This is a genomic window from Stutzerimonas sp. CXK-1 (assembly GCF_057738225.1).
The window spans coordinates 2,123,832-2,172,500 of sequence record NZ_CM173217.1; the positions used below are offsets into that span (position 1 = coordinate 2,123,832).

48 protein-coding genes, 1 tRNA gene and 2 rRNA genes (2 of these 51 running past the window's edge) are annotated in these 48,669 nt (G+C 61.8%); 18 read left to right on the top strand and 33 right to left on the bottom strand.

All coding sequences use genetic code 11. The features are described 5' to 3' along the window. The 6 genes from AC0KXH_RS09885 to AC0KXH_RS09910 form a co-directional block, all read right to left on the bottom strand. Positions 1 to 55, bottom strand: partial view of a long-chain fatty acid--CoA ligase gene (locus AC0KXH_RS09885; RefSeq protein ID WP_041105537.1) — the 5' portion only. The gene continues 1,571 nt to the left of window position 1, outside the view; the window shows 55 of its 1,626 coding nt (coding positions 1-55); it begins with the start codon at positions 53 to 55; its stop codon lies off the left edge, out of view. A 140-nt stretch (positions 56 to 195) separates the two neighbouring features. Further along, the gene (locus AC0KXH_RS09890; RefSeq protein WP_061339485.1) at positions 196 to 1,335 is read right to left on the bottom strand and encodes an acyl-CoA dehydrogenase; all 1,140 of its coding nucleotides are present in this window, start codon (positions 1,333 to 1,335) and stop codon (positions 196 to 198) included. An 11-nt stretch (positions 1,336 to 1,346) separates the two neighbouring features. Next, positions 1,347 to 2,531, bottom strand: coding sequence for an acetyl-CoA C-acyltransferase (locus AC0KXH_RS09895; protein WP_041105539.1), 1,185 nt, complete (start codon positions 2,529 to 2,531; stop codon positions 1,347 to 1,349). 11 nt (positions 2,532 to 2,542) lie between these two features. Then, positions 2,543 to 3,310, bottom strand: coding sequence for an SDR family NAD(P)-dependent oxidoreductase (locus AC0KXH_RS09900; RefSeq protein ID WP_041105540.1), 768 nt, complete (start codon positions 3,308 to 3,310; stop codon positions 2,543 to 2,545). A gap of 133 nt (positions 3,311 to 3,443) precedes the next feature. Next, positions 3,444 to 4,508 (bottom strand): AraC family transcriptional regulator, encoded by a 1,065-nt coding sequence (locus AC0KXH_RS09905; RefSeq protein WP_488223328.1) that lies wholly within the window; start codon positions 4,506 to 4,508, stop codon positions 3,444 to 3,446. A gap of 60 nt (positions 4,509 to 4,568) precedes the next feature. Continuing rightward, complete coding sequence (locus AC0KXH_RS09910) at positions 4,569 to 5,003, bottom strand: YqaA family protein (protein WP_041105542.1); 435 nt, start codon at positions 5,001 to 5,003, stop codon at positions 4,569 to 4,571. A 129-nt stretch (positions 5,004 to 5,132) separates the two neighbouring features. On the opposite strand from AC0KXH_RS09910, the gene AC0KXH_RS09915 reads away from it, so the two are divergent. Then, on the top strand, positions 5,133 to 7,157 hold the full coding sequence (locus AC0KXH_RS09915) for a sensor histidine kinase (protein ID WP_488223329.1): 2,025 nt from the start codon (positions 5,133 to 5,135) through the stop codon (positions 7,155 to 7,157). Here the strand turns inward: AC0KXH_RS09915 and AC0KXH_RS09920 are convergent. The 14 genes from AC0KXH_RS09920 to AC0KXH_RS09985 all read right to left on the bottom strand — a co-directional run bounded on the left by AC0KXH_RS09920 (position 7,124) and on the right by AC0KXH_RS09985 (position 16,276). Continuing rightward, the gene (locus tag AC0KXH_RS09920) at positions 7,124 to 7,780 is read right to left on the bottom strand and encodes a response regulator transcription factor (RefSeq protein WP_052813418.1); all 657 of its coding nucleotides are present in this window, start codon (positions 7,778 to 7,780) and stop codon (positions 7,124 to 7,126) included. The genes AC0KXH_RS09915 and AC0KXH_RS09920 overlap by 34 nt on opposite strands. Positions 7,781 to 7,912: 132 nt before the next feature. Further along, positions 7,913 to 8,641 carry a hypothetical protein gene (locus tag AC0KXH_RS09925; protein ID WP_488223330.1) on the bottom strand — a complete coding sequence of 243 codons (729 nt, stop codon included), beginning with the start codon at positions 8,639 to 8,641 and terminating at the stop codon, positions 7,913 to 7,915. 154 nt (positions 8,642 to 8,795) lie between these two features. Further along, positions 8,796 to 9,566: an EAL domain-containing protein gene (locus AC0KXH_RS09930; protein ID WP_488223331.1), complete on the bottom strand. Its 771-nt coding sequence runs from the start codon at positions 9,564 to 9,566 to the stop codon at positions 8,796 to 8,798. A 132-nt stretch (positions 9,567 to 9,698) separates the two neighbouring features. Further along, the gene (locus AC0KXH_RS09935) at positions 9,699 to 10,154 is read right to left on the bottom strand and encodes a hypothetical protein (protein WP_043220284.1); all 456 of its coding nucleotides are present in this window, start codon (positions 10,152 to 10,154) and stop codon (positions 9,699 to 9,701) included. A gap of 120 nt (positions 10,155 to 10,274) precedes the next feature. Beyond that, on the bottom strand, positions 10,275 to 10,496 hold the full coding sequence (locus AC0KXH_RS09940) for a carbon storage regulator (protein ID WP_041105546.1): 222 nt from the start codon (positions 10,494 to 10,496) through the stop codon (positions 10,275 to 10,277). Positions 10,497 to 10,578: 82 nt separating this feature from the next. Beyond that, a complete protein-coding gene (locus AC0KXH_RS09945) occupies positions 10,579 to 11,052 on the bottom strand; it encodes a hypothetical protein (RefSeq protein ID WP_488223332.1) in 474 nt (157 codons plus the stop codon). Continuing rightward, on the bottom strand, positions 11,049 to 11,879 hold the full coding sequence (locus AC0KXH_RS09950) for a winged helix-turn-helix domain-containing protein (RefSeq protein WP_488223333.1): 831 nt from the start codon (positions 11,877 to 11,879) through the stop codon (positions 11,049 to 11,051). Before AC0KXH_RS09950 ends, AC0KXH_RS09945 begins: the two co-directional genes overlap by 4 nt. A gap of 189 nt (positions 11,880 to 12,068) precedes the next feature. Beyond that, positions 12,069 to 13,076, bottom strand: a complete 1,008-nt coding sequence (locus AC0KXH_RS09955; RefSeq protein WP_061339475.1) for a glutathione S-transferase family protein — start codon at positions 13,074 to 13,076, stop codon at positions 12,069 to 12,071. A gap of 85 nt (positions 13,077 to 13,161) precedes the next feature. Next, entirely contained in the window at positions 13,162 to 14,136 is a 975-nt protein-coding gene (locus AC0KXH_RS09960; protein WP_376749993.1) for a glycosyl transferase family protein, read from the bottom strand. Further along, positions 14,133 to 14,468, bottom strand: coding sequence for a TusE/DsrC/DsvC family sulfur relay protein (locus tag AC0KXH_RS09965; protein WP_043220293.1), 336 nt, complete (start codon positions 14,466 to 14,468; stop codon positions 14,133 to 14,135). Before AC0KXH_RS09965 ends, AC0KXH_RS09960 begins: the two co-directional genes overlap by 4 nt. Continuing rightward, the gene (tusB, locus tag AC0KXH_RS09970) at positions 14,465 to 14,767 is read right to left on the bottom strand and encodes a sulfurtransferase complex subunit TusB (protein WP_488223334.1); all 303 of its coding nucleotides are present in this window, start codon (positions 14,765 to 14,767) and stop codon (positions 14,465 to 14,467) included. Before tusB ends, AC0KXH_RS09965 begins: the two co-directional genes overlap by 4 nt. Continuing rightward, complete coding sequence (gene tusC / locus AC0KXH_RS09975) at positions 14,767 to 15,126, bottom strand: sulfurtransferase complex subunit TusC (protein WP_312380135.1); 360 nt, start codon at positions 15,124 to 15,126, stop codon at positions 14,767 to 14,769. Before tusC ends, tusB begins: the two co-directional genes overlap by 1 nt. Beyond that, a complete protein-coding gene (tusD, locus tag AC0KXH_RS09980; RefSeq protein WP_043220298.1) occupies positions 15,126 to 15,518 on the bottom strand; it encodes a sulfurtransferase complex subunit TusD in 393 nt (130 codons plus the stop codon). The genes tusC and tusD overlap by 1 nt, the downstream gene beginning before the upstream one ends. Before the next feature lie 92 nt (positions 15,519 to 15,610). After that, positions 15,611 to 16,276: a Bax inhibitor-1/YccA family protein gene (locus AC0KXH_RS09985; protein WP_041105554.1), complete on the bottom strand. Its 666-nt coding sequence runs from the start codon at positions 16,274 to 16,276 to the stop codon at positions 15,611 to 15,613. Positions 16,277 to 16,397: 121 nt separating this feature from the next. Here AC0KXH_RS09985 and AC0KXH_RS09990 point away from each other — a divergent pair. Beyond that, positions 16,398 to 16,487, top strand: a tRNA-Ser gene (locus tag AC0KXH_RS09990). Positions 16,488 to 16,541: 54 nt separating this feature from the next. Here the strand turns inward: AC0KXH_RS09990 and cysG are convergent. From cysG to ftsK, 6 genes are all read right to left on the bottom strand, one after another. Beyond that, entirely contained in the window at positions 16,542 to 17,936 is a 1,395-nt protein-coding gene (cysG, locus tag AC0KXH_RS09995; protein WP_061339473.1) for a siroheme synthase CysG, read from the bottom strand. A 159-nt stretch (positions 17,937 to 18,095) separates the two neighbouring features. Beyond that, a complete protein-coding gene (gene serS, locus AC0KXH_RS10000; RefSeq protein WP_061339472.1) occupies positions 18,096 to 19,376 on the bottom strand; it encodes a serine--tRNA ligase in 1,281 nt (426 codons plus the stop codon). A 66-nt stretch (positions 19,377 to 19,442) separates the two neighbouring features. After that, a complete protein-coding gene (gene crcB, locus AC0KXH_RS10005) occupies positions 19,443 to 19,817 on the bottom strand; it encodes a fluoride efflux transporter CrcB (RefSeq protein ID WP_041105557.1) in 375 nt (124 codons plus the stop codon). Next, positions 19,814 to 21,139, bottom strand: a complete 1,326-nt coding sequence (locus tag AC0KXH_RS10010) for a replication-associated recombination protein A (RefSeq protein WP_165563367.1) — start codon at positions 21,137 to 21,139, stop codon at positions 19,814 to 19,816. Before AC0KXH_RS10010 ends, crcB begins: the two co-directional genes overlap by 4 nt. A gap of 43 nt (positions 21,140 to 21,182) precedes the next feature. After that, the gene (lolA, locus tag AC0KXH_RS10015; RefSeq protein WP_041105559.1) at positions 21,183 to 21,809 is read right to left on the bottom strand and encodes an outer membrane lipoprotein periplasmic chaperone LolA; all 627 of its coding nucleotides are present in this window, start codon (positions 21,807 to 21,809) and stop codon (positions 21,183 to 21,185) included. Between the two features lie 18 nt (positions 21,810 to 21,827). Then, a complete protein-coding gene (gene ftsK, locus AC0KXH_RS10020; protein ID WP_074519851.1) occupies positions 21,828 to 24,236 on the bottom strand; it encodes a DNA translocase FtsK in 2,409 nt (802 codons plus the stop codon). A gap of 212 nt (positions 24,237 to 24,448) precedes the next feature. On the opposite strand from ftsK, the gene trxB reads away from it, so the two are divergent. The 4 genes from trxB to infA all read left to right on the top strand — a co-directional run bounded on the left by trxB (position 24,449) and on the right by infA (position 27,192). Next, positions 24,449 to 25,396, top strand: a complete 948-nt coding sequence (trxB, locus tag AC0KXH_RS10025) for a thioredoxin-disulfide reductase (RefSeq protein WP_041105561.1) — start codon at positions 24,449 to 24,451, stop codon at positions 25,394 to 25,396. Between the two features lie 45 nt (positions 25,397 to 25,441). Next, a complete protein-coding gene (gene aat, locus AC0KXH_RS10030) occupies positions 25,442 to 26,122 on the top strand; it encodes a leucyl/phenylalanyl-tRNA--protein transferase (protein WP_043220311.1) in 681 nt (226 codons plus the stop codon). 52 nt (positions 26,123 to 26,174) lie between these two features. Further along, complete coding sequence (locus AC0KXH_RS10035; RefSeq protein ID WP_041105563.1) at positions 26,175 to 26,882, top strand: arginyltransferase; 708 nt, start codon at positions 26,175 to 26,177, stop codon at positions 26,880 to 26,882. A 91-nt stretch (positions 26,883 to 26,973) separates the two neighbouring features. Beyond that, positions 26,974 to 27,192: a translation initiation factor IF-1 gene (gene infA / locus AC0KXH_RS10040; protein ID WP_002553999.1), complete on the top strand. Its 219-nt coding sequence runs from the start codon at positions 26,974 to 26,976 to the stop codon at positions 27,190 to 27,192. A gap of 83 nt (positions 27,193 to 27,275) precedes the next feature. Here the strand turns inward: infA and clpA are convergent, their stop codons facing one another. Together clpA and clpS are read right to left on the bottom strand one after the other, a co-directional pair. Then, entirely contained in the window at positions 27,276 to 29,546 is a 2,271-nt protein-coding gene (gene clpA, locus AC0KXH_RS10045) for an ATP-dependent Clp protease ATP-binding subunit ClpA (RefSeq protein ID WP_043220314.1), read from the bottom strand. A 29-nt stretch (positions 29,547 to 29,575) separates the two neighbouring features. Next, positions 29,576 to 29,944: an ATP-dependent Clp protease adapter ClpS gene (gene clpS, locus AC0KXH_RS10050; RefSeq protein ID WP_488223335.1), complete on the bottom strand. Its 369-nt coding sequence runs from the start codon at positions 29,942 to 29,944 to the stop codon at positions 29,576 to 29,578. A 207-nt stretch (positions 29,945 to 30,151) separates the two neighbouring features. Between clpS and cspD the strand changes: the two genes are divergently transcribed. Continuing rightward, a complete protein-coding gene (gene cspD / locus AC0KXH_RS10055) occupies positions 30,152 to 30,424 on the top strand; it encodes a cold shock domain-containing protein CspD (protein WP_041105857.1) in 273 nt (90 codons plus the stop codon). A 107-nt stretch (positions 30,425 to 30,531) separates the two neighbouring features. On the opposite strand, the gene icd is transcribed toward cspD, so the two are convergent. Further along, a complete protein-coding gene (icd, locus tag AC0KXH_RS10060; protein ID WP_043220318.1) occupies positions 30,532 to 31,788 on the bottom strand; it encodes an NADP-dependent isocitrate dehydrogenase in 1,257 nt (418 codons plus the stop codon). 352 nt (positions 31,789 to 32,140) lie between these two features. Between icd and AC0KXH_RS10065 the strand changes: the two genes are divergently transcribed. From AC0KXH_RS10065 to AC0KXH_RS10110, 10 genes are all read left to right on the top strand, one after another. Continuing rightward, the gene (locus AC0KXH_RS10065; RefSeq protein WP_041105567.1) at positions 32,141 to 34,360 is read left to right on the top strand and encodes an NADP-dependent isocitrate dehydrogenase; all 2,220 of its coding nucleotides are present in this window, start codon (positions 32,141 to 32,143) and stop codon (positions 34,358 to 34,360) included. A gap of 113 nt (positions 34,361 to 34,473) precedes the next feature. After that, positions 34,474 to 34,914: an NUDIX hydrolase gene (locus AC0KXH_RS10070; RefSeq protein WP_488223336.1), complete on the top strand. Its 441-nt coding sequence runs from the start codon at positions 34,474 to 34,476 to the stop codon at positions 34,912 to 34,914. A 68-nt stretch (positions 34,915 to 34,982) separates the two neighbouring features. Continuing rightward, positions 34,983 to 36,113 (top strand): tRNA 2-thiouridine(34) synthase MnmA, encoded by a 1,131-nt coding sequence (gene mnmA / locus AC0KXH_RS10075; protein ID WP_052813420.1) that lies wholly within the window; start codon positions 34,983 to 34,985, stop codon positions 36,111 to 36,113. Next, a complete protein-coding gene (hflD, locus tag AC0KXH_RS10080) occupies positions 36,110 to 36,730 on the top strand; it encodes a high frequency lysogenization protein HflD (RefSeq protein WP_061339468.1) in 621 nt (206 codons plus the stop codon). Before mnmA ends, hflD begins: the two co-directional genes overlap by 4 nt. 93 nt (positions 36,731 to 36,823) lie before the next feature. Then, entirely contained in the window at positions 36,824 to 38,194 is a 1,371-nt protein-coding gene (gene purB / locus AC0KXH_RS10085) for an adenylosuccinate lyase (protein WP_041105571.1), read from the top strand. A 76-nt stretch (positions 38,195 to 38,270) separates the two neighbouring features. After that, positions 38,271 to 39,437 (top strand): ribosomal protein uL16 3-hydroxylase, encoded by a 1,167-nt coding sequence (locus AC0KXH_RS10090; protein ID WP_488223337.1) that lies wholly within the window; start codon positions 38,271 to 38,273, stop codon positions 39,435 to 39,437. After that, positions 39,430 to 39,864: a GNAT family N-acetyltransferase gene (locus AC0KXH_RS10095; RefSeq protein ID WP_041105573.1), complete on the top strand. Its 435-nt coding sequence runs from the start codon at positions 39,430 to 39,432 to the stop codon at positions 39,862 to 39,864. The genes AC0KXH_RS10090 and AC0KXH_RS10095 overlap by 8 nt, the downstream gene beginning before the upstream one ends. Positions 39,865 to 39,893: 29 nt before the next feature. Continuing rightward, on the top strand, positions 39,894 to 40,487 hold the full coding sequence (locus AC0KXH_RS10100; protein WP_145996446.1) for a DUF7931 domain-containing protein: 594 nt from the start codon (positions 39,894 to 39,896) through the stop codon (positions 40,485 to 40,487). After that, positions 40,484 to 41,290, top strand: coding sequence for a secretin N-terminal domain-containing protein (locus tag AC0KXH_RS10105; RefSeq protein WP_488223338.1), 807 nt, complete (start codon positions 40,484 to 40,486; stop codon positions 41,288 to 41,290). Before AC0KXH_RS10100 ends, AC0KXH_RS10105 begins: the two co-directional genes overlap by 4 nt. A gap of 475 nt (positions 41,291 to 41,765) precedes the next feature. Beyond that, positions 41,766 to 43,364, top strand: coding sequence for an isocitrate lyase (locus tag AC0KXH_RS10110; RefSeq protein ID WP_043220327.1), 1,599 nt, complete (start codon positions 41,766 to 41,768; stop codon positions 43,362 to 43,364). Positions 43,365 to 43,440: 76 nt separating this feature from the next. Here AC0KXH_RS10110 and AC0KXH_RS10115 read toward each other — a convergent pair whose 3' ends face one another. Together AC0KXH_RS10115 and AC0KXH_RS10120 are read right to left on the bottom strand one after the other, a co-directional pair. After that, the gene (locus tag AC0KXH_RS10115; RefSeq protein WP_488223339.1) at positions 43,441 to 44,493 is read right to left on the bottom strand and encodes an AI-2E family transporter; all 1,053 of its coding nucleotides are present in this window, start codon (positions 44,491 to 44,493) and stop codon (positions 43,441 to 43,443) included. Positions 44,494 to 44,583: 90 nt separating this feature from the next. Further along, on the bottom strand, positions 44,584 to 45,900 hold the full coding sequence (locus tag AC0KXH_RS10120) for a Na+/H+ antiporter family protein (protein WP_200628573.1): 1,317 nt from the start codon (positions 45,898 to 45,900) through the stop codon (positions 44,584 to 44,586). Positions 45,901 to 46,049: 149 nt separating this feature from the next. Between AC0KXH_RS10120 and queD the strand changes: the two genes are divergently transcribed. Further along, positions 46,050 to 46,406: a 6-carboxytetrahydropterin synthase QueD gene (gene queD, locus AC0KXH_RS10125; RefSeq protein WP_074519854.1), complete on the top strand. Its 357-nt coding sequence runs from the start codon at positions 46,050 to 46,052 to the stop codon at positions 46,404 to 46,406. Positions 46,407 to 46,644: 238 nt separating this feature from the next. On the opposite strand, the gene rrf is transcribed toward queD, so the two are convergent. Further along, a 5S ribosomal RNA gene (gene rrf, locus AC0KXH_RS10130) occupies positions 46,645 to 46,760 on the bottom strand. A gap of 135 nt (positions 46,761 to 46,895) precedes the next feature. Further along, positions 46,896 to 48,669 (bottom strand): 23S ribosomal RNA (locus AC0KXH_RS10135) (it continues 1,117 nt past the right edge of the window).

A 48,669-nucleotide genomic window follows, 5' to 3' on the forward strand; every position in this document is an offset into this window, starting at 1 on the left:
GGGCGGCGGCGGCATGGGTGAGGATGGAGGTGATGGACAACGGGGCTTGCTGCATCAGTCCTGTTCGCATGTTTCCGACCTCATCTTGTTTTTGTTTTAGAGTGGCGACCGGAGCACTCCGGCCAACCAATTGGCACGGCAAAAAAGGCTTATCAATCAACGCGCTATGGCTTAAAGCTCAAGCCGCGTGAGGTTTTACTTCAACTCCTGCAGGTTGCGCGCGATCACCAGCCGCTGGATATCGCTGGTGCCCTCGTAGATCTGGCAGACCCGGACGTCGCGGTAGATGCGCTCGACCGGGAAGTCGCGCAGGTAACCATAGCCACCAAGGGTCTGGATCGCGGCCGAGCAGACCTTCTCGGCCATTTCCGAGGCGAACAGCTTGGCCATCGAGGCTTCCACCAGCGCCGGCTTGCCGGCTTCGCGCAGTGCCGCGGCGTGCCGCACCATCTGCCGCGCAACGGCGATCTGCGTGGCCATGTCGGCCAGGCGAAACGCCACCGCCTGGTGCTCGAGGATCGGCTTGCCGAATGCCTCGCGCTCACCGGCATAGTCGCGCGCCGCCTCGAACGCCGCCTGCGCCATGCCTACCGCCTGCGCGGCGATACCGATACGGCCGCCCTCGAGGTTGGCCAGCGCGATGCGGTACCCCTCGCCCTCCTCGCCGAGGCGGTTGGCGATCGGCACACGCAGGTCGTTGAAGGCCAGCTGGCAGGTGTCCGAGGCATGCTGGCCGAGCTTTTCCTCGACGCGCACCACCTCGTAGCCGGGCGTGTCGGTCGGCACGATGAAGGCACTGATACCCCGCTTGCCGGCCTGTGGATCGGTGACCGCAAATACGATCACCGTCCCGGCGTGGCGACCGGAGGTGATGAACTGCTTGGCACCATTGAGCACGTAGCTGTCGCCATCACGCACCGCTCGCGTGCGCAGGCTGCTGGCATCCGAACCGGCCTGCGGCTCGGTCAGGGCGAAGGCACCGATCTGCTCGCCGCGCGCCAGGGGCACGAGGAAGTCACGCTTCTGCTGCTCGTTGCCGAATGCCAGGATCGGCACGCAGCCGACCGAGTTGTGCACGCTCATGATGGTCGAGCAGGCGCCGTCGCCAGCGGCAATCTCCTCCAGGGCCATGGCATAGGCCACGTAGCCGGTATCGCTGCCGCCCCACTGTTCGGGTACCAGCATGCCGAAGAAGCCGAGCCCGGCCATCTCGGCGATCGCCTCGGCCGGGTAGCGGTGCTCGCGGTCCCAGGCCTCGGCGAAGGGCTTGAGCCGCTCGCGGGCGAACTGCCGCGCCATCGCGGCGATGGCTTGTTGATCCTCGTTCGGTAGCATCGGCCGCCTCCTCAGATCAGTTCGATGGCCATCGCCGTCGCTTCGCCGCCACCGATGCAGATGGCTGCCACGCCGCGGCGCAATTGACGTGCGCGTAGCGCATGGATGAGCGTCGCGAGAATGCGCGCGCCGGAAGCGCCAACCGGGTGACCCAGAGCACAGGCGCCGCCATTGACGTTGAGCCGCGCGTGATCGATGTCCAGCTCGCGCATCGCCGCCATCGGCACCACGGCAAAGGCTTCGTTGATCTCGATGAGGTCGACGTCGGCCAAGCGCCAGCCGGTGCGTTCCATGAGCTTGCCGATTGCCCCGATGGGCGCGGTGGTGAAGCGGCTGGGGGCATCGGCATAGGCCGCGTGGCCGTGGATAACCGCCTGCGCCTGCAGGCCCCAGCGTTCGGCTTCGGACCGGCGCATCATCACCAGCGCGGCGGCGCCGTCGGAAATCGAGCTGGAGTTGGCCGCGGTCACCGTGCCGCCTTCACGAAACGCCGGGCGCAGCTGCGGGATCTTGTCCAGCGACGCCTTGGGCGGCTGCTCGTCATCGCGCACCTGGCGCTGCTGTTTGCCATCGGTCACGTCCAGCGCGACGATTTCGTCGGCGAACGCGCCGCTGGCAATGGCGGCCTGCGCCCGGCGTAGCGATTCGATGGCGTAGGCGTCCTGCTGCTCACGGGTGAAGCCAAAGGCATCGGCGCACTCCTCGGCGAAGCTGCCCATCAGCCGGCCCTTGTCGAACGAGTCTTCCAGGCCGTCGAGGAACATGTGGTCGAGCACCCGGCCGTGCCCCATGCGGTAGCCGGCTCGGGCCTTCTCCAGCAGATAGGGGGCGTTGGTCATGCTCTCCATGCCGCCGGCGACAACGATGTCGCTGCTGCCGGCCAGCAGCTGGTCGTGGGCGAGGATGGCGGTCTGCATGCCCGAGCCGCACATCTTGTTGACCGTGGTACAGGTCGTGGCGCGGGTCAGGCCGGCGCCTAGAGCGGCCTGGCGTGCCGGTGCCTGGCCCTGCCCGGCCGGCAGTACGCAACCCATCAGCACGTCCTGGACGTTCTCCGGCGGCAGGCCGGCACGCTCGACGGCGGCGCGGATGGCAGCAGCGCCCAATTGTGGCGCCGTCAGGCTCTTGAGGTCGCCCTGGAAGCCGCCCATGGGCGTGCGGGCGCAACTGACGATGACGATCGGATCCTGTTTCATGCTTGCTTCCTTCACTTGGCGGCCATGCGCAACGCACCGTCGAGGCGGATCACCTCGCCGTTGAGCATGGGGTTCTCGAAGATATGCCGTACCAACGCGGCGTATTCGGCCGGGCGGCCCAGGCGCGGCGGGAACGGTACGCCGGCGGCCAGCGAATCACGGATTTCCTGGCTCATGCCGGCCATCATCGGCGTCTCGAACACGCCGGGCGCCACGGTCATCACGCGGATACCGAAGCGCGCCAGTTCACGCGCCGCCGGTAGCGTCATGCTGGCCACGCCACCCTTGGAGGCGGCATAGGCGGCCTGGCCGATCTGCCCGTCGAAGGCGGCAATGGACGCCGTGTTGACGATCACTCCGCGCTCGCCCTCGGCATTCGGCGGGTTGTCGGCCATCGCTTCGGCGGCCAGACGCAGCATGTTGAATGTACCGATCAGGTTGATGCCGACGATGCGGCCAAAGCTGTCCAGCCCATGCGGCCCCTGACGACCGAGGATTTTCTCGCCGCCGGCGACACCCGCACAGTTGACCAGCCCGTGTAGCGCACCGAAGCGCTCGCGGGCCTGGGCCACGGCGCGGCGGGCAGCCGCTTCGTCACGGATGTCGGCCTGGACGGCAATCGCACCGGCGCCGAGGGGCTCGACGCAGGCACTGCCGGCGGCCTCGTCGAGATCGACCACCACCACCTTCGCCCCGGCTTGTGCCAGCTCGCGTACGGCGGCGGCGCCCAGACCTGAACCACCGCCGGTGATCAGAAAGACGCTGTCTCGAATCTGCATGGCGTTCTCCCGCTGTTGTTGTTCTTCGGATCGAAGCCGGAGCCATGTTCGGTCGCCATGCGCGCCGCCAGCAATGGTCGATGCACTCAAGCGTACTGAGCGTTTTGGCCAATGGCCGCTGGCTATCAGCCGCTCACTCGTCGGCGGTGCCCAGGATCAACGTGCGGTAATGCCCGGGGTTGGTGCCCGACCACTTGCGAAAGGCCTTGTAGAACGAGCTGACGTCGGCGAAGCCGAGGCGCTCGGCGATTTCCGCGTAGCTCAGGGCCGCATCGGCCAGCCAGCGCGTCGCCAGCTCGCGGCGTACGGCATCCTTGATGCCCTGGTACGGCTGTCCGGCCTCGGCCAGCCGGCGACGCAGCGTGGCCGGGGACATGCACAGTTCACCGGCGAGCGTCTGGCTGTCCGGCCAGCGGTCGGCAGGCCGTTCACGCAGCAGTTGCTTGATGCGGCTGGCCAGGCTGCTGCTGTCACGATAGCGAACCAGGATATTGGCCGGTGCGTCCTGAAGAAATGCGCGCAGCTCCTCTTCGCTGCGCCGTATCGGCAGGTCGAGCACCTCGGCGGCGAAGATGATGCGGGTCGAGACCTGCGAGAAACGCAGGTTCTCGGAGAACATCACCCGATAGTCGTCGGTGTAGTCCGGCTCGGCGCAGCGCGACTCCACCGCCAGCAAGGGTATCCGCCGGCCGACGAGCCAGCAGGCCAACCCGTGCACGAGCATCCAGAAGGTGAAGTAGGCAAAGGCGCGACCGGGCGTGCAAGCGCCCTCTTCCAGCACGATTTCCGCCAGGCTGTGGCGGCGCACCAGGCGCCCGCGAAAGCGCTCGAGCGTGAGGCCATAGAAGCGCAGCATCTGGCGCAGCGCCGCTTCCAGCGTCGGCTGGGCGATGCAGCAGCGACTGATAAAGACGAAACTGCCCGAACGCAGGCGCCGTGCGTCCATGCCAAAGAACTCGTCGTCGAAGCGCTCGGCCAGGCCCAGCCACATGCGCCGGTAATAGTCCACGCTCACGCGTCCGTCCGGCTCGGCCAGACACGCCGACGACAGGCCAAGCGACTCGAGCAGTTGCGCAGGCGACCTGTCGACGTCGGTAAAGGCGAGCAGAGCCTGCTGGACCAGGCGCACGGAAATGCTGTCGCGCTCGGTGGTCGAGGCGCTGTCGTGAAGGGCGAGTGATTCAGGCAACGGGTTCATCCTGGGCTGAAGCGACCGTGACAGCGCACCATGATGGTCCACCGTGCCAGGCATCGCCAGTCATAGCCAGCCCAGCGTCAGGCCGGCAACGACCAGGTAACGCAGGGTCTTGGCCAGCCCGACGATCAGCAGAAAGCTCCACCAGGGTTCGCGCATCACCCCGGCCACCAGCGTCAGTGGATCGCCGATCAGCGGCGCCCAGCTGAGCAGCAGCGTCCAACGACCATAGCGATGGTAATGGCGCTGCGCCTGGTCCAGCTGTCGTTCGCTGAACGGAAACCAGCGGCGGTGGCGAAAATGCTCCAGATAGCGGCCCAGCAGCCAGTTCACCAGCGAACCCAGGACATTGCCGAGGCTGGCGAACGCGATCAGTGCCCAGGTCGAGTGGCCGCCCGCGGCGAGCAGCCCCGCAAGCAGCGCTTCCGAGCCCAGTGGCAGCAACGTGGCGGCGCCAAAGGCGGCCAGAAAAAGTCCTGCGTAGCCGGTGAGCTCCACTCGATTGCTTGCCTTCGCACTGTTGCACAGCCCGCCAGTATGCCTGCGCCAAGCGATACGAGACAGGCCGCCAATAGGCAGCCACCCGGGCCGCCGCTATAGTGGCACCTTGACTATCGGAGCTGAGAATTGAAGCGCGTCGTTCCGAGCTGGTGGTTGTGGCTCCTGTTGCTGGCGCATGGGCTGGCGCAGGCCAGCTGGCATGAAACGGGTACCGAGCCGGTTGCGCTGGGTGGCCGCTGGGCGCTGCTCGTCGACCCGGATGAGCGCCTGAGCGTGGAAGATCTGGAACGCCCCGGCATGGCGGCTCGCTTCATGACGCAGCAAGGCAACCCCGGGCTTGGCTATCGTAGCGGCGCCGTCTGGCTGCGCCTGCAGCTCGACAGGCCCGCCGCCGACATCCCGATCTGGTGGCTGGACCTGCAGTCCTCCACGCTGGACGAGGTGGTGCTGTATCAGCGCCGAGCGGATGGCAGCTTTCGCCAGGCCGTCGCCGGCGACCACCGCAACAGCGAGGCGCAGGACATCCACTTTCGCAATCCGCTGTTTCGTCTCGAGCTCCCGGCCGAAGGGAGCACCACCCTCTACCTGCGCATCAAGAGCCACAATCCGATCAGTTTCGCGATGGTGCTCTGGCCGCCCGAGCGCTTCATCAGCTCGATCATCCGCCTGCAACTGCTGCATGGGCTGATCTTCGCAACCTTCGTCCTGCTGATCGTCAGCAACCTCTGGCTGTATTTCGCCAGCCGAGACACGACCTTCGGGCTGTTCAGCCTGTTCACCCTGGCCAACCTGATCACCATGCTCGGGGCAGAAGGCTACCTGCCGTACTACCTGCTCGGTGCGCTGGCTGGGCCAAAGGATCTGCCGAGTACCCTCGCCTGGATCTGGGCGCCGGTGCTCGGTGCGATCTTCCAGGTCCAGTACCTGAGCCTGTTGCGGATGCGGCTGTTGGCCAGCCTGGCACGCTGGGGCCTGGTGGCGATGTTGCTGGCGGCGCTGCTCGCCTCGATGAACCTGCTGATTCCCTGGTCGTTATGGCGACTGATCTATCAGGGCTGGATATTTCTGTGCGCATTCGCGTTGTGCCAGATCGCCTTCTGGCTCGGGCTCAGCGGTCTCAAGCGAGCGCGGGTGTTGGCGGCGGTGCAGGCGCTGTTCCTGCTGACCCTGGCACTGCGGATCGGGCGCAACCTCGGCTGGTTCGAGCCCGGGCTGCTGATCGACAACGCCCTATATTTCGCCATGGCCGCCTACGCGCTGGTGATGAGCTCGGCGGTCAGTCGCAGCCACGAGAACCTGCGTCGGGAAAAGGAGGCCGCCCAGGCCGAGGCACTGGCGCTGGCACAGCGCAACGAGCAACACCTCGAAAGCCAGGTTGCCGAGCGTACCCGCGCGCTGGAAGCCACGGTTGCCCAGGTGCAGGCTGCGCTTTCGCTCGAGCGGCACGCCAAGGAGGAGCAACGGCACTTCCTCGCCACCGTGTCCCACGAACTGCGTACTCCGCTGGCCGTTATCGACGCCACCGCGCAGAACCTCGAGCTCGACCATGAAGGTGATCCCGCCACCCTCGAGCGATACCGCAAGATCCTGCGGGCAACCGAGCGTATGACCCGGCTGCTCAGCAGCTCGCTCGACGAGCGTCATTTCGGCTTTCTGCGCAACGTGGCGCACCTGCGCGAAACGGCTACCGCGCCGTTGCTGCATGATGCCGCCAGCTCCGCACGACTGCTCGGCGAGAAGCACATCATCCGTGTCGATGAATCCCACCTGCCGCCAAGCTTGCGCTGCGACAGCGAACTGATGCTGCTGATACTGCGGACGATCACCGACAATGCCGTCAAGTACACGCCGGCCGGGACCAGGATCACCCTCAGTGGCCGGGTCGGCGATGAGGGCGTCAGCCTGCAGGTCACCGACGACGGCCCGGGCATCGCCGCCGAAGACCTGCCGCATGTGTTCGAGCCCAACTACCGTGGCCGCTCCGCAGGCGACAAGAGCGGTACCGGGCTAGGCCTGTCGCTGGCCAGGCGGATGATGCAGATGCAGAGTGGCAGCGTTGCCATCGCCAGCGCACCGGGCGAAGGCTGCCAGGTCACGCTCACACTGCCGCATGCGCCCTACGCCACAACGATCGGCGCGGTGAAACTGTAGCCCTCGCCGTGTTCGGTCTTCAGCGGCAGGTCGTCATTCAGCGTATCGCGGCAGCGCTTGCGCAGGCGGCTGATCAGCGTATCCATGCGTCGCTGGTCGTAGCTCAGCCACTGCTCGCCATAGGCCTGGACGATGGCGCGGCGAGAAACCGGGACGCCCGGCCGCTCGGCGAGTAGCTGCACGAGGGTGAACTCGTTGCGGCTGAGCTGCAGTGCCAGGCCGCGCGGCGAAATCAGCTGGCGCGCACCGGATTGCAAGGTCCACGAGGTGGGCACCCGGCGGCTGAGCGAGACGATCACCGCTTCGAGTTCGATCAGTTTCACCGGCTTGACCAGATAGTGATCGGCGCCATCGTGCAATCCCTGCACCACGTAGTCAGAACTCCCGCGCGCCGACAACGCAATGATGCCGGCGCCGGGTGACGATTGCCGCAAGCGGGTGATGGCGTCGAAGCCACTGCCGTCGGGCAGCATGATGTCGATGATGGCCAGCCCGGCCTGATCCATGAGCGCCTCGAACTCCTGCAGCGAGCCGGCGCACAGCACCGACCAGCCGCGTCGGCTGAGAAACGCGGAGATTTCTTCGCGCAGTTCAGCGCTGTCTTCGACCAGCAGAATGTTCAAGCATGCCTCGCGGGATTGCCGTCAACGTTCCAGACCCACGCATTATGCCGTGACGACCGGCAGCCAGTCGGCCACCGCCGCGTCGCTTTGGTCGTATGGTTTTTCCAGGGTAGCGGCTTCGCTGTGGGCCGATCAGCCGGCCGCCTGGTACGCCTCGGTGCCTGATCCAGCCCAGTAGGCGCCCTGGCCCAAGGCAAAAGGCAAGCCGCTGACCACTCGTTGCTGCCAGGCGGTGGCGACATTCGAGGCCCAGAGCTCGGCCCGATGGCGCTCGACAATGGCGTACAACAAGGAACGCAAGGTCTCGTAGCGGCTCAGCAGAAATGCCGAGCGAAAGCCTGCCCCGACCTCCAGATGCGCCATGCTCAGCTTTACCGCGCGGCAGAGGCCGAGTTCGAGTTCGGGAGGCACACCGCTCAGATCAGGGTCGGCCAGGACGACGGCGATGTTCGCCTGTTGTAGGCGAATCAGCGCATCGATGTAGCGCTGCGCTCCGCCGTGCGCTGCGTAGGGCGCAGCGGTGGCCACCACGTTGAGTCGGTAACCGCACGCTCGGAGATCCAGGGCTGCCTCGAACAGCAGCCCTACCACTTCGGGTTCGCCAAGCACCGCCTTGCTCAGGTTGAGGTACAGCTGGGGTTGCGGCCCTCCGTCCGCATGAGGACGGGTCAAGGCATGCAGCCGCAGGCGAAATAGAAACTGCGCAGCCAACTCGGCCGGCCTGCCATGCTGGGCGGCGGCGCAAGTGGGGCCGGAATCGGCCTGCATTGATGTTTCGTAGCCTATCGGTCGCAGGCGCCGGTCGAAGACCGGCAGCCAGACCATGTCACGGATCGCACGTTCGTACTGCCTGCGGTTCATCGCCTCTCCTTACCGCCGGTGCGCTTCCGGCAACGCGGCTTGGCCTGACGCCCCGCACGCCAGATTCGTGTCGTGACGCCGGTCACGATATTAAGGCGGTGGCCGCGGCAATTGCTGACAGAACCTTACGGTTGCCCTCTGGGTACCAGACGATTCAGATGGGCTCAGGCGGCGAATAGTAGTCACCGCTGAGCAAGTGGAACGGTAGCCGCAGGGCCAGCTGGTGGTCGGCGTGGCACTCGATCCGGTCGGCCATGAAGCAGACGTCGTAGCGCTCGAGCAGTGCGGTCATGGCCTCGTGCGTCCTGTCCAGCACCTCGCCCTGCCCAGCCGCAGCCTCAACGCAGCATTGGCGCAGATCGACCTTTACATAGCGGCACAGCCCTAGCGCCAATACGTGTGCGCTCAAGCTGCCCTGCTGCGCAGCGAGCCGAGCCATCAGCTCGACGCCGTGATCGAGCAGGCCATACAGCTGCCCGAAGATCACCCGGCTGGCTCGCGGGGCAGCGGCCAATCCGCTTGCCTCGAGCCGTCCACTCAGTTCCAGCACCAGCTGCAGGCCGAATGGCTTGAGCTCGGCCGCAGTCCAGGCCATATCGTCCATCAGCGAATGCTCGAGCAGGAGCGACTCATCAATCGTGACAACGCAGCGCAGCGGCCAGGGTCGCCCGCCGCGCAATGCCAGGCGTCGGGCCGCCGCGGGAATCAGGCGAATGCGCTCGAGCAGTTCGGCGCAGAGAATCGCGCGGCGGTCGTCTGGCGCGAGCGCCTGATCCAACCTGCCGAAGCAACTGAAGTAATGGCTGCCGTGCAGTCGTAAATGCCGGTCGACGATCTGCTGGCGGAAAAACTCGGTTTCGCCGTGGCTCCGCAGCCTGCTGCGATGTAACGCGACGAGCCGATCAAGATTCTGGCTGATCCCCATGCGCCCTCCGAGCCGCCAGACATCGGCGGTGAGTCCGTTTCTTTCAGCAAAGCAGGACGTTCACGGGGCGCGTCGGAGGAACCCGTTGTTTTGACAACAAATGAGCTTGATGGGCGGGGCCGGCAGCCGTCGTTACATCTCGTGGATGCGATTGACCTGCTGCGCCAATCGCATCGTCTCATGCTGCTCCAGTTCGAGCAGCTCGCGGGCCAGCTCACGGGCCGTGTCGATCTCCGCGCGTCTAGCCAGCGAACGGTAGAGGTCGAGAATCCGGTTGTGCATTTCGAACACGTCGGCACAGATCTCTTCGACCGTCATCTGGTGATAGGCCTTGCACTTCTGGCCGAGGTGCATGGGTTCGCGCACGAGGTAGTCGTAAATCCAGGTGTGCAGCGCCTTGCCATCGGCGTGCGCTTCGATCTTGGAGATGGTTTCCGACAGGACCTTTTCGTGATCCGCCAGGTAGAGCAGCAGCCACTTCGCGCGCGTCTCCGCCTGCTTGCTGGCCCCGGCGCTCATGCAGCGGGCCAGTTGCGCATGGGCGTCGCGCGTCCAGTCGATGAGATCCTCGAAGCGTTCGATTTTCATGGCAGCGCTCCTCGCTCGGGCCAGGGGTCTTACTGGCAGGATAGCTGTGGGCCTGCCGCCGTGCCCAAGCCAGGGTGTGGCGTTCAGTCGCGAACGGGCGGAACGTGACCTGCAAGCCCGTCAGACTTCAGTCGATGTGTCTTCCACCAGTTCGGCACGTAGCACCTTGAGCTCTGCTGGCGCGTGAATGGCAAGACGGACCCGGCCACCGCTCACCTCGCCACACATGATAGTCACACCATCGGTGGTCAGATGCCTGACGAGGTCGTCGAGGTTGGCGCCGGGCGCAACCGTCAGGCGCAGTTTTTCGCCCGGACGGCGGGAAAGTGTCAGATAACCCATGTTGTCGCTTCCTTTGTATAGGGCGCTTGGCCCGTTATGGTTCGTATAGTCGGATCGTGGCGTCCGGCAGCCGGCGCTCTGGCTAGCGTCTGCTGTAGCAGCGCACCAGATCGCCCTCGTAGTGGTACAGGCAGAGATGGTTTTCCGGCGCCGCGAGCAGGCGTAGCTGCACGACCTCCCCTTCATACAGGCCGAAGCCCTCGGAGTAGCCGCTGGCCATGTAGGAGCACCGGTTCGCGGCCGCGGTGTGCGTGACCGCGACGACTTCGTAGCTGATGTAGCGCTCGGTGCGCACCTTCAAGGCACCGGAGACGGTATCGATCGGCTGGCCGCTTTCGTCCAGGCAGGCATCGAACAGGCGCGGGCCGGTCTTGCGCCACTCTCGGAACAGCCGTGCGCGCGGCTCGCCACTCTTGGAGAACGCCATGAGCTCGGACAGGTAGCGGCCACTCTCTCCGCCCGGTAGCCGCAACGACAGGGCGAGCGCGACGCTTACCAGCAGCAAAGCCAGCTGCAGCCCCAACAGGCCGACGGCTAGCCGCTTGCCGGCGTTCATGCCGAACACCGCCGGAGAAATGCCGACACGGCCGGAGCGAGGCCACGGCCCTTCGGAATGATCGCGTTGACCGCAGTGCCGCTGGCTGGCACGCAGGACAGGCTGAAGTCGTTGCTGCGCGGCACGACCCAGTAGTCGGCGCTCGCTTCGGCGAACGCCGGCGCCACGATAGCTTCCAGCAATTCATCGACCGGATTGCCGTTGCGCACGATGTTGAACCGATAACCGAGATGCTCCCGGGTATCCAGCGCCACCGGGCCGGCGAGCAGGCTGGGCGTGTAGTTGGCGTAGTCGTATTGCTGCCACAGCCAGAACATGAGCAGCACCAGGCCGAGCGAGGCATTCCAGACCCAGAGCAGCCCCGCCCCCTGTCCCGCGCTCACGGTTGGCCGGACAACGGCATCGGCATCCGCATCGGCTTCGCAGGTTGGCGTCGTGAGCAACGGTGGCTCAGCCGGCAGCGGCGTCGCTGGCGCGCTGGGCTCGGTGAGGGCGAAATCGGGGTTCCAGCGGTATCCGCGGCGGGGGACCGTCTGGATGATCTCGTGCAGCTTCTCGTCGCCAATCAGGTTGCGCAGGTTGAAGATGCACTGGTTCAGGCTGCCGGTACTGACGATCCGGTGTTCCCAGGCGTAGCGCAGTATTTCTTCTCGGCTGCGGATCTGCCCGGGAATCGACAGCAGCAGCTCCAGGGCGCGGCTATCGGTGTAACTGATCGTCAGGCTCTCTTCGTTCCCGCTGGCATCTTGAATGAGCAGCAGGTTCTGCTCCGGGCGGAACTCGGCACGCCCGGCGCCCTTGTGGACTCTCAGATGATGGCTCTTCATAGCGGCTTCCTGCAGACATCCGTGTCCCCTATGAGGAGGGCTGTGCCAGTCCCGTCCGTCCTTCTTGTTGTGATGTAGGCGTCATTCGCGACGCGTGGCCCTTCCCAACCACGCGTCGCCTTGATCTACCTTCATTCTAGAAGGGAGTTGGCAGCGGAAATCTGTCAGTTTCTTACAGCGCGAGCCGCTCTAGCGGCGCTCCTGGCGGAGCCAGAGCCCCTTGCCCGCCAAGGCCTCGCGATCATGCGGGCGATCCAGATCCAGCCATGGCCCCTTCGGCACGAGCCCGTTGCCGTTGATCTGCCGATGGCTACCGTAGTAATGCCCTTTGATGTGCTGGAAATCGACCGTCGCGGCGATCCCGGGCCACTGGTATACCTCGCGCAGCCAGCTGGACAGGGCCGGGTAATCTTCGATGCGTCGCCAGTTGCACTTGAAGTGACCGAAGTAGACGGCATCGAAGCGGATCAGTGAGGTGAACAGGCGAATATCGGCCTCGGTCAGGTATTGGCCCGCCAGGTAACGTTGCCGGGCGAGACGCCGTTCCAGCCAGTCCAACTCTTGGAAAAGTGCGTCGAAGGCCTCTTCGTAGGCATCCTCGGTGGTGGCGAAGCCTGCGCGATAGACGCCGTTGTTCACCGCCGCATAGACGCGCGCGTTGAGCGCGTCGATTTCGCCCCGCAGCGGCTCCGGATAGAGATCGACCTGCGAGCCGGTCAGATGATCGAAGGCGCTGTTGAAGATACGCAGAATCTCGGCCGACTCGTTGTTGACGATGCAGCGGCGCTCGCGATCCCAGAGTACCGGTACCGTGACCCGCCCGCTGTAGCGTGGGTCATCGAGCAGATAGCGCTGATAGAGGTATTCGAGGCCGTCCAGCCGGTCGCCGGTCGAACCGCTGGCAGGCTCGAAGGTCCAGCCGTTTTCCAGCATCAGCCAGCCCACCACCGAGACGTCGATCAGCCCCTGCAGCGATTTCAGTTCACGTGCGATCAGCGTCCGGTGCGCCCAGGGACAGGCCAGCGATACGTAGAGATGGTAGCGCCCGGGCTCGGCCTTGAAACCGCCACGCCCATCGTCGCCCGGCCTGCCCTCGGGCGTCACCCAGCTTCGCCGTTTCGCCTGCTCCCGCTCGAAGCGCCCGTCTCGGCTCTCGTACCAGCGGTCGTGCCAGCGCCCGTCGATCAGTAATCCCATGCTGCCTCCCGTCGTTTGTCTTCGGAAAACAGTCTAGGGGCGATGGTTCAGCCGATCGGCCGGATTCGCGGAAGCCTATGATCGATCAGATCGATCGGTCACGCTGTTGCCAGTACGCTCGCGCCTGTTCGAAGGCCTCGTCGCGGCTGGCACCGAGCCCGCGAAGCGCCAGTGCCATGGTGGCCGTCGTGGCGAGCTCGCCATAGGCATCAGGCTCGCCGCGCCACACCGCCAGCAGGTGCGCCGGATCGAGTTCGGCCGGCTTGACGTGACGCTGCGCGGAAAGCGCCGGCCATGGTTCGTCCCAGGCTTCGCCATTGGCCGTTCCGTAGAGCACCGCAGCGCTGTCCGGGTTGATCTCCACCTCGCCGCCCTCGCCCTTGACCACGATGGCGGTGTCGCCGAGCAGTCGACTGGCTTGGCGATGGATCTCCTGATAGCCAGGGTGAAAGATGCTCTGCAGCCCGCATCGCGCCTCGAGCGGGTTGAGGATGCGCGCCAGCGAATGGATCGGCGAACGCAAGCCGAGCACGTTGCGCAGATCGATCATGCGCTGCAGGACGGGCATCCAGGCCCCAAGCGGGATGAAAGCGAGGCTGTCCCGATCGAGCGTCTCCTGTACCTGCGTCCAGTTCTCGCAGCGACCGATTCCCAGCAGATCGAGCAGCTGCTCGGTGTACAGTCGCCCGGCGGTATGCGTGCCACCGCCATGCAACAGGATGCGCACGCCATTGCCTGCCAGACAGCGCGCCGCCAACAGATACCACGGCAGATGGCGCTTCTTGCCGGCATAGCTTGGCCAATCCAGATCGACGCGGACGGCCGGGCTCGGCAGGCGTGCCCTTACCGCCTCGGTGAAACCCGCAAGCTCTTCGGCGCTTTCTTCCTTGTGCCTGAGCAACATCAGAAAGGCGCCGAGCTGGACATCTTCCACCTCGCCGTCGAGCAACATGCCCATGGCCACACGGGCTTCGTCGCGCGTCAAGCCACGCGCACCGCGTTTGCCCTTGCCCAGGATGCGTACGAATTCGGCGAAGGGATGTTCTACAGGAGAGGTCATAGGCAATTGGTCGGCTTCGGCAGGCCCGCGAGCTTCGCGGCCAGTTTGGCGGGAGTGCCCTTGAACAGGCGGTTCAGATGCAGGCTGTTGCCCTTCTGCGGCCCGAGTTCGGTGGCCACGTACTTGACCAGCGGGCGGTTCGCGGGTGAAAGCTGATAGCGGTCGTAGAAGCGCCGCAACAAATGCAGGATTTCCCAGTGGGCCTCCTCCAGCGCGAGGCCTTCACGCTCGGCGAGCGCCTCTGCGACGGCCTCGTTCCAGTCGCTCAAGTCGACCAGGTAGCCATCGGCGTCCAGCGCAATGGCGCGGCCCTGTACGCTCAAGTCACTCATAACCAGCTATTGACCCGGTCATAGCGACCGCAGAGTTCAACGAACTCAGGGTAGTCGACCAACTGAACACGCATGGCGAGCGGTATCGCGCCGCGCGCCGCATGGTCTTCGGCCAGGGCGAAGACATGAATGCTCGGGTCGAGGCCGACCAGCGCCTCTTGGGGCGCACTGCCCGGCTGCAGGGCATAAACCGCGTCGCCACTGAGCAGCACGGCATCGGAGCGCTCCAGCAGGCGAAGGCAGCTGGCGAAGCGGCCATCATCGAAGGGTGAGTGGGACAGCAGGTGCAGATTGGCCATCAGAGCGTAATCACATGGTCGAAACGGTTGAGAAGCGCGCGCAGCTCGTCTTCGCCGAGCACGTCCACGGGCAGCGCCAGCGACCCGGCGTCGAGGCCACGTTCGTCAAGGCTGCGGGCGCAGGCATAGAGGGTATCGACGCCGAACATCGGCAGGGCCTGAAGGTTGGCCGAGAGGTTCTTCTGCTCGATGGCGGCCGGTTGCTGTGCCGCGGCGAGTTGGAACACGCCGTCGTCGAGAAACAGCAAGCCCAGCGGCAGCTCGAAGGCGCCGCCTGCGAGCGCGATGTCCAGCGCCTCGCGCGCCGATGGGCCGTTCCAGGGGCCCTGCCGGCTGATGATCAACATCGAACGCGTCATCAATTGCCTCCAAAGCAGACCAGACGGTCGGCCTCTTGCGCGGCCTCATGGAGCTGGCCGAGGCCGGACAGCGTCCATCCCGCGCTCAGGTTCGCAGCCGGACGCCGGTAGCGTGCGGCCTCCTGCTCATCCAGCACACCGCGGCGCAAGCCGGCCGCAATGCAGACCACCCCGTCGAGCTGATTGTCCGTGACGAAACGGCTCCAGGCCGCCGCCACGTCGAGCTCGTCCTGGGCGAACACGACGTTGGCCGATGCGCTATGCACGCCGTCCTGGTAGAAGAACAGCCGCACGATTTCATGCCCGCCTGCCAGCGTCGCCTCGGCAAACCGCAGGGCACGGCGCGCGGCCGGCGAATGAGGCGGGGAAAACAGTGCGATTGCGAATTTCATGACGCATCCATCGTTATGCAGGGCTGCAATGATACGCCAGGCACACAAATGAAAAAGCCCGCCGAAGCGGGCTGATTCGATAGCACGAACCGTCAGTCGTCGCCCGCAATGCCCAGCAGCTGCAGCAGGCTGATGAACAGGTTGTAGAGCGAAACGAACAGGCCAATCGTGGCCATGATGTAGTTGCGCTCGCCACCGTGGATGATGGCGCTGGTCTGGAACAGGATGCAGGCCGAGGAAAACAGCACGAAGCCGGCGCTGATGGCAAGTTGCAGACCGCTGATCTGGAAGAAGAAGCCAACCAGCATCGCTCCCAGCAGCACGAAGAAGCCTGCGGTGATGAAGCCGCTCAGGAAGCTCATGTCCTTGCGCGTTATCAGCACGTAGGCCGACAGCCCGAAGAACACCAAGGCAGTCATGGATAGCGCGGACGTCACCAGCTCGCCACCGTTGGCCAGTCCGAGATACAGGTTGAGGACCGGGCCCAGCGTATAGCCCATAAAACCGGTCAAGGCGAAGGTACTGACCAGCCCCCAGGCCGAGTTGCGTAGCTTCACGGTGAGAAAGAACAAGCCATAGAAGCCGATCAGCACCACGAAGATGTTGGGATACGCGGCATTGGCCTGCATGGCCAGATAGGCAACCAGGCCGCTGAAAGCCAGGGTCATGGCCAGCAGGCCGTAGGTGTTACGCAGCACTTTGCTGACTTCGCGCTGCTCCACTTCTGCGTGGCTAAGCGCGTATTCGTGTTCTCGCATGGCGACGCTCCTGACGATGATCGAAGAGAATTTGCCCGGACTATAACAGAGGCGAGGCAGAACTCTGCGCTCAGAGTTTGACAGTCTGTTTCGATCCGGTACTATGGCGCCCGCTTCATGCGGAGGTGTGGCCGAGTGGTTGAAGGCAGCGGTCTTGAAAACCGCCGAAGGGGAAACTCTTCCGTGAGTTCGAATCTCACCGCCTCCGCCATCTGCATAGCAAAAGCCCCGGTTCTACCGGGGCTTTTGTATTTCCGAGCTACCGCTATTCAGTCTGCGCAGCGCCCTCGAACCAGGCGAGCTTTTCGCGCAACTGGACGACTTCCCCCACGATCAGCAGCGTCGGAGCCTGCACCTGTTCGGTGGCCACCCGTCCGGGCAAATCGGCCAGCGTTGCGGCGAAAACGCGTTGATTGCGCGTGGTGCCCTGCTGCACCAGTGCCGCCGGTGTCGAGGCGGCGCGGCCGTGTGCGATGAGCTGCTCGCAAATCACCGGCAGTCCGACCAGCCCCATATAGAAAACCAGCGTCTGCGCCGGCGCGGCCAGCTCCGCCCAGGGCAGGTCGCAGCTACCGTCCTTCAGGTGACCGGTGACGAAGCGTACCGATTGCGCATGATCCCGATGGGTCAATGGAATGCCGGCGTATGCGGCGCAACCACTGGCTGCGGTGATTCCCGGCACCACTTGGAATGGCACCCCATTGGCTGCGAGTTCTTCGATTTCTTCACCGCCACGCCCGAAGATGAACGGATCCCCCCCTTTGAGCCGCAACACGCGCTTGCCCTGTTTCGCCAGAGCGACCAGTTGCTGGTTGATCTGCTCCTGAGGCAGCGCGTGATTGGCCCGCTGCTTGCCCACGTAGATCCGGTCGGCATCGCGCCGGCACAGTTCGAGGATGGCCGGGGCAACCAGGCGGTCATACAACACGACATCGGCCTGCTGCATCAGGCGCAAGGCACGGAACGTCAACAGATCCGGATCACCGGGCCCAGCACCGACGAGATAAACCTCACCCAGCAGCTGTTCCCTGGCGCCCGCGAGCTTTTCCTCCAGCAACTGCTCGGCTTGCGCCTGTCGCCCGCTCAGCGCCTGTTCAGCGATCGGCCCCTGAAACACTTCTTCCCAGAAGATGCGGCGCTGCTGGACGTTGGCGAAGCGCGCCTTGACCCTCGCCCGATAGCGCCGCGCCAGGCCCGCGAGCTGGCCGTAGGCAGCAGGTATCCACGTCTCGATGCGGGCACGCATCAACCGCGCCAGTACGGGCGCGTCGCCGCCGCTGGATACCGCGATCATCAGCGGCGAGCGGTCGACGATGGCCGGAAAGATCACACTGCACAGTTCCGGCGCATCCACCACGTTCACGGGGATCCCGATCGTACGGGCATCGGCGGATACCTGTGCATTGGTAGGCTCGCTATCGGTAGCGGCAATCGCTAGCACGCAGCCGTGCAGATCATCGACCGTGTAGTTACGCGCCCGGCTTTCACCGCCGCTGTCTGCGACAAGCGCAACCAGCGATTGATCGATGCTCGGCGCTACCACGCGCAGGCAGGCGCCTGCATCGGCCAGCAGTCGCGCCTTGCGCAAGGCGACCTCGCCGCCGCCGACGACGAGCACCAGCCGGCCCTTTAGATCGTGAAACAGCGGAAGGTAATCCATGAGCGAATCCTGGCAGTTGGGGTATCCATCACAGCGGCTGCCGCTGCGCGTGCCCTTGTCGAGCATCAAGTAAGCGCGCGGCGGCTGCCGTGCGATGAGGCCTGGCCCTCCGGACTACCACATTCAGTGGCCGGCCTCGGCACGCTCGCCCGGGCCCGGTCAACCGATCGTCTCGAGACCGCCCATATAGGGCTTGAGCACGTCCGGCACGCGGATCGCGCCGTCGGCCTGCTGGTAGTTCTCCAGCACCGCGACCAGTGTACGGCCCACCGCCAGGCCCGAACCGTTGAGCGTATGGACGAGCTCGGGCTTGCCGCTCTCCGGGTTGCGATAGCGCGCCTGCATGCGACGCGCCTGGAAGTCACCACAGTTCGAACACGAGGAAATCTCGCGGTACTTGTCCTGGCTCGGCACCCAGACTTCCAGGTCGTAGGTCTTGGTCGCACCAAAGCCCATGTCGCCGGTGCACAGCGCGAGCACGCGATAAGGCAACTCCAGCAACTGCAGTACACGCTCGGCGTGGCCGGTCAGTTCTTCCAACGCCTCGAAGGACTTCGCCGGCTCGACGATCTGAACCATCTCGACCTTGTCGAACTGGTGCTGACGAATCATGCCCCGGGTGTCGCGACCGGATGCACCGGCCTCGCTGCGGAAGCATGGCGTATGCGCCGTGAGCTTGAGCGGCAGCTGCTTGGCATCGAGGATCTCGCCCGCGACGATGTTGGTCAGCGACACCTCGGCTGTGGGGATGAGGTAGAAATCCGCTTCGCCCTCGCGGCTGATCTTGAACAGGTCTTCCTCGAACTTCGGCAGCTGGCCGGTGCCCTGCAACGCCGGAGCCTGAACGAGGTAAGGCGTGTAGGTTTCCTCATAGCCGTGCTCACGGGTATGCAGATCGAGCATGAACTGCGCCAGCGCACGGTGCAGCCGGGCGATAGGCCCGCGCATCAGCGCAAAACGTGCACCGGACAGTTTGGCGGCCGTTTCGAAATCGAGCCAGCCGTGCTGTTCGCCGAGCGCGACATGGTCGCGTACCTGGAAATCGAACGTCGGCGGCGTACCCCAGCGACGCACCTCGACATTGCCCTCCTCGTCGTCTCCGACCGGCACGGATTCATGCGGCAGGTTCGGAATGCTCAGCATCAGCTGGTCCAGCTCGCTCTGGATACGGTCAAGCTCCTGCTTGCCGGAATCAAGCTCGGTACCCATGCGATCCACGTCGGCGAGCAAGGGGGCGATGTCCTCGCCGCGCTGCTTGGCCTGCCCGATGGACTTGGAGCGCGCATTGCGCTCGGCCTGCAACTGTTCGGTACGGGTTTGCACCACCTTGCGCTGGGCTTCGAGCGCCTCGATGCGCTCGACGTCCAACTTGTAGCCTCGGGTCGCCAAGCGCTGCGCGACTTCGCGCAGCTGGGTGCGTACCAGTTTGGAATCAAGCATGGTTGGTCTCGTCTGACTGAAAGGGTTGCAAAGGGGTTGCGCAGTTTACTGGCGATCGCACGTCATTCATAACCTGGCGAGCGCCAGGCCGGCCCATGCCGCCAGCAATCCGCCGACGACGCTGCCACTCGTATACAACAGCGCGGTCAGCACCTGGCCGCTTTCCAGGAGCCGCAAACTATCCAGCGAAAAACTGGAAAAGGTCGTCAGCGAACCGAGAAAGCCGATGATCAGCGCCCCGCGCAGCTCCGGCGATACCTCTGGGCGCGTCAGAAAATGCGCGTAGAGGAAGCCGATGATCAGGCAGCCAGCCAGATTGACGGTCAGGGTGGCAAAGTAGAAATGCCGCGGCCATTGGTTGGACACCCATAGCGATATGCCGAAACGCATCAGCGTGCCGACGATTCCACCCAGCGCGACGGCCAGCAGCATGCGCATCAACGCTTCCTCCGCTGGATCGGGCTGGCACTGTCCAGCTGTGCCAGGTGCTCGAGCTTGTCGCGAATCTTGCTCTCCAGGCCGCGCGGCACTGGGTGGTAATAGCGGCGCGGCTCCAGCGCTTCCGGAAAATAGTCTTCGCCAGCGGCGTAGGCATCAGGCTCATCGTGGGCATAGCGGTACTCCATGCCATAGCCGAGCTCTTTCATCAGTCGAGTCGGGGCGTTGCGCAGGTGCAGCGGCACTTCCTGCGAACCGTGCTCTGCCGCATCGCGCATCGCTGCCTTGAAGGCCGTGTAGACGGCATTGCTCTTCGGCGCACAGGCCAGGTAGACGATCGCTTGCGCGACCGCCAACTCACCCTCGGGGCTGCCAAGGCGCTCCTGCACATCCCAGGCATCGAGGCACAGCGCCAGCGCTCTGGGGTCGGCATTGCCGATTTCCTCGCTGGCCATTCGCACCACGCGGCGGGCTATGTAAAGCGGGTCGCACCCGCCATCGAGCATTCGCGCGAACCAGTACAGGGCTGCGTCCGGGTTGGAACCGCGCACGGACTTGTGCAATGCCGAAATCTGGTCGTAGAAGGCTTCGCCACCCTTATCGAAACGACGTCGACTATCACCCAGCAAGTTCTGCAGCAGCTCCGGTTCGATGCTGCCACCAGGCTCGGCGAGGTCCGAAGCGTTTTCCAACAGGTTTAGCAGACGCCGACCATCGCCATCGGCCGCCGCGAGCAGGATCTGGAAGCTGGCTTCCGGCAGTTGCAAACGCAGCTCCCCAAGCCCCTTGGATTCGCTCAGCGCGCGTGCGACCAGATTGCGCAATGCGCTTTCATCAAGACTCTTGAGGACATACACGCGCGCTCGGGACAGCAGTGCATTGTTCAACTCGAACGACGGGTTTTCCGTAGTCGCGCCGATGAAGATCAGCGTGCCGTCCTCGACGTAGGGCAGGAAAGCATCCTGCTGGGACTTGTTGAAGCGATGGACTTCATCGACGAACAGGATGGTCCGCCGTCCATACTGGGCCGCCTGCTGCTTGGCGATCTCGACCGCCTGGCGAATCTCCTTTACGCCGGCAAGCACCGCCGAGACCGTCTCGAAGTGCGCATCCGACACCTTGGCCAGGAGCCGTGCCAGGGTGGTCTTACCGACCCCGGGAGGCCCCCAGAAGATCATCGAATGCAACGCGCCCTGTTCCAGCGCTTCGCGCAGTGGTCGGCCGCGGGCAAGCAGATGCGCCTGCCCGACGTACTCGTCCAGGCTTGCCGGACGCAGGCGAGCCGCCAGCGGTTGGGCAACGGGCTCCCGACTGAACAGGTCCATTCAGTGCTTTACCTTGATCGCCTGGCCGTCGCGTGGCCGACCATTACTCGGAGATGACATCTGCCCCCTCAGGGATCTCGAACTGGAACAGCCCCGACTTCAACGGCTCGTTCATCTTCACGCCCATGAACAGGATGTTGGTCCGCTGACCGACGCTGTCGATCAGTTGCATGTCGTTGATGACGCCGCCGCGAAAGGACAGCCGCAGGCTGTCGAACAGGGTGTCGCGCGCCTTGGGCCGAAGCGTGAAATCGATGACGTCGCCCACTTCCTTGTGTGAGACCTCGAAGTTTTCGCTGATCGTCGAAACGTCACCCGACAGCAACAACGCCGGGGTATGCGTCAGCCGCTGGTCCAGCTGCTGGATGGTGACCTGCTGCAGATCAGGATCGTAGAGCCAGACCTTTTCGCCATTGGAAACCAGCAGCTGCTCCATCGGCTCATCGGTATGCCAGCGGAACTGCCCCGGGCGCTTTAGCGCAAGCTCCCCCGAGGTTTCCTGCAGCTGGGTGCCGCTGGCATCGAGCGACAGCTGAGAGAATCGTCCGGTCAGCGTGTCGGCCTGGCTGAGCAGGCTTGTCAGGCGCTTGGTAGAGGCGTTCTCGTCGGCCTGCACGGGGGCCAGCACGAGCAACAGGGCGAACAGGGAAAACAGGCGAATCAGCTGCATGAAAAGCCTCGCTACGACTCAGTCGCGAATGGGCGGTGGCGCGATGACTTCGCGCGAACCATTGGTGTTCATCGAGGTGACGACGCCGGCTATTTCCATGGCTTCGATCATACGCGCGGCACGGTTGTAGCCGATCTTCAGCTTGCGCTGCACCGCGGAAATGGAAGCTCGTCGGCTCTCGGTAACGAAGCGTACCGCTTCGTCGTACAGCGGATCCTCTTCGCTGCCCTCGCCGCCTTCGCCACCGCTGCCACCGGCGTCGAAGCCGCTGCCGGAATCCTCGACACCCGCAAGGATGTCTTCGATGTAGTCCGGGGCGCCACGCGCCTTCCAGGCCTCGACCACGCGATGGACTTCATCATCGGAGACGAAAGCGCCGTGTACGCGGATCGGCAGGCCGGTTCCCGGCGGGAGATAGAGCATGTCCCCATGGCCGAGCAATTGTTCGGCGCCACCTTGATCGAGGATCGTGCGCGAATCGATCTTGCTGGACACCTGGAACGCCATGCGGGTTGGAATGTTTGCCTTGATCAGGCCGGTAATCACATCCACCGACGGCCGCTGCGTCGCGAGAATCAAGTGAATGCCGGCGGCCCTGGCCTTCTGCGCGATCCGCGCGATGAGCTCTTCGACCTTTTTGCCGACGATCATCATCATGTCGGCGAACTCGTCGACGACCACCACGATGGTAGGCAACGCTTTCAGGTACGGCGGTTCGTCATCCATCGACTCGCGCTTGTAGAGCGGGTCGTGCAGCGGGGCACCCGCCTCCTCGGCCTCCTTGACCTTGCGGTTGAAGCCCGCAAGGTTGCGCACCCCCATCGCAGCCATCAGCTTGTAGCGCCGCTCCATCTCCGCGACGCTCCAGCGCAAGGCATTGGCAGCCTCTTTCATGTCGGTGACAACAGGGCACAGCAGGTGTGGAATGCCTTCGTAGATGGAGAGCTCGAGCATCTTGGGATCGATCATGATCATCCGCGCCTCTTCTGGCGTGGATTTGAACAGGATCGACAGGATCATCGCGTTGACACCGACCGACTTACCCGAACCCGTGGTGCCGGCGACCAGCAGGTGCGGCATCTTGGCCAGATCGGCAATCACCGGCTTGCCACCGATATCGTGCCCGAGGGCGAGCGTCACCGGCGATTTCGCATCGTCGTACTGAGTCGACGACAGCACCTCGGAGAAGCGCACGATCTGGCGATCCTCGTTGGGGATCTCGATACCGACGGTGGTCTTGCCCGGTATCACTTCGACCACTCGCACGCTGATCACCGCCAGCGAGCGAGCCAGGTCCTTGGCCAGATTGGAGATGCGACTGACCTTTACCCCCGGAGCAGGCTGGATCTCGAAACGCGTGATCACCGGGCCGGGATGGACCGACTCGACGGTCACCTCGACGCCAAATTCCTTGAGCTTGATTTCGAGCAGGCGCGACATCGCTTCGAGCGACTCGGGCGAGTACTGCTTCTGCTGCTTTTCGGCGACGTCGAGCAGTGAAATGGGGGGCAGACTCCCCTCGATCAGCGGGTCGACAAACAGCGTCGCCTGCTTTTCCTTCATGACCCGCTTGCTCGGCTCGGGTGCCTTCGGCGCAACCGGTGCCTCGATGACCGGCGCCGGGCGCTTCTCACGCTCGCTCATGTGACGAACAAGCGATTCTTCGCGCTCCAGCAGACGTTCCTTGACCTTCGCCTGCTCCTTCCGGTCGCGCACCACAGGCGCCGCGACCTCATTGACCAGCTCGTCGACCTGGCGCAGTTGAGCCACCAGCTGCTTGCGCTCGCTGCGTGCCGACCACCACCGGCTGAAGCCGCTCTGGATCAACTCCAGCAGATCGAGCGTGATCTTGCCGGTCAGGTCCATCACCTTGAACCAGGACAGATCGGTGAACACTGTCAGCCCGAAGAGAAACAGCGCAAGCAGCCCCAGCGTGCTGCCTTGCACATTGAGCGAGTTGACCGCGAGCTGGCCCAGGCTCTCGCCAAGTGCGCCGCCCGCCGAAGCCGGCAGGACCTCGGCGGCATTGAAATGGATGTAGGCCAAGGCCGAACCCGACAAGACCAGGAACACCAGGCCGATCAGGCGCCACGAGAATAGCCAACCGTTCCAACGCCAGGCTTGATGACGTGCGCGGAAAACCTGCCAGGTCTTGATCGCCAGCAACAAGGGAAACAGGTAGGCGAAATAACCGAGCGCCATGAACAGCACGTCGGCGAACCAGGCACCAGCACGCCCGGCAGCGTTCTGTACCTGCTGGACATTACTGGTATGCGTCCACCCGGGGTCGGAGGGCTCGTAGGTGAGCAGCGCCATCCACAGGTATGCGCACAGCACACCCAGGGCAATCAAGGCGCCTTCCTTGAGGCGGTAATGGAGTTGCTGTCGCCACGACGAGACCGTCGCAGAGGGAGAGGAGTTCTTCAAAACGCTTCTTTTCCTGCGCTTTCAGCGCGCTCGATGAACCGGTAACAGCCGTAAGCCGGGCATTGTACGGGTTTGTCGGCCTGATCGCATGTCGGTTCCGCTGCCCGGGCAATTCGCCTCGACTTCGGTGTAGCATAAACGCCACTTTTCACCGCGCGGCTCGACTGGAGCACGCTTTTCTATTTGGCAACAAAGGCTTATGAGGGCTTTTTATGAGTGAAGTCAAGCATTCGCGTCTGATCATCCTTGGCTCCGGCCCGGCCGGTTATACCGCCGCGGTGTATGCTGCACGCGCCAACCTCAAGCCGCTCGTGATCACCGGAATCCAGCCTGGCGGCCAGTTGACCACTACAACCGAAGTCGACAACTGGCCCGGCGACGTCGAAGGTCTTACCGGCCCCGCGCTGATGGAGCGCATGCAAAAGCACGCCGAGCGCTTCGATACCCAGATCCTCTTCGATCACATCCATACCGCAGAACTGCAGCAGCGCCCCTTCACACTCAAGGGTGACAGCGGCACCTACACCTGCGACGCCCTGATCATCGCAACCGGCGCATCGGCACAGTATCTGGGGCTGCCGTCGGAAGAGGCGTTCGCGGGCCGCGGGGTTTCAGCGTGCGCCACCTGTGACGGCTTCTTCTATCGCAACCAGGTGGTGGCTGTCGTGGGCGGAGGCAACACTGCGGTCGAGGAAGCGCTCTACCTGTCAAACATCGCCAAGGAAGTGCACCTGATCCATCGCCGCGACAAGCTGCGCTCGGAAAAAATCCTGCAAGACAAGATCATGGAAAAGGCTGCCAACGGCAACATCCGCCTGCATTGGAACCATACGCTCGAAGAGGTGCTGGGCGACGACAGCGGCGTGACCGGCGTGCGCTTAAAGCACACCCTGACTGGCGAAGAGGCACGCCTGGACCTGGCAGGCGTGTTCATCGCCATCGGCCACAAGCCCAACACCGATCTCTTTGCTGGCCAGCTGGCGATGCGAGACGGCTACCTCTCCATCAAAGGCGGCAGTGAGGGTGACGCCACCGCCACCAGCATCGCAGGCGTTTTTGCAGCCGGCGACGTTGCCGATCACGTCTATCGCCAGGCCATCACCTCGGCCGGTGCCGGCTGCATGGCTGCGCTGGATGCAGAGAAGTTTCTCGACAACTGACGCGAAGGCGGGCCTGGCCCGCCTCCCCTCCTGACGGCACGGCCTATGCTGACCTGGCTGCAACGCGATGATCTCGGCTTTCCTCCGCTTGAACAGGCGCTACGTGAGCCGAACGGGCTGCTGGCAGCCGGCGGCGATCTGAGCGCCGAGCGCCTGGTCGCGGCCTACCGGCACGGCTGCTTCCCCTGGTACCAGGAGGGTCAGCCCATACTCTGGTGGTCTCCCGATCCACGGACCGTGTTGTTCCCGGGCGAACTACACGTATCGCGAAGCCTGCGCAAGCGCATCCGCCAAGGCGAGCTGCGGGTTACCTTCGACCAGGCGTTCGCCGAGGTCATCCAAGGCTGCGCCGAGCCCCGCAGCTATGCCGAAGGAACCTGGATCACGCCTGCTATGCAGCACGCGTATATCCGCCTGCATGAGCGGGGTATTGCGCACTCAGTAGAGGTGTGGCGACAGGGTGTCCTGGTAGGCGGCTTATACGGTCTGGCAATGGGGCGCCTATTCTTTGGCGAGTCGATGTTCAGCCGGGAGACGGACGCCTCCAAGGTTGGTTTCGTGCAACTGGTGGAACGACTGCGCGACTGGGGATTCGAAATGATTGACTGCCAGATGCATACGCACCATCTAGCCAGTTTCGGCGCCCGCCCGATTCCTCGCAGCGAGTTCAAACGGCTGCTCGCTCAGCATCTGCAACGACCTGGCGAAACGAATTGGCGTGCGTAGTCGAGCAAGGCAAGCTGACCTACACTGAACGCAAGTTTCGTGAGAGTTGACCATGACTTCACTGGCCCGCCTCAAGTTCTACGCAACCCAGCCCCATCCGTGCAGCTATCTGCCCGACGAACAGGCCACGACGCTGTTTCTCGACCCCAGCCAGCCGATGGATGTGCAGGTATATGCCGAGCTTTCCGAGATGGGCTTTCGTCGCAGCGGAGACCACCTCTATCGACCTCACTGCCAACGATGCTCTGCCTGCATTCCTGCCCGCATTCCCGCCAACGCGCTGTTACCCAGCCGCCAGCAAAAACGCATTATCAAACGTAACGCCGACTTGAAAGTCCAAGCGGTGCGCGCGGGCTTCACCGAGGAGTACTACTCGCTGTACGCGACCTACATCGAGAAGCGGCACGCTGATGGCGACATGTATCCACCGAGCCGCGAGCAGTTCAACACCTTCCTCGTGCGCGACCTGCCATTCAGTCGGTTTTACGAATTTCGACTCGACGGCCGGCTACTGGCGGTGGCAGTCACCGATGTGCTGCCGAACGGCCTTTCGGCGGTCTACACCTTCTACGACCCCAACGAAGAGCGCCGAAGCCTCGGGCGCTACGCCATTCTCTGGCAGGTCGCCGAAGCGGCGCGACTGGGACTGAAGGCCGTTTACCTGGGCTATTGGATCAAGAACTGCCGCAAGATGAATTACAAGACCGAGTACCGCCCCATCGAACTGCTGGTCAGCCAGCGCTGGATAACACTGAGCTGACGGCTTGGCGCATCAGGGGAATTCAGGCACAATACTTGCCGTTTTTGCCGACGTATCAGTCGGCGTTCATTGATATCGAGGGCTTTGCTGAATGTCGAAAGAAGACAGCTTCGAAATGGAAGGTACTGTCGTCGACACCCTGCCCAACACCATGTTCCGCGTGGAGTTGGAGAACGGGCACGTCGTTACTGCGCATATTTCCGGCAAGATGCGCAAGAACTACATCCGCATTCTTACTGGTGACAAGGTTCGTGTAGAACTCACCCCTTACGACCTGAGCAAGGGGCGCATCACCTACCGCGCACGCTAATCGAGCGCGAGAAAAACGCCCGGTTCAAACCGGGCATTTTTGTTTTGGGGCCGGTGAAGGCGACGTTGCGCCGCCCTCCTCCACTACACCAGCTCAGCGGTCGTCTCGAACTCGAAGAAGAGTTCGTCGTCCCGTATATCGACCCGCACGACCCCACCATGATCGGCCAGCTCGCCAAACAAAATCTCTTCGGCCAGCGGGCGCTTGATCTTGTCCTGGATCAGACGCGCCATCGGCCGGGCACCCATTCTGGCATCGTAACCATGTTCGGCCAGCCAACCCCTTGCTGCATCCGACACCTCGAGCGTGACGTGCTTGTCCTCCAGCTGCGCCTGGAGCTCGATAAGGAACTTGTCCACGATGCTCTTGATGACTTCGTGGCTGAGTCGGCCGAACTGAATGATCGTGTCAAGCCGGTTGCGGAACTCCGGCGTGAAGCTCTTCTTGATCACCTCCATTGCATCAGAGGCATGATCTTGCAGCGTGAAGCCGATGGACGCTCGCGCAGCCGTCTCCGCCCCGGCATTGGTCGTCATGATGATGATTACGTTGCGGAAGTCAGCCTTGCGGCCGTTGTTGTCAGTTAGCGTGCCGTGGTCCATGACCTGCAGGAGCAGGTTGAATACCTCCGGGTGCGCCTTCTCTATCTCGTCAAGCAACAGTACGCAATGAGGCTGCTTGGTGATCGCCTCGGTGAGCAAGCCACCCTGGTCGAAGCCGACATAGCCAGGCGGCGCGCCGATCAAGCGCGACACCGTGTGTCGCTCCATGTATTCGGACATGTCAAAGCGGATCAGTTCGACTCCCAAGGCTCGAGCGAGCTGCCGTGCGGCCTCGGTCTTGCCCACCCCGGTGGGCCCGGCAAAGAGGAACGAGCCGACCGGTTTGTCTGGCGCCTTAAGGCCCGCGCGCGAAAGCTTGATCGCGGTCGCCAGCGAATCGATCGCATCGTCCTGGCCGAATACCGTGAGCTTTAGATCACGCTCGAGATTGCGCAGCAGCTCCTTGTCGGAGCTCGAAACATGCTTCGGCGGGATGCGGGCGATCTTCGCCACGATGTCCTCGATCTGCTCGACGCCAATGCGCTTGACCCGAGCCTCTTCCGGCTGCAGCCGCTGAAACGCACCCGCCTCGTCGACCACATCGATTGCCTTGTCCGGCATGTGACGGTCGTTGATATAGCGTGACGCCAGCTCGGCAGCCGCGCGCAGCGCCTCATCGCTGTACTCGATGTTGTGGTGCTGCTCGAAACGGCCCTTCAGCCCTCGAAGGATGCCGACCGTGTCCTCAACCGAAGGCTCGGATACGTCGACCTTCTGAAAACGGCGAGCCAGTGCGCGATCTTTTTCGAAGATTCCGCGGAACTCCTGGAAGGTGGTCGAACCGATGCAGCGAATCTCACCTGAGGACAAGAGCGGCTTGAGCAGGTTGGAGGCGTCCATGACACCACCGGATGCTGCCCCCGCACCAATGATCGTGTGGATCTCGTCGATGAACAGGATCGCCTGCGGACGCTTGCGCAACTCCCCGAGCAGTGCCTTGAAGCGCTTCTCGAAATCCCCGCGGTACTTGGTTCCCGCCAGCAAGGCACCGAGATCCAACGAATAGACGACGCTGTCGCGCAGCAGATCAGGTACCTGCCCATCCACGATCCGCTTGGCCAAGCCCTCAGCGATGGCGGTCTTGCCCACACCGGCTTCGCCCACCAGCAGCGGGTTGTTCTTGCGCCGACGCGCCAGGATCTGCGCGACACGCTCAACCTCGTGTTCGCGGCCGACCAAGGGATCGATACGACCCTGGCGAGCTTGCTCGTTCAAATTGCTGGCATAGGCATCGAGCGGATTCTTACCGGCAGCGGTATCTCCGCTCTCGTCATCCTGCATCTCCGACTCGGAATCGGGGCTGGCGCCACTTCCCGGGACCTTGGAGATACCGTGCGCAATGTAATTGACGACATCGATACGCGCGACGTTCTGCTGCTTGAGCAAGAACACCGCCTGGCTTTCCTGCTCGCTGAAGATGGCAACCAGCACGTTGGCGCCAGTTACCTCCCGTTTGCCAGAGCTCTGTACGTGAAACACCGCACGCTGAAGAACGCGCTGAAAACCCAGCGTCGGCTGCGTTTCGCGCTCTTCATCGTGCTGGGGAATCAACGGCGTGGTGGAGTCGATGAACTCCTGTAGATCGTGTCTCAACTTATCAAGGCTAGCGCCACAAGCCCGCAGTACGGTGGCGGCCGCTTCATTGTCCAGCAGGGCCAACAGGAGGTGCTCAACCGTCATGAATTCATGGCGCTTGGCACGTGCCTCTTTGAAAGCCAGATTCAGGGTGACTTCGAGTTCACGGTTCAACATAGCTTCACCTCTTACCCCAGCAGTCGGAGTTAACCGTCCTTCTCGATCTCACAAAGCAGCGGGTGCTGGCATTCCCTTGCATATTGATTGACTTGCATCGCTTTGGTTTCAGCCACGTCACGGGTATAGACCCCGCATACAGCGTGACCCTCGGTATGCACTGCCAACATGATCTTGGTGGCCAGTTCGCGGTTGTGGTTGAAGATCGACTGCAACACCTCGACTACGAAGTCCATCGGTGTGTAGTCATCATTGAACATGACAACTTTATACATCGAGGGTGCCTTCAGCGCCGGCTTGGCCTCTTCAACGGCCAGTCCGGAACCCTTGTGATGCTGGTCATCCTCGGGCGCCCGATCCTGGTTGAATGTTAGTCGAATATGAGCAAATGCACGCATGAGTACGTTCTGAGAATCGGCACTAGGCCGAATGGATGAAAGCTTCGCAGCCGGCAGACGAGCTGCCTTGACTAACCGAAAAACAGTGATACAAACAGTCTATGCCTGCTACGGGTATACGAGCGCAACATTGGCAGCACGCCCATCGAGCGCGGAATGAAACGGATGTTACTCCGGTGACGGACTCCTTTGCAGAGGGACAACAGCATGCTAAGCGGTAAGGTCAAGTGGTTCAACAACGCCAAGGGCTATGGATTCATCGTAGCAGACGGCGGCGATGAGGACCTGTTCGCCCATTATTCAGCGATCCAGATGGAAGGCTATCGGACACTGAAAGCCGGGCAAGCAGTCATGTTCAACATTCTGCAAGGGCCCAAGGGGCTGCACGCCGTTGAGATCAGGCCGCAGGCGACGGTGGAGGCTTCCGCCACTACCCAGACCCAGGTTGCCGAGAAAGGAAACATCAAGGCTCCCGCTTAGTGCCTACCACACCCGCGAAAGGCTGCATGAGCTGCTAGGCGATAGGTAATGCCTGGCAGCCCAGTCGCTCGGAAAGAAAAGGCCGATCTGCGATCGGCCTTTTTGCTTCACATGTGCGATACGGCAGCGTCGCCGAAAGCCGAGCAGGACAGCAGGGTCGCCCCCTCCATCAGTCGCTCGAAATCGTAGGTCACGGTCTTGGCAGCAATGGCGCCCTCGACACCCTTGATAACGAGCTCCGCGGCCTCGACCCAGCCCATGTGGCGCAGCATCATCTCAGCCGAAAGGATCAGCGATCCAGGGTTGACCTTGTCTTGCCCCGCATACTTGGGAGCCGTCCCGTGCGTTGCCTCGAACATCGCGACGGTGTCCGAAAGGTTCGCACCCGGCGCGATTCCGATACCGCCGACCTCCGCAGCCAAGGCATCAGAGAGATAGTCGCCGTTGAGGTTCAAGGTCGCGATAACGTCGTACTCGGCGGGGCGCAACAGAATTTGCTGCAGCATCGCATCGGCGATGGCGTCCTTAACGACGATTTCCTTACCGGTGTTTGGGTTCTTGAATTTCATCCAGGGCCCGCCATCTAGCAGCTCCGCTCCGAACTCGTCGCGTGCCACCTCATAGCCCCACTCTTTGAAGGCACCTTCGGTGAACTTCATGATGTTGCCCTTGTGCACGATGGTCACAGAGCTACGGTCGTTATCAACCGCGTATTGCAGCGCCTTGCGCACCAGGCGCTTGGTGCCCTCCTGAGAAACCGGCTTGATGCCAATACCGCAGTTCTCGGTAAAACGAATCTTCTTGACGCCCATTTCTTCGGTCAGGAACTTGATGACTTTCTCTGCTTCGGGAGTGCCCGCCTTCCATTCAACACCGGCGTAGATGTCCTCGGAGTTCTCCCGAAAGATCACCATATCCACGTCACCCGGCTTCTTGACCGGGCTGGGCACGCCGGTAAACCAGCGAACCGGACGCTGGCACACATAAAGGTCGAGCTCCTGGCGAAGCGCAACGTTCAGCGACCGAATGCCGCCGCCAACCGGAGTGGTAAGCGGCCCCTTGATGGATACCACATAATCACGGACAACCTCGAGCGTCTCTTTCGGCAGCCAGGTATCGGGGTCATAGACCTGAGTAGCTTTCTCGCCCGCGTAGACTTCCATCCAGGCGATCTTGCGCTGACCGCCGTAGGCTTTTTCCACCGCAGCGTCGACCACCTTGATCATCACCGGCGTGATGTCGATCCCAATACCGTCCCCTTCGATATAGGGAATGATCGGGTTATTGGGCACGTTCAAGGTGTGGTCGGCGTTCACGGTGATTTTGTCACCGTGGGCAGGCACCTGGATCTTTTGGTATCCCATGCTGGACTCCGTTTCTCTGGTTAAAAACAGCAGTTGCACTCACCCCCGAGAGTAGCCTACCGACAGGGGCGAAACTACAGTTCGTTCGTCGTATTCGGCAAAGCATTCTTGGACAGCAAGCCGCAGTGATATACTCGGGCGATGACTGCCGAGTCATACAGGCGAGCCATCCCTAACCGGACAAATCGTCTATCTGGACCCGCCGAGTGATTACCTCATTCGATGCTCGTCCTTTGGGTGCATTCACATCACCGCGGCGAACCCCGATATCCGGCTCTACGAGTGCAGGAGCGCCTACCCGCGCGCATCGTGGTTCTGTGCACGCTCAGCAAAGAGAGAGAGTCAACGCCAAATGCCTTCGAAGATTACCTATACCTTCACCGACGAAGCCCCCGCCCTCGCCACCTACTCGCTGCTTCCCATAGTCGAAACCTTCGCCGCTTCTGCCGACATCTCGGTCGAGACTCGCGATATCTCTCTTGCCGGCCGTATCCTCGCCGCGTTCGCCGATCAACTCGATGCCGACAAGCGTATTGAGGACGACCTGGCCAAGCTGGCCGAAATGACCCAGTCGCCGGACGCCAACATCATCAAGCTGCCGAACATCAGCGCTTCCGTACCCCAGCTCAAGGCCGCCATCGCCGAACTCAAGGCCCAGGGTTACAACGTTCCGGATTTTCCCGATGAGCCGCACAGCGAGGCTGAAAAAGAAGTCCGCGCCCGCTACAGCAAGGTCCTCGGCAGTGCCGTCAACCCCGTTCTGCGCGAAGGTAACTCCGACCGCCGCGCACCGGCTGCCGTCAAGGCCTATGCCCGCAAGCACCCGCACTCGATGGGCAAGTGGAGCAAGGCCTCCCAGTCCCACGCCGACTACATGCGCGGCGGTGACTTCTTCTCCAGCGAGCAGTCCATCACCATGGACAAGGCTGGCGACGTGCGCATCGAATTTGTCGGCAAGGATGGCCAGGTAGAGCTGAAGAAGCAGCTGGCTCTGCAGGAAGGCGAAGTGCTCGACAGCATGTTCATGAGCTGCAAGAAGCTGCGCTCGTTCTTTGAAGACACGCTGCAGGACTGCAAGGAAACCGGCGTGATGTGGTCCCTGCACGTCAAGGCGACCATGATGAAGATCTCCCACCCGATCGTCTTCGGCCACGCCGTGACCGTCTATTACAAGGACGTGTTCGACAAGTGGGGCAAACTGTTCGAAGAGATTGGCGTCAACCCCAACAACGGCCTCTCCAGCGTCTACGACAAGATCAAGACCCTGCCGGCGTCGCAGCAGGAAGAAATCCTGCACGACATTCACGAGGTCTACGCCCACCGTCCGGAAATGGCGATGGTCGACTCGGTCAAGGGCATCACCAACCTGCACATCCCCAGCGACGTGATCGTCGACGCCTCGATGCCGGCGATGATCCGCAACTCCGGCCAGATGTGGGGCAAGGATGGCAAGCAGAAGGACACTAAGGCGGTGATGCCGGAGAGCACCTACGCTCGCATCTACCAAGAGATGATCAACTTCTGCAAGACCAATGGCGCCTTCGATCCGACCACCATGGGCAGCGTACCGAACGTCGGCCTCATGGCTCAGAAGGCCGAAGAGTACGGTTCGCATGATAAGACCTTCGAGATGACTGCAGACGGCACCATGCGCGTTGTGCTGGCCGACGGCACCGTGCTGATGCAGCATGAAGTCGAGAAAGGCGACATCTGGCGCGCCTGCCAGACCAAAGACGCTCCGATCCGTGACTGGGTGAAGCTGGCCGTCACCCGTGCCCGCCAGTCCGATACTCCGGCGGTATTCTGGCTCGATCCCGAGCGCGCCCACGACTGCGAGCTGCAAAAGAAGGTCGAAACCTACCTGAAGGACCATGATCTGAGTGGTCTGGACATTCGCATCATGGGCTACAACGAAGCTATTCGTTTCTCCATGGAGCGCATGATCCGCGGCAAGGACACCATTTCGGTGACGGGCAACGTCCTGCGTGACTACCTGACCGACCTGTTCCCGATCATGGAGCTTGGCACCTCGGCCAAGATGCTGTCGATCGTTCCGCTGATGGCGGGTGGCGGCATGTACGAAACCGGCGCTGGCGGCTCCGCACCGAAGCATGTCCAGCAGTTGATCGAGGAAAACTATCTGCGCTGGGATTCGCTGGGTGAGTTCCTGGCACTGGCCGTGTCGCTGGAGGAGCTGGGCATCAAGTCCGACAATCCGAAGGCCAAGCTACTCGGCAAGACCCTCGATGCCGCTACCGGCAAACTGCTCGATAACAACAAGTCGCCTGCACGCCGAATTGGTGGCCTGGACAACCGCGGCAGCCACTTCTACCTTGCGCTGTACTGGGCGCAGGAGCTGGCTGCCCAGACCGAAGATCCGGCGCTCGCCGCCCACTTCGCTCCGTTGGCCAAGGCGCTGACCGAAAACGAGGAGAAGATCGTCTCCGAGCTCACCGCCGTGCAGGGCAAGCCAGCGGATATCGGCGGGTACTACCGCTCGAACCCTGAGCTGACCAGCAAGGTGATGCGCCCGAGCGAAACCTTCAACGCCGCCCTGGCTGCACTGGCGTAACGCAGTCGACGTTCGTAACGCAGCTGAAGAAGCCCCGGCCTCGCGCCGGGGCTTCTTTTTTTGTACGAACGCCGGCTTGGTATCATCCTGAATTCTTTCGCTCGGACGCTCATATGACCTGGCAACCGCACATCACCGTCGCCACCATCGTCGAACATCAAGGCGCGTTTCTTTTCGTTGAGGAGATCAAGGCAGGTCGCGCAGTTCTCAACCAGCCCGCCGGGCATCTGGAAGCGAATGAAACCCTACGCCAGGCAGCTATACGCGAAACCCTCGAGGAAACCGCATGGCAAGTCGAGTTGACGGGGGTTGTCGGCATATATCTGTACACCGCACCAAGCAATGGCGTCACCTATCAGCGCGTCTGTTTTGCCGCCAGCCCCCTGGATCACGACCCCCAACGCGCTCTGGATGATGGCATCGTTCGGGCGCTCTGGCTAACCCGCGATGAGCTGGCTGGCCAGCCCCAACGCTGGCGCAGCGAACTGGTCCTGCGTTGCGTCGACGACTACCTGTCCGGGCCGCTCCACGATCTGGCGGTCGTGCGTGACTGACGACCGTTTCGTGTCATCTCCGGCGCCCTGTTAGAATCCCGCTCTTTTCGGATACTCCGCGAATCCCTATGCCCAGCTCGACACCCGTCAATCCCGAAAAACCACGCGTTATCGTCGGCATGTCCGGCGGCGTCGACTCCTCCGTGTCAGCCCTCCTGTTACTCGAGCAAGGCTATCGAGTCGAAGGGCTGTTCATGAAGAACTGGGAGGAGGATGACGGCACCGAATACTGCACCGCCAAGGAGGACCTGGCAGACGCTCAGGCGGTCTGCGATCGGCTTGGCATCAAGCTGCATACGGCCAATTTTGCGGCCGAGTACTGGGATAACGTGTTCGAGCATTTCCTCGCCGAGTACAAGGCAGGGCGGACACCTAACCCCGACATCCTTTGCAACCGGGAGATCAAGTTCAAGGCCTTTCTCGATTACGCCCTGATGCTGGGTGCCGACCTGATTGCCACCGGTCACTATGTCCGCAGAAGAGATACCGAAGGCCGCAGCGAGCTTCTCAAGGGGCTGGATCCGAACAAGGATCAGAGCTATTTCCTGCACGCCGTCGCTGGCGAGCAACTCGCCAAGTCGCTGTTTCCGGTGGGCGAACTGGAGAAGCCCGAAGTACGCGCGATCGCCGAGCGCCATGATCTGGCGACCGCCCGAAAGAAGGACTCGACGGGCATCTGCTTTATCGGCGAACGTCGTTTCAGCGATTTCCTCAAGCAGTATCTGCCGGCCCAGCCCGGTGACATCGAGACAACCGAGGGCAAGGTCATCGGCCGACATCATGGCTTGATGTACCACACGATCGGGCAGCGTCAGGGGCTCGGCATCGGCGGACTGAAGGACGCCGGCGATGAGCCTTGGTACGTAGTGGAAAAGGATCTCGCCCGCAACACGCTCATCGTCGGCCAGGGCAACAACAACCCTCGCCTGTTCGCGCGCGCGCTGTCGGTCTCGGAAATCTATTGGGTCAACCCGATCGAGGTGGTGCGCCCGCTGCGCCTGGCCGCGAAAGTGCGTTATCGCCAGGATGACCAGCCCTGCACGCTAGAGCCTGCCGCCGACGGTTATCGCGTGGTGTTCGACACCCCTCAACGCGCCGTGACGCCCGGTCAGTCGGTGGTCTTCTACGACGGTGATATCTGCCTCGGTGGCGGCGTCATCGAGCACGCCGAAGCCTGGTTCGAGGGCGCTCGCCCATGACACGCCTGGACGAGCAGTTGATCGCACTCGGGGCAGTCTTCGAAGCCGCGGCACAGGTTGACCGTATTGCCCGAACCGGACAGTCCGCGCCGGCTCCGGTAGCGTGCCTGCTGCGAAGCCTCCTGATCCGCTCACCGCAATCGACCGTCGAAATCTATGGCGGCGATGATTTGAACCTGCGCGATGGCTATCGCGCCTTGGTCGGTGCACTGGAGCGCGAGTCCAGTGCACTTCAGCGTGAGCCGTTGCGCTACGCCCTGGCGATGATCGGGCTGGAGCGCCAGCTGGACAAACGCGGCGACATGCTGGAAGTGATAGCCAGCCGTCTCGACCAGATCGAGGCCCAGGTGGGGCACTTCGGCATCGATCATCCGAACGTCGTCGCTTCGTTTGCCTCGCTCTATCAGGACACGCTCAGTACATTCCGGCAACGCATTCAGGTCCAGGGCGACATGCGGCACCTGCAGCAATCGGATAACGCCGCCAAGATTCGCGCCCTGCTGCTGGCGGGGATCCGCTCCGCACGGCTCTGGCGCCAGTTGGGTGGGCATCGCTGGCAACTGATATTCAGCCGGCGCAAGCTGCTCAATGCGCTCTACCCAAGGCTGCGCACCTGACCGTACGCCAACGCACGCGAGCGCCGGCCCGGTTGGCGCTTTCGTGTATAATCTGCGCCCTCTTTTCGTGCCTCACCTGTCGAGAACGCCCTTATGCAGCTTTCTTCGCTCACGGCGGTGTCCCCCGTCGATGGCCGCTACGCCGGCAAAACCAGCGCCCTGCGCCCGATCTTCAGCGAGTTCGGCCTGATACGCTATCGCGTTCAGGTTGAGGTTCGCTGGCTCCAGCGCCTGGCCGCCCATCCGGGCGTTCCCGAGGTCGCACCGTTCTCGGCCGAAGCAAACGCGCTGCTCGACCAGCTGGCGGAGGATTTTCAGCTCGAGCACGCCGAGCGCGTCAAGGAGTTCGAGCGCACGACCAATCACGACGTCAAGGCGGTGGAATACCTGCTCAAAGAGCAAGCCAAGCGCCTCCCGGAGCTTGCTCGGGTCAATGAATTCATTCACTTCGCCTGTACCAGCGAGGACATCAACAATCTCTCGCACGCCCTGATGCTGCGTGAAGGCCGCGACACCGTACTGCTGCCGCTGATGCGTCAGGTCGCCGAAGCCATCCGCGCGCTGGCCATTCAGTTTGCCGACGTACCGATGCTGTCACGTACCCACGGCCAGCCCGCCTCTCCCACGACGATGGGCAAGGAGCTGGCGAATGTGGTGTATCGACTGGAGCGTCAGATCGCTCAGGTCGAAGCGGTGCCGCTGCTCGGTAAGATCAATGGCGCGGTGGGCAACTACAATGCGCATCTGTCGGCTTATCCTGACGTGGATTGGGAAGCCAATGCTCGTGAGTTCATCGAGAGCGATCTGGGGCTGTCCTGGAACCCCTATACGACGCAGATCGAGCCACACGACTATATCGCCGAGCTGTTCGACGCCATCGCCCGTTTCAACACCATCCTCATCGATTTCGACCGTGACGTCTGGGGCTACATCTCGCTCGGCTACTTCAAGCAGAAGACCGTCGCCGGCGAGATTGGCTCTTCGACCATGCCGCACAAGGTCAACCCGATCGACTTCGAGAACTCCGAGGGCAACCTGGGCATCGCTAACGCCTTGTTCCAGCATCTGGCCAGCAAGCTGCCGATCTCTCGTTGGCAGCGCGACCTGACCGACTCTACGGTACTACGCAACCTGGGCGTCGGTTTTGCCCATAGCGTCATCGCCTACGAAGCCAGCCTCAAGGGCATCGGCAAGCTCGAGCTCAATGCGCCGCGCCTGGCCGACGACCTGGATGCCTGCTGGGAAGTATTGGCCGAACCGGTACAAACCGTGATGCGCCGTTACGCAGTGGAAAACGCCTACGAAAAGCTCAAGGACCTGACCCGCGGCAAAGGCATCACGCCCGAAGCGCTCCAGACTTTCATCGATGGCCTGGCCATTCCTGAGTCGGCCAAGGCCGAACTGCGCAAGCTGACGCCGGCGACCTACGTGGGTAACGCGACGGCGCAGGCCAAGCGCATTTGAGCGATCTACTTTACGGACGCCCGGCTGCGCCGGGCGTTTTTATTTGCAGCCCCTTATTCGGGGCAAGGTCTTACGCATGACTTCTGATATTCCACTTCAAGTCTTGGGCGGTATCAGCGCACGACAGTTCCTGCGCGATTACTGGCAAAAGAAGCCGCTACTGATTCGACAGGCGATTCCGGGGTTCCAAAGCCCAATCTCGCCAGACGAGCTCGCCGGACTGTCCCTCGAGGAAGAGGTCGAATCGCGCCTGGTGATCGAACGTGGCGACCGCCCTTGGGAACTGCGCCGCGGCCCGTTCAGCGAAGACACCTACCAGCAACTGCCCGAAAAAGACTGGACGCTGCTGGTCCAGGCGGTCGATCAGCTGGTTCCCGACGTGGCCGATCTGCTGGAGCATTTTCGTTTCCTGCCGAACTGGCGGATCGACGACGTCATGATCAGCTATGCAGCGCCTGGGGGCGGCGTAGGTCCGCATTACGACAACTACGATGTGTTCCTGCTGCAGGCGCACGGCAAGCGCCGCTGGCGCATCGGTCAGATGTGCGACAGCGACAGCCCGCTCCTGCCGCACGATGACCTGCGCATTCTTGCCGACTTCCAGGGTACCGACGAGTGGGTACTCGAGCCTGGCGACATGCTCTATCTGCCGCCGCGCCTGGCGCACTTCGGTACTGCCGAGGACGCCTGCATGACCTATTCGGTAGGGTTCCGTGCCCCGAGCGCCGCAGAAGTGCTGACGCATTTCACCGACTTCCTCGCGCAATTCCTGCCGGACGAAGAGCGCTATGGCGATGCCGATCTTCAGCCAGTGCAAGATCCCTTCGAAATCCAGCGTGATGCGCTTGAGCGGCTGAAGGGGCTGCTTGCCGAACACATGGGGGACGAGCGTCTTTTGCTCACCTGGTTCGGCCAGTTCATGACCGAGCCCCGCTATCCTGAGCGCGTCGAAGGTGCCGAACTCGCTCTTGCCGACTTCCTCTCGGCCATTCGTGACGGCGCCGTACTGGTTCGCAATCCATCGGCCAGGCTTGCCTGGAGCGAAGTGGATATCGGCCTGCTGTTGTTTGCCAGCGGTCAGAGTCGGCTGCTGCCAGGAGGTCTGCGCGACCTATTGCGACTTGTCTGTTCGGCTGATGCCCTGCATGTTGATAATCTTTCGCCCTGGGTCGATAACGAAGACGCGCGCGCCCTTCTCTGGGAATTGGTAAAACAAGGAAGTCTGGAGTTCGCCGATGAATGATGTCCAAGTGCGAATCGCCGATTGGCAAAAAGACAACGCCGATCTGCGCCGCATTCGAGAAGCGGTCTTCATCGCCGAGCAGGCCGTTCCACCTGAGCAAGAGTGGGATACGGATGATGCAGAGGCCATTCACTTTCTGGCGACCGAAGGCGGCTATCCGATTGGCACGGCCCGATTGCTCGCAGATGGCCAGATCGGGCGCGTCGCGGTCTTGCGTGATTGGCGCGGGCTTAACGTCGGCAATGCCTTGATGCAGGCTGTGATCGGAGAAGCCGAGCGGCGTGGCCTGGTTGAGCAAAAGCTGACCGCGCAAGTCCATGCGACTCGCTTCTACGAGCGCCTCGGCTTTCAGGTCGTCAGCGATGAGTTCCTGGAGGCCGGCATCCCCCACGTCGACATGCTGCGCCGCAGCGATAGCCAGGCGTGACTGAGCGCAGGCCTGGTCAAGCGGCTTCGGTGGCCGAGCTGCCGGCCGTCGAATTCGTTTCGCCAGGCCGCTTCGCGTTATGCAACCCGGAACCTTCATACGCGTCCACGCGAAGCGTTGCCGAAGGCGATACACCCTCTCCGTCTGCGGAGACGACGCTTCTCACTACGGCCACCCAGTTGCGCGAGCACACGCTAGCGCTCGCGCAACAAGCACGCCGGTCACTGTTTATCTATAGCCAGGCACTGGATCCCTGGCTGTACGGAGACGCCGACTTTGTTGAGGCCTGCGTCAGACTGCTGCTGAGCCATCCGCGAAACGGGCTTGCGGTGATTGTCGCCGACCCGACGCGCGCCTTGCGCACCGGTCACCGATTGCTTGACCTAAGCCATAGACTCACCAGCAATCTTCGCATTCGCCGTCTCGCTTCGGCCAGCGATTGCGACAATTGCGAGTTCGTAATCGCCGACGATAATGCGCTAATCGTACGGACACAGGCGGACCGGCCGGAAGCACGTGTCAGTTATCACGCACCAGGCAAGGCCCGCCAACAAAGAGCGCTGTTTGACCGTGCCTGGGAACTCAGCGTTACCGATCCGAACCTACGGAGCTTTCGCATATGAGCTTCAAAGCCATTGTCGCCATGCTGCTATTCAGCGTGGCCCTGCCGCTGTCAGCCGCCACCGAGGTCATACCGCTGAACTACCGCCAAGCGGAGGAGATGCTGGACATAGCGCGCTCGGTGGTTGCCGATCAGGGTCGTGTCAGCGCCTACGGCAACCAGCTGGTCATCAATGCCCCTGAGCCCGTGATCAAGGAACTGCGAGCGGTCGTAGCCCAGCTTGATACCGCGCCGAAGCGGCTGCTGATCACTGTCGATACACAGGACCAAGGCACGTCTTCGCAAAGCGGATACTCGATCGATGGCAGCATACGAAGTGGCGATGTCGAACTGTCGACCGGGGAGGGCCACGCGAGCGGCAATCAGGTGCGCATCATCCGCCGCAGCACCCATAGTCGAAACGGCGGCGTACAGCAGCTCCAGGTCACCGAAGGGTATCCGGCGCTGATTCAGGTTGGACAGACCGTACCGTTGACGACATCGGGCACCGATGGCTATGGACAAATGTATCGGCAGACCGAGTACCGGGACGTGCTCCGCGGCTTCTACGTGACGGCAAACGTAACCGGCGAGCAAGTTCAAGTGACCCTCAGCAGCTCGAACGACCGCGCCGATGATTATCGTCCGGGCGTCATCCACACCCAGGCAGCCGATACTCGCGTCACCGGGCGATTGGGCGAATGGCTCACCATAGGCGGTGTCAGCGAAAGCGAAAGCGGGCAAGGTCACGGGCTCGTCCGCCGCTATTCGACCCAGGGCGCACAGGATGTAAGCGTCAGGCTGAAGGTCGAGCAGCTACCTTAGAGGAGCCGACCTAGACCTTCGGATAAATCATGTAGTGACGAGAAAAAAACACTACAAAAGGCATTGACGGACCTCTGGCACCGGCGCATCATTGGCCCGCTCCCGCTAACCAGGGGCCCTGGTAAAGGGTCTCCGGAGCGTGCTCAAGCCAACCAGCCGAGCCGTTCCGTGACTGCACTGCCCACAAGGCGGACTGACGAGGTTGCGACTGGAACGAGTCGTCCCGAGGGACGGGGAAGCGCTAGACGTATCAACCAGGTCATGTGTCGCCCATTGCCCCACGGCAGCCACGCCGGCTGTGGGCCAGGTACGCCGATCAGGTTGCCGCTGTCCGAATCCCCTCCTCCGGTTCGCTCCTGCCAGTCGAAAATCGACAATCTGCCGCGTGTTGCCCGCACTGATCAGCGATAGCACGTAGGTTTCGGTGGGAATAGTCAGTGTTCAACCAAACTCGAATCACCTGAAAGGATTGACCATGTCCGCATATCAAGACGACATCAAGGCCGTTGCCGCCCTGAAAGAGAAGTTCGGCAGCAGCTGGAGCGCCATCAACCCGGAATCCGTAGCTCGTATGCGCGCCCAGAACCGCTTCAAGACCGGTTTGGACATCGCCAAGTACACCGCGGCCATCATGCGCAAGGACATGGCCGAGTACGACGCCGACTCTTCCCTGTACACCCAGTCCCTGGGCTGCTGGCACGGCTTCATCGGTCAGCAGAAGCTGATTTCGATCAAGAAGCACCTGAAGACCACCAACAAGCGCTACCTGTACCTGTCCGGCTGGATGGTTGCTGCCCTGCGCTCCGAGTTCGGCCCGCTGCCGGACCAGTCCATGCACGAGAAGACCGCCGTTTCCGGTCTGATCGGCGAGCTGTACACCTTCCTGCGCCAGGCTGACGCCCGCGAACTGGACCTGCTGTTCACCGCGCTGGACGCCGCTCGCGAAGCTGGCGACAAGGCCAAGGAGCAGGAAATCCAGAACCAGATCGACAACTACGAAACCCACGTAGTACCGATCATCGCCGACATCGACGCCGGTTTCGGTAACGCCGAAGCCACCTACCTGCTGGCCAAGCAGATGATCGAAGCCGGTGCTTGCTGCATCCAGATCGAAAACCAGGTTTCCGACGAGAAGCAGTGCGGCCACCAGGACGGCAAGGTTACCGTTCCGCACGCCGACTTCCTCGCCAAGATCAACGCTGTTCGCTACGCCTTCCTCGAGCTGGGCGTTGACGATGGCGTGATCGTTGCCCGTACCGACTCCCTGGGTGCCGGCCTGACCAAGCAGATCGCCGTGACCAACGAGCCGGGCGACCTGGGCGACCTGTACAACAGCTTCCTGGACGGCGACTACATCGACTCCGCTGCCGACATCGCCAACGGCGACGTGGTCATCAAGGCCAACGGCAAGCTGCTGAAGCCGAAGCGCCTCGCTTCCGGTCTGTTCCAGTTCCGCAAGGGCACTGGCGAAGACCGTTGCGTCCTGGACTGCATCACCTCCCTGCAGAACGGCGCTGACCTGCTGTGGATCGAGACCGAGAAGCCGCACGTTGGCCAGATCAAGGGCATGGTTGACCGCATCCGCGAAGTCATTCCGAACGCCAAGCTGGTTTACAACAACAGCCCGTCCTTCAACTGGACCCTGAACTTCCGTCAGCAGGTGTTCGATGCCATGGTTGCCGAAGGCAAGGACGTGTCCGCCTACGACCGCGCCAAGCTGATGAGCGTCGAGTACGACGAGACCGAACTGGCTCAGATCGCTGATGAGAAGATCCGTACCTTCCAGAAGGACGGCTCCGCTCACGCCGGCATCTTCCACCACCTGATCACCCTGCCGACCTACCACACCGCCGCGCTGTCCACCGACAACCTGGCCAAGGGCTACTTCGCCGAAGAAGGCATGCTGGCCTACGTGAAGGGCGTGCAGCGTCAGGAGCTGCGTCAGGGTATCGCCTGCGTCAAGCACCAGAACATGGCTGGCTCCGACATCGGCGACAACCACAAAGAGTACTTCGCTGGCGAAGCAGCTCTGAAGGCAAGCGGTAAAGACAACACCATGAACCAGTTCCACTAAGAGCTGGCGCCCCCTGCAAGGGGGTGAGCGACAAAAGAAACCCCGGCGACTGCCGGGGTTTCTTTTTGTCTGTTGCCTAGGAAGGATCCTCTCCCGCCGTGAACAAGCCCCAGGCAGAAATGAACAACGCTGCGACCAACGGGCCGATCACGAAGCCGTTGAGCCCGAACAATGAAAGTCCGCCAAGCGTTGATATGAGCACTATGTAGTCGGGCATCTTGGTGTCCTTGCCCACCAGGATTGGCCGCAGGATGTTGTCCACCAGCCCGATCACCAGTACGCCATAAAGCATCAATACGATCCCCTGCCAGACCGAACCGCTCATGAAGAAATAAATGGCCACCGGCCCCCAGATCAGCCCAGCCCCAACCGCCGGCAGAAGTGACAGGAATGCCATGAGCACAGCCCAAAGCAAAGCGCCGGAAATACCGAAGATGGCAAAGATCACGCCACCCAGCGCCCCTTGTGTCAACGCGACGATAACGTTGCCCTTGACGGTTGCGCGGACGACTCGAGTGAACTTGCTGAACAGTCGACGCTTCTGCCCATCACTCAGAGGCATCGCCTGACGAACCTTGTGGACCAGCTCCCTGCCGTCACGAATGAAAAAAAACAGCAGATAGAGCATGACGAAAAAGCCGATCAGGAACTGAAAAGTCCCTTGGCCGAAACTGAAGGCTTTAGTGGCCAAGTATCGACTTGCCTCCAGGGCACCGCTGGCCAAGCGTTCACGAAGACTTCCAGCGTCGCCCCATCCGAGTCGATCCAGCTGCTGCTGCGCAACAGCAGGCAATAGCTCACGAAACTGGTTCAGCAAAGCGCGTACATCCAGATCGCCCGATTCAATCTGCTGGTAGAGGGTTGCACCCTCTTGCACGAGCATCGCGGCGATAAGAATCACAGGCAGGACCGCAACCAGCAGGCATACGGTTAGCGTAAGCAGTGCCGCTACGTTGCGCCGCTCACCGAAATGGGCGGCGAGTCGTTTTTGCAAGGGGGCGAAGATGATCGCCAGGATGGCGGCCCAGAATCCTGCACCGTAGAACGGCAGCAGTATCCAGCCGAAGGCGAGCGTGACGAAGAGCAGAAGTCCCAAGAAGACTTTGCGTTCGAGCGTATTGTTCTGCATGGCCGATCCGATAGCTGACTGTTCTCCTTAGTCCGCGGCCACGGTCAGGAGTGCTCTGATTGAACAGAGTTGGCAGCTATCGGCCCGAACTTACAGGGTCATCGCAGCAATCCAACCGAACCCAAGCAGCGGCAGGTTGTAATGCAAGAACGTGGGTACGACCGTGTCCCAGATGTGATTGTGCTGGCCGTCGGCATTCAGCCCAGCCGTAGGACCGAGAGTAGAGTCCGACGCCGGCGAACCACCATCACCCAGCGCACCCGCCGTACCAACAAGGCTGACGATTGCCAGCGGGCTGAACCCGAGCTGAAGCCCAAGCGGAACGAAGATGGCCGCGATGATCGGCACTGTCGAAAATGACGAGCCGATGCCCATGGTGACAAGCAGCCCGACGAGCAACATCAACAGTGCGCCTACCGCCTTGCTGTTTCCGATCCACTCCACGGACGCATCGACAAGGGCTTTCACGTCTCCGGTTTCCCGCATCACTTCGGCGAAGCCCGCCGCAGCGATCATGATGAAACCGATCATCGCCATCATCTTCATGCCTTCGGTGAACAGGCCATCCGCTTCGCGCCAACGCACTACCCCGGACGTCGAGAAGATAAGGAAACCTACCAACGCGCCCATGATCATCGAGTCCAACCAAAGCTGGATAACGAACGCAGCTGCAATCGCCACCAAGGCAACCATCAGCGCTAGCGGCGAATACTCGGTTTTGGCTTGAGTCACGGCCTCCACACGCCCTAGCTCATAAGTCCGTGGCTTTCGATAGCTGAAGAACGCAATCAGCAAGCCGGTGACCATTCCTAGAGCGGGCAAGGCCATCGCATGCGTAACCTTTACGTTCGAAATGTCCGCACCGCTTTTCGCCACGTTTGCCAGCAAGATCTCGTTGAGAAAGATATTGCCAAAGCCAACCGGTAGAAACATGTAGGGGGTAATCAAGCCGAAGGCCAGAACGCAGGCGATCAGACGGCGATCGATACGCAACTTCGACATCACGTACAGCAATGGAGGAACCAGAAGCGGGATAAAAGCGATATGAATCGGCAAGATATTCTGCGAAGAAACTGCGACACCAAGGAGCAGGACGACGAGCACCCACTTTATGTGCCCTTCCGAGCCCGATCCCTGCTTACCGACCATAGCCAGTGCCTTGTCAGCCAAGGCATGCGCAAGTCCGCTCTTTGCTATCGCCACCGCGAAGGCACCGAGCAGCGCATATGAGAGGGCTACAGTCGCTCCACCACCCAGGCCTTTGTTGAAGGCAGCCAGTGTTCCTTCGATACCAATGCCGCCGAGCAAGCCACCTACGACTGCGCCGCTAATCAGGGCTACCACGACATGCACCCTTGCCAGGCTAAGCAAAAGCATTACGGCGACGGCTGCAACTACCGCATTCATATTTCACCTCTGTAGTGCACACGAAAAAACGTGGCACTCTGCTTCAACTTGCTCGCTTTGTCAAAGCGCCGGCTTTCCGCGCGACGGGATTCGATTGGCATGCGTGCAAAGAGGTAGAATCGTGGCGGACCCAAAGCAGAGCCTTAACCGTGGAAATTTTCAAAGAGTTCACTTTCGAATCAGCGCATCGCCTCCCCTTCGTCCCTGAAGGACATAAATGCGGAAGGCTCCACGGCCACTCGTTTAGGGTGGCGATATATATTTCCGGAGACGTCGACCCGAAGACAGGATGGATTCGTGATTTCGGCGAGCTTAAGGCCCTATTTCGCCCCATTTATGATCTTCTGGACCATAACTATCTCAACGACATTCCTGGTTTGGAAAACCCGACCAGTGAGAATCTTGCAAAGTGGATCTGGGAAGAGCTCAAACCAGTATTACCTGAACTATCGCGGATTCGGATTCACGAAACATGTACTAGCGGCTGTGAATATCGAGGGGACTAATCGACACGAGTATTTCCAGACGCAACACCGCGTGTTATCGCTTGTCGGCCCTAGCGGGCCGATGATCCAAAAGCCGAATCACAGCCGCACGGATGTGGAATAAGCGTGCTGCCCTGGGCGGAGAGATAGTCAGCAGTGAGCAACCCGTGAGCAGGGGAAGACCTGGAGCGCTTTGATTTCCCGTTGCGCAAAGACAAACCCCCGACCAGCGAGTGCGGGTCGGGGGTTTGGTATAGGTGCTTGACGATGACCTACTCTCACATGGGGAAGCCCCACACTACCATCGGCGATGCGTCGTTTCACTGCTGAGTTCGGGATGGGATCAGGTGGTTCCAACGCTCTATGGTCGTCAAGCAATTCGGTTGCTGTATCGGTGTTGAGTCGCTACAGCGAATTGGGTATGTGATGTCTGGCTTTGCAGTTCAATTCGAATTTTCGGCTGTTGTCGGCTTCGACCGACCCACAATCGTCAGATTGTTTGGGTGTTATATGGTCAAGCCTCACGGGCAATTAGTACAGGTTAGCTCAACGCCTCACAACGCTTACACACCCTGCCTATCAACGTCGTAGTCTTCGACGGCCCTTCAGGGAGCTCGAGGCTCCAGTGAGATCTCATCTTGAGGCAAGTTTCCCGCTTAGATGCTTTCAGCGGTTATCTCTTCCGAACATAGCTACCCGGCAGTGCCACTGGCGTGACAACCGGAACACCAGAGGTTCGTCCACTCCGGTCCTCTCGTACTAGGAGCAGCCCCTCTCAAATCTCAAACGTCCACGGCAGATAGGGACCGAACTGTCTCACGACGTTCTAAACCCAGCTCGCGTACCACTTTAAATGGCGAACAGCCATACCCTTGGGACCGGCTTCAGCCCCAGGATGTGATGAGCCGACATCGAGGTGCCAAACACCGCCGTCGATATGAACTCTTGGGCGGTATCAGCCTGTTATCCCCGGAGTACCTTTTATCCGTTGAGCGATGGCCCTTCCATACAGAACCACCGGATCACTAAGACCTACTTTCGTACCTGCTCGACGTGTCTGTCTCGCAGTCAAGCGCGCTTTTGCCTTTATACTCTGCGACCGATTTCCGACCGGTCTGAGCGCACCTTCGTACTCCTCCGTTACTCTTTAGGAGGAGACCGCCCCAGTCAAACTGCCCACCATACACTGTCCTCGATCCGGATGACGGACCAGAGTTAGAACCTCAAGCATGCCAGGGTGGTATTTCAAGGATGGCTCCACGCGAACTGGCGTCCACGCTTCAAAGCCTCCCACCTATCCTACACAAGCAGGCTCAAAGTCCAGTGCAAAGCTACAGTAAAGGTTCACGGGGTCTTTCCGTCTAGCCGCGGATACACTGCATCTTCACAGCGATTTCAATTTCACTGAGTCTCGGGTGGAGACAGCGCCGCCATCGTTACGCCATTCGTGCAGGTCGGAACTTACCCGACAAGGAATTTCGCTACCTTAGGACCGTTATAGTTACGGCCGCCGTTTACCGGGGCTTCGATCAAGAGCTTCGCTTGCGCTAACCCCATCAATTAACCTTCCGGCACCGGGCAGGCGTCACACCCTATACGTCCACTTTCGTGTTTGCAGAGTGCTGTGTTTTTAATAAACAGTCGCAGCGGCCTGGTATCTTCGACCGGCATGAGCTTACTGAGCAAGTCATTCACTCTCACCGGCGCACCTTCTCCCGAAGTTACGGTGCCATTTTGCCTAGTTCCTTCACCCGAGTTCTCTCAAGCGCCTTGGTATTCTCTACCCGACCACCTGTGTCGGTTTGGGGTACGGTTCCTGATTACCTGAAGCTTAGAGGCTTTTCCTGGAAGCATGGCATCAACCACTTCGCTTTCTAAAAGAAAGCTCGTCATCAGCTCTCGACATTGAGATCCCGGATTTACCTAAGATCCCTGTCTACCGCCTTAAACTTGGACAACCAACGCCAAGCTGGCCTAGCCTTCTCCGTCCCCCCATCGCAGTAACCAGAAGTACGGGAATATTAACCCGTTTCCCATCGACTACGCTTTTCAGCCTCGCCTTAGGGACCGACTCACCCTGCGTCGATTAACGTTGCGCAGGAACCCTTGGTCTTTCGGCGTGCGAGTTTTTCACTCGCATTGTCGTTACTCATGTCAGCATTCGCACTTCTGATACCTCCAGCAAGCTTCTCAACTCACCTTCACAGGCTTACAGAACGCTCCTCTACCGCTCAACTTACGTTGAACCCGTAGCTTCGGTGCATGGTTTGAGCCCCGTTACATC

Excerpts from the sequence above, each read along its gene's own strand:
- AC0KXH_RS09890 (WP_061339485.1), bottom strand. The coding sequence starts at position 1,335 with ATGCTACCGAACGAGGATCAACAAGCCATCGCCGCGATGGCGCGGCAG.
- AC0KXH_RS09895 (WP_041105539.1), bottom strand. The coding sequence starts at position 2,531 with ATGAAACAGGATCCGATCGTCATCGTCAGTTGCGCCCGCACGCCCATG.
- AC0KXH_RS09900 (WP_041105540.1), bottom strand. The coding sequence starts at position 3,310 with ATGCAGATTCGAGACAGCGTCTTTCTGATCACCGGCGGTGGTTCAGGT.
- AC0KXH_RS09905 (WP_488223328.1), bottom strand. The coding sequence starts at position 4,508 with ATGAACCCGTTGCCTGAATCACTCGCCCTTCACGACAGCGCCTCGACC.
- AC0KXH_RS09925 (WP_488223330.1), bottom strand. The coding sequence starts at position 8,641 with ATGAACCGCAGGCAGTACGAACGTGCGATCCGTGACATGGTCTGGCTG.
- AC0KXH_RS09930 (WP_488223331.1), bottom strand. The coding sequence starts at position 9,566 with ATGGGGATCAGCCAGAATCTTGATCGGCTCGTCGCGTTACATCGCAGC.
- AC0KXH_RS09935 (WP_043220284.1), bottom strand. The coding sequence starts at position 10,154 with ATGAAAATCGAACGCTTCGAGGATCTCATCGACTGGACGCGCGACGCC.
- AC0KXH_RS09940 (WP_041105546.1), bottom strand. The coding sequence starts at position 10,496 with ATGGGTTATCTGACACTTTCCCGCCGTCCGGGCGAAAAACTGCGCCTG.
- AC0KXH_RS09945 (WP_488223332.1), bottom strand. The coding sequence starts at position 11,052 with ATGAACGCCGGCAAGCGGCTAGCCGTCGGCCTGTTGGGGCTGCAGCTG.
- AC0KXH_RS09950 (WP_488223333.1), bottom strand. The coding sequence starts at position 11,879 with ATGAAGAGCCATCATCTGAGAGTCCACAAGGGCGCCGGGCGTGCCGAG.
- AC0KXH_RS09955 (WP_061339475.1), bottom strand. The coding sequence starts at position 13,076 with ATGGGATTACTGATCGACGGGCGCTGGCACGACCGCTGGTACGAGAGC.
- AC0KXH_RS09960 (WP_376749993.1), bottom strand. The coding sequence starts at position 14,136 with ATGACCTCTCCTGTAGAACATCCCTTCGCCGAATTCGTACGCATCCTG.
- AC0KXH_RS09965 (WP_043220293.1), bottom strand. The coding sequence starts at position 14,468 with ATGAGTGACTTGAGCGTACAGGGCCGCGCCATTGCGCTGGACGCCGAT.
- tusB (WP_488223334.1), bottom strand. The coding sequence starts at position 14,767 with ATGGCCAATCTGCACCTGCTGTCCCACTCACCCTTCGATGATGGCCGC.
- tusC (WP_312380135.1), bottom strand. The coding sequence starts at position 15,126 with ATGACGCGTTCGATGTTGATCATCAGCCGGCAGGGCCCCTGGAACGGC.
- tusD (WP_043220298.1), bottom strand. The coding sequence starts at position 15,518 with ATGAAATTCGCAATCGCACTGTTTTCCCCGCCTCATTCGCCGGCCGCG.
- AC0KXH_RS09985 (WP_041105554.1), bottom strand. The coding sequence starts at position 16,276 with ATGCGAGAACACGAATACGCGCTTAGCCACGCAGAAGTGGAGCAGCGC.
- cysG (WP_061339473.1), bottom strand. The coding sequence starts at position 17,936 with ATGGATTACCTTCCGCTGTTTCACGATCTAAAGGGCCGGCTGGTGCTC.
- serS (WP_061339472.1), bottom strand. The coding sequence starts at position 19,376 with ATGCTTGATTCCAAACTGGTACGCACCCAGCTGCGCGAAGTCGCGCAG.
- AC0KXH_RS10010 (WP_165563367.1), bottom strand. The coding sequence starts at position 21,139 with ATGGACCTGTTCAGTCGGGAGCCCGTTGCCCAACCGCTGGCGGCTCGC.
- lolA (WP_041105559.1), bottom strand. The coding sequence starts at position 21,809 with ATGCAGCTGATTCGCCTGTTTTCCCTGTTCGCCCTGTTGCTCGTGCTG.
- trxB (WP_041105561.1), top strand. The coding sequence starts at position 24,449 with ATGAGTGAAGTCAAGCATTCGCGTCTGATCATCCTTGGCTCCGGCCCG.
- aat (WP_043220311.1), top strand. The coding sequence starts at position 25,442 with ATGCTGACCTGGCTGCAACGCGATGATCTCGGCTTTCCTCCGCTTGAA.
- AC0KXH_RS10035 (WP_041105563.1), top strand. The coding sequence starts at position 26,175 with ATGACTTCACTGGCCCGCCTCAAGTTCTACGCAACCCAGCCCCATCCG.
- infA (WP_002553999.1), top strand. The coding sequence starts at position 26,974 with ATGTCGAAAGAAGACAGCTTCGAAATGGAAGGTACTGTCGTCGACACC.
- clpA (WP_043220314.1), bottom strand. The coding sequence starts at position 29,546 with ATGTTGAACCGTGAACTCGAAGTCACCCTGAATCTGGCTTTCAAAGAG.
- clpS (WP_488223335.1), bottom strand. The coding sequence starts at position 29,944 with ATGCGTGCATTTGCTCATATTCGACTAACATTCAACCAGGATCGGGCG.
- cspD (WP_041105857.1), top strand. The coding sequence starts at position 30,152 with ATGCTAAGCGGTAAGGTCAAGTGGTTCAACAACGCCAAGGGCTATGGA.
- icd (WP_043220318.1), bottom strand. The coding sequence starts at position 31,788 with ATGGGATACCAAAAGATCCAGGTGCCTGCCCACGGTGACAAAATCACC.
- AC0KXH_RS10065 (WP_041105567.1), top strand. The coding sequence starts at position 32,141 with ATGCCTTCGAAGATTACCTATACCTTCACCGACGAAGCCCCCGCCCTC.
- AC0KXH_RS10070 (WP_488223336.1), top strand. The coding sequence starts at position 34,474 with ATGACCTGGCAACCGCACATCACCGTCGCCACCATCGTCGAACATCAA.
- mnmA (WP_052813420.1), top strand. The coding sequence starts at position 34,983 with ATGCCCAGCTCGACACCCGTCAATCCCGAAAAACCACGCGTTATCGTC.
- hflD (WP_061339468.1), top strand. The coding sequence starts at position 36,110 with ATGACACGCCTGGACGAGCAGTTGATCGCACTCGGGGCAGTCTTCGAA.
- purB (WP_041105571.1), top strand. The coding sequence starts at position 36,824 with ATGCAGCTTTCTTCGCTCACGGCGGTGTCCCCCGTCGATGGCCGCTAC.
- AC0KXH_RS10090 (WP_488223337.1), top strand. The coding sequence starts at position 38,271 with ATGACTTCTGATATTCCACTTCAAGTCTTGGGCGGTATCAGCGCACGA.
- AC0KXH_RS10095 (WP_041105573.1), top strand. The coding sequence starts at position 39,430 with ATGAATGATGTCCAAGTGCGAATCGCCGATTGGCAAAAAGACAACGCC.
- AC0KXH_RS10105 (WP_488223338.1), top strand. The coding sequence starts at position 40,484 with ATGAGCTTCAAAGCCATTGTCGCCATGCTGCTATTCAGCGTGGCCCTG.
- AC0KXH_RS10110 (WP_043220327.1), top strand. The coding sequence starts at position 41,766 with ATGTCCGCATATCAAGACGACATCAAGGCCGTTGCCGCCCTGAAAGAG.
- AC0KXH_RS10115 (WP_488223339.1), bottom strand. The coding sequence starts at position 44,493 with ATGCAGAACAATACGCTCGAACGCAAAGTCTTCTTGGGACTTCTGCTC.
- AC0KXH_RS10120 (WP_200628573.1), bottom strand. The coding sequence starts at position 45,900 with ATGAATGCGGTAGTTGCAGCCGTCGCCGTAATGCTTTTGCTTAGCCTG.